51 protein-coding genes (2 of these 51 cut by a window edge) are annotated in these 57,671 nt (G+C 34.2%); 27 read left to right on the top strand and 24 right to left on the bottom strand.

What is annotated here, in order from left to right:
* Positions 1–550, bottom strand: partial view of a class 1 fructose-bisphosphatase gene (gene fbp, locus ABEB31_RS07995; RefSeq protein ID WP_347050842.1) — the 5' portion only. 455 nt of this gene lie to the left of the window's left edge; the window shows 550 of its 1,005 coding nt (coding positions 1–550); it begins with the start codon at positions 548–550; its stop codon lies off the left edge, out of view.
* 262 nt (positions 551–812) lie between these two features.
* On the opposite strand from fbp, the gene ABEB31_RS08000 reads away from it, so the two are divergent.
* The 5 genes from ABEB31_RS08000 to ABEB31_RS08020 all read left to right on the top strand — a co-directional run bounded on the left by ABEB31_RS08000 (position 813) and on the right by ABEB31_RS08020 (position 8,293).
* Positions 813–1,301: a GNAT family N-acetyltransferase gene (locus tag ABEB31_RS08000; RefSeq protein ID WP_347050843.1), complete on the top strand. Its 489-nt coding sequence runs from the start codon at positions 813–815 to the stop codon at positions 1,299–1,301.
* A gap of 81 nt (positions 1,302–1,382) precedes the next feature.
* The gene (locus ABEB31_RS08005) at positions 1,383–2,642 is read left to right on the top strand and encodes an aspartate kinase (protein WP_347050844.1); all 1,260 of its coding nucleotides are present in this window, start codon (positions 1,383–1,385) and stop codon (positions 2,640–2,642) included.
* Between the two features lie 222 nt (positions 2,643–2,864).
* On the top strand, positions 2,865–6,296 hold the full coding sequence (locus ABEB31_RS08010) for a hypothetical protein (protein WP_347051664.1): 3,432 nt from the start codon (positions 2,865–2,867) through the stop codon (positions 6,294–6,296).
* Positions 6,297–6,359: 63 nt separating this feature from the next.
* Positions 6,360–6,914: a hypothetical protein gene (locus ABEB31_RS08015; protein WP_347050845.1), complete on the top strand. Its 555-nt coding sequence runs from the start codon at positions 6,360–6,362 to the stop codon at positions 6,912–6,914.
* Between the two features lie 296 nt (positions 6,915–7,210).
* Positions 7,211–8,293 carry a glycosyltransferase gene (locus tag ABEB31_RS08020; protein WP_347050846.1) on the top strand — a complete coding sequence of 361 codons (1,083 nt, stop codon included), beginning with the start codon at positions 7,211–7,213 and terminating at the stop codon, positions 8,291–8,293.
* Positions 8,294–8,460: 167 nt separating this feature from the next.
* On the opposite strand, the gene ABEB31_RS08025 is transcribed toward ABEB31_RS08020, so the two are convergent.
* The 3 genes from ABEB31_RS08025 to ABEB31_RS08035 all read right to left on the bottom strand — a co-directional run bounded on the left by ABEB31_RS08025 (position 8,461) and on the right by ABEB31_RS08035 (position 11,927).
* Positions 8,461–9,756 carry a porin gene (locus tag ABEB31_RS08025; protein WP_347050848.1) on the bottom strand — a complete coding sequence of 432 codons (1,296 nt, stop codon included), beginning with the start codon at positions 9,754–9,756 and terminating at the stop codon, positions 8,461–8,463.
* A 163-nt stretch (positions 9,757–9,919) separates the two neighbouring features.
* Complete coding sequence (locus ABEB31_RS08030; protein WP_347050850.1) at positions 9,920–11,008, bottom strand: sensor histidine kinase; 1,089 nt, start codon at positions 11,006–11,008, stop codon at positions 9,920–9,922.
* A 235-nt stretch (positions 11,009–11,243) separates the two neighbouring features.
* Complete coding sequence (locus ABEB31_RS08035) at positions 11,244–11,927, bottom strand: response regulator transcription factor (protein ID WP_008465097.1); 684 nt, start codon at positions 11,925–11,927, stop codon at positions 11,244–11,246.
* 233 nt (positions 11,928–12,160) lie between these two features.
* Here ABEB31_RS08035 and ABEB31_RS08040 point away from each other — a divergent pair, with 233 nt between their 5' ends.
* From ABEB31_RS08040 to ABEB31_RS08055, 4 genes are all read left to right on the top strand, one after another.
* Entirely contained in the window at positions 12,161–14,935 is a 2,775-nt protein-coding gene (locus tag ABEB31_RS08040; protein WP_347050853.1) for a TonB-dependent receptor, read from the top strand.
* A 200-nt stretch (positions 14,936–15,135) separates the two neighbouring features.
* Positions 15,136–16,266 carry a hypothetical protein gene (locus ABEB31_RS08045; protein ID WP_347050854.1) on the top strand — a complete coding sequence of 377 codons (1,131 nt, stop codon included), beginning with the start codon at positions 15,136–15,138 and terminating at the stop codon, positions 16,264–16,266.
* A 204-nt stretch (positions 16,267–16,470) separates the two neighbouring features.
* Positions 16,471–16,809, top strand: coding sequence for a T9SS type A sorting domain-containing protein (locus ABEB31_RS08050; RefSeq protein WP_347050855.1), 339 nt, complete (start codon positions 16,471–16,473; stop codon positions 16,807–16,809).
* Positions 16,810–16,959: 150 nt separating this feature from the next.
* Entirely contained in the window at positions 16,960–17,940 is a 981-nt protein-coding gene (locus ABEB31_RS08055; RefSeq protein ID WP_347050856.1) for a LuxE/PaaK family acyltransferase, read from the top strand.
* Positions 17,941–17,993: 53 nt separating this feature from the next.
* Here ABEB31_RS08055 and ABEB31_RS08060 read toward each other — a convergent pair whose 3' ends face one another.
* Positions 17,994–18,335 carry a hypothetical protein gene (locus ABEB31_RS08060; RefSeq protein ID WP_347050858.1) on the bottom strand — a complete coding sequence of 114 codons (342 nt, stop codon included), beginning with the start codon at positions 18,333–18,335 and terminating at the stop codon, positions 17,994–17,996.
* A gap of 141 nt (positions 18,336–18,476) precedes the next feature.
* Complete coding sequence (gene tyrS, locus ABEB31_RS08065) at positions 18,477–19,775, bottom strand: tyrosine--tRNA ligase (RefSeq protein ID WP_347050860.1); 1,299 nt, start codon at positions 19,773–19,775, stop codon at positions 18,477–18,479.
* 299 nt (positions 19,776–20,074) lie between these two features.
* Between tyrS and ABEB31_RS08070 the strand changes: the two genes are divergently transcribed.
* Positions 20,075–21,067, top strand: coding sequence for an NAD-dependent epimerase/dehydratase family protein (locus ABEB31_RS08070; protein ID WP_347050861.1), 993 nt, complete (start codon positions 20,075–20,077; stop codon positions 21,065–21,067).
* Here ABEB31_RS08070 and ABEB31_RS08075 read toward each other — a convergent pair.
* Genes ABEB31_RS08075 through ABEB31_RS08085 form a run of 3 tightly spaced genes read right to left on the bottom strand, consistent with a single transcriptional unit; the run spans position 21,062 to position 23,633 of the window.
* Entirely contained in the window at positions 21,062–21,547 is a 486-nt protein-coding gene (locus ABEB31_RS08075) for a DUF4296 domain-containing protein (protein ID WP_347050863.1), read from the bottom strand. The two genes, ABEB31_RS08070 and ABEB31_RS08075, sit on opposite strands and share 6 nt — an antisense overlap.
* A gap of 9 nt (positions 21,548–21,556) precedes the next feature.
* Positions 21,557–22,897 carry a dihydroorotase gene (locus ABEB31_RS08080; RefSeq protein WP_347050865.1) on the bottom strand — a complete coding sequence of 447 codons (1,341 nt, stop codon included), beginning with the start codon at positions 22,895–22,897 and terminating at the stop codon, positions 21,557–21,559.
* A gap of 10 nt (positions 22,898–22,907) precedes the next feature.
* Positions 22,908–23,633, bottom strand: a complete 726-nt coding sequence (locus ABEB31_RS08085) for a polyprenol monophosphomannose synthase (protein WP_347050866.1) — start codon at positions 23,631–23,633, stop codon at positions 22,908–22,910.
* Between the two features lie 106 nt (positions 23,634–23,739).
* Between ABEB31_RS08085 and ABEB31_RS08090 the strand changes: the two genes are divergently transcribed.
* From ABEB31_RS08090 to ABEB31_RS08100, 3 genes are all read left to right on the top strand, one after another.
* Positions 23,740–24,411 carry a DUF4271 domain-containing protein gene (locus ABEB31_RS08090; protein WP_347050868.1) on the top strand — a complete coding sequence of 224 codons (672 nt, stop codon included), beginning with the start codon at positions 23,740–23,742 and terminating at the stop codon, positions 24,409–24,411.
* A gap of 14 nt (positions 24,412–24,425) precedes the next feature.
* Entirely contained in the window at positions 24,426–25,175 is a 750-nt protein-coding gene (locus tag ABEB31_RS08095) for a uroporphyrinogen-III synthase (protein ID WP_347050869.1), read from the top strand.
* A 341-nt stretch (positions 25,176–25,516) separates the two neighbouring features.
* Entirely contained in the window at positions 25,517–25,987 is a 471-nt protein-coding gene (locus tag ABEB31_RS08100) for an Lrp/AsnC family transcriptional regulator (protein ID WP_095954949.1), read from the top strand.
* A 215-nt stretch (positions 25,988–26,202) separates the two neighbouring features.
* Here the strand turns inward: ABEB31_RS08100 and ABEB31_RS08105 are convergent, their stop codons facing one another.
* The 3 genes from ABEB31_RS08105 to ABEB31_RS08115 all read right to left on the bottom strand — a co-directional run bounded on the left by ABEB31_RS08105 (position 26,203) and on the right by ABEB31_RS08115 (position 29,626).
* Positions 26,203–26,889: a zinc metallopeptidase gene (locus ABEB31_RS08105; RefSeq protein WP_347050871.1), complete on the bottom strand. Its 687-nt coding sequence runs from the start codon at positions 26,887–26,889 to the stop codon at positions 26,203–26,205.
* Positions 26,890–26,994: 105 nt separating this feature from the next.
* Entirely contained in the window at positions 26,995–27,630 is a 636-nt protein-coding gene (locus tag ABEB31_RS08110; protein WP_347050873.1) for a response regulator, read from the bottom strand.
* Positions 27,614–29,626: an ATP-binding protein gene (locus tag ABEB31_RS08115; protein ID WP_347050874.1), complete on the bottom strand. Its 2,013-nt coding sequence runs from the start codon at positions 29,624–29,626 to the stop codon at positions 27,614–27,616. Before ABEB31_RS08115 ends, ABEB31_RS08110 begins: the two co-directional genes overlap by 17 nt.
* A 168-nt stretch (positions 29,627–29,794) precedes the next feature.
* Here ABEB31_RS08115 and ABEB31_RS08120 point away from each other — a divergent pair, with 168 nt between their 5' ends.
* Complete coding sequence (locus ABEB31_RS08120; protein WP_347050876.1) at positions 29,795–30,196, top strand: hypothetical protein; 402 nt, start codon at positions 29,795–29,797, stop codon at positions 30,194–30,196.
* A 69-nt stretch (positions 30,197–30,265) separates the two neighbouring features.
* Here the strand turns inward: ABEB31_RS08120 and ABEB31_RS08125 are convergent, their stop codons facing one another.
* The 4 genes from ABEB31_RS08125 to ABEB31_RS08140 all read right to left on the bottom strand — a co-directional run bounded on the left by ABEB31_RS08125 (position 30,266) and on the right by ABEB31_RS08140 (position 35,568).
* A complete protein-coding gene (locus ABEB31_RS08125) occupies positions 30,266–30,853 on the bottom strand; it encodes a hypothetical protein (protein WP_347050878.1) in 588 nt (195 codons plus the stop codon).
* Positions 30,846–31,313, bottom strand: coding sequence for an RNA polymerase sigma factor (locus tag ABEB31_RS08130; RefSeq protein WP_347050880.1), 468 nt, complete (start codon positions 31,311–31,313; stop codon positions 30,846–30,848). The genes ABEB31_RS08125 and ABEB31_RS08130 overlap by 8 nt, the downstream gene beginning before the upstream one ends.
* 1 nt (position 31,314) lies before the next feature.
* Positions 31,315–32,163 carry an alpha/beta hydrolase gene (locus ABEB31_RS08135; protein WP_347050881.1) on the bottom strand — a complete coding sequence of 283 codons (849 nt, stop codon included), beginning with the start codon at positions 32,161–32,163 and terminating at the stop codon, positions 31,315–31,317.
* 267 nt (positions 32,164–32,430) lie between these two features.
* The gene (locus ABEB31_RS08140; protein ID WP_347050883.1) at positions 32,431–35,568 is read right to left on the bottom strand and encodes a leucine--tRNA ligase; all 3,138 of its coding nucleotides are present in this window, start codon (positions 35,566–35,568) and stop codon (positions 32,431–32,433) included.
* A 184-nt stretch (positions 35,569–35,752) separates the two neighbouring features.
* On the opposite strand from ABEB31_RS08140, the gene ABEB31_RS08145 reads away from it, so the two are divergent.
* The 5 genes from ABEB31_RS08145 (at position 35,753) to truB (ending at position 39,148) form a co-directional block, all read left to right on the top strand.
* Positions 35,753–36,100 carry a winged helix-turn-helix domain-containing protein gene (locus ABEB31_RS08145; protein ID WP_347050885.1) on the top strand — a complete coding sequence of 116 codons (348 nt, stop codon included), beginning with the start codon at positions 35,753–35,755 and terminating at the stop codon, positions 36,098–36,100.
* A 278-nt stretch (positions 36,101–36,378) separates the two neighbouring features.
* Positions 36,379–37,254, top strand: a complete 876-nt coding sequence (locus ABEB31_RS08150) for a cell division protein FtsX (RefSeq protein WP_347050886.1) — start codon at positions 36,379–36,381, stop codon at positions 37,252–37,254.
* Positions 37,255–37,308: 54 nt separating this feature from the next.
* Entirely contained in the window at positions 37,309–37,563 is a 255-nt protein-coding gene (locus ABEB31_RS08155) for a DUF3098 domain-containing protein (RefSeq protein ID WP_347050888.1), read from the top strand.
* A 98-nt stretch (positions 37,564–37,661) separates the two neighbouring features.
* A complete protein-coding gene (locus tag ABEB31_RS08160; RefSeq protein ID WP_347050890.1) occupies positions 37,662–38,459 on the top strand; it encodes an undecaprenyl-diphosphate phosphatase in 798 nt (265 codons plus the stop codon).
* Positions 38,459–39,148: a tRNA pseudouridine(55) synthase TruB gene (gene truB / locus ABEB31_RS08165; RefSeq protein ID WP_347050891.1), complete on the top strand. Its 690-nt coding sequence runs from the start codon at positions 38,459–38,461 to the stop codon at positions 39,146–39,148. The genes ABEB31_RS08160 and truB overlap by 1 nt, the downstream gene beginning before the upstream one ends.
* Before the next feature lie 349 nt (positions 39,149–39,497).
* Here the strand turns inward: truB and ABEB31_RS08170 are convergent, their stop codons facing one another.
* Positions 39,498–40,115, bottom strand: a complete 618-nt coding sequence (locus tag ABEB31_RS08170; protein WP_347050893.1) for a thioredoxin family protein — start codon at positions 40,113–40,115, stop codon at positions 39,498–39,500.
* Positions 40,116–40,305: 190 nt separating this feature from the next.
* Between ABEB31_RS08170 and pyrH the strand changes: the two genes are divergently transcribed.
* The 3 genes from pyrH to ABEB31_RS08185 all read left to right on the top strand — a co-directional run bounded on the left by pyrH (position 40,306) and on the right by ABEB31_RS08185 (position 44,351).
* The gene (gene pyrH, locus ABEB31_RS08175; protein WP_347050894.1) at positions 40,306–41,016 is read left to right on the top strand and encodes a UMP kinase; all 711 of its coding nucleotides are present in this window, start codon (positions 40,306–40,308) and stop codon (positions 41,014–41,016) included.
* 156 nt (positions 41,017–41,172) lie between these two features.
* Positions 41,173–41,736, top strand: coding sequence for a ribosome recycling factor (frr, locus tag ABEB31_RS08180; protein ID WP_347050895.1), 564 nt, complete (start codon positions 41,173–41,175; stop codon positions 41,734–41,736).
* A 119-nt stretch (positions 41,737–41,855) separates the two neighbouring features.
* Entirely contained in the window at positions 41,856–44,351 is a 2,496-nt protein-coding gene (locus ABEB31_RS08185) for a DUF5686 family protein (RefSeq protein ID WP_347050896.1), read from the top strand.
* 145 nt (positions 44,352–44,496) lie between these two features.
* Here the strand turns inward: ABEB31_RS08185 and ABEB31_RS08190 are convergent, their stop codons facing one another.
* The 3 genes from ABEB31_RS08190 to ABEB31_RS08200 all read right to left on the bottom strand — a co-directional run bounded on the left by ABEB31_RS08190 (position 44,497) and on the right by ABEB31_RS08200 (position 48,326).
* Positions 44,497–46,770 carry a cation:proton antiporter gene (locus ABEB31_RS08190; RefSeq protein ID WP_347050897.1) on the bottom strand — a complete coding sequence of 758 codons (2,274 nt, stop codon included), beginning with the start codon at positions 46,768–46,770 and terminating at the stop codon, positions 44,497–44,499.
* Positions 46,771–46,882: 112 nt separating this feature from the next.
* Entirely contained in the window at positions 46,883–47,602 is a 720-nt protein-coding gene (locus ABEB31_RS08195) for a LytR/AlgR family response regulator transcription factor (protein WP_347050899.1), read from the bottom strand.
* Positions 47,568–48,326: a sensor histidine kinase gene (locus ABEB31_RS08200; protein ID WP_347050901.1), complete on the bottom strand. Its 759-nt coding sequence runs from the start codon at positions 48,324–48,326 to the stop codon at positions 47,568–47,570. The genes ABEB31_RS08195 and ABEB31_RS08200 overlap by 35 nt, the downstream gene beginning before the upstream one ends.
* A gap of 206 nt (positions 48,327–48,532) precedes the next feature.
* Between ABEB31_RS08200 and ABEB31_RS08205 the strand changes: the two genes are divergently transcribed.
* The 4 genes from ABEB31_RS08205 to rpoN all read left to right on the top strand — a co-directional run bounded on the left by ABEB31_RS08205 (position 48,533) and on the right by rpoN (position 55,139).
* Positions 48,533–50,899 (top strand): efflux RND transporter permease subunit, encoded by a 2,367-nt coding sequence (locus ABEB31_RS08205; protein WP_347050903.1) that lies wholly within the window; start codon positions 48,533–48,535, stop codon positions 50,897–50,899.
* 98 nt (positions 50,900–50,997) lie between these two features.
* Positions 50,998–51,807 (top strand): hypothetical protein, encoded by an 810-nt coding sequence (locus ABEB31_RS08210; RefSeq protein WP_347050904.1) that lies wholly within the window; start codon positions 50,998–51,000, stop codon positions 51,805–51,807.
* 263 nt (positions 51,808–52,070) lie between these two features.
* Positions 52,071–53,519, top strand: a complete 1,449-nt coding sequence (gene asnS / locus ABEB31_RS08215) for an asparagine--tRNA ligase (protein ID WP_347050905.1) — start codon at positions 52,071–52,073, stop codon at positions 53,517–53,519.
* A gap of 159 nt (positions 53,520–53,678) precedes the next feature.
* On the top strand, positions 53,679–55,139 hold the full coding sequence (gene rpoN / locus ABEB31_RS08220; RefSeq protein ID WP_347050907.1) for an RNA polymerase factor sigma-54: 1,461 nt from the start codon (positions 53,679–53,681) through the stop codon (positions 55,137–55,139).
* 40 nt (positions 55,140–55,179) lie between these two features.
* On the opposite strand, the gene ABEB31_RS08225 is transcribed toward rpoN, so the two are convergent.
* The 4 genes from ABEB31_RS08225 to ABEB31_RS08240 form a co-directional block, all read right to left on the bottom strand.
* On the bottom strand, positions 55,180–55,446 hold the full coding sequence (locus ABEB31_RS08225) for a PIN domain-containing protein (protein ID WP_347050909.1): 267 nt from the start codon (positions 55,444–55,446) through the stop codon (positions 55,180–55,182).
* A gap of 148 nt (positions 55,447–55,594) precedes the next feature.
* Complete coding sequence (locus tag ABEB31_RS08230) at positions 55,595–55,849, bottom strand: DUF6364 family protein (RefSeq protein ID WP_347050911.1); 255 nt, start codon at positions 55,847–55,849, stop codon at positions 55,595–55,597.
* A 99-nt stretch (positions 55,850–55,948) separates the two neighbouring features.
* Positions 55,949–56,368, bottom strand: a complete 420-nt coding sequence (locus tag ABEB31_RS08235) for a hypothetical protein (protein ID WP_347050913.1) — start codon at positions 56,366–56,368, stop codon at positions 55,949–55,951.
* A 47-nt stretch (positions 56,369–56,415) separates the two neighbouring features.
* Positions 56,416–57,006 (bottom strand): thymidine kinase, encoded by a 591-nt coding sequence (locus ABEB31_RS08240; protein WP_347050914.1) that lies wholly within the window; start codon positions 57,004–57,006, stop codon positions 56,416–56,418.
* A gap of 235 nt (positions 57,007–57,241) precedes the next feature.
* On the opposite strand from ABEB31_RS08240, the gene ABEB31_RS08245 reads away from it, so the two are divergent.
* Positions 57,242–57,671, top strand: the 5' end (the start) of a protein-coding gene (locus ABEB31_RS08245) for a hypothetical protein (protein WP_347050916.1). 626 nt of this gene lie beyond the right edge of the window; only the first 430 of its 1,056 coding nucleotides appear in the window; its start codon is at positions 57,242–57,244; its stop codon lies beyond the right edge, outside the window.

Below are 57,671 nucleotides of genomic sequence, written 5' to 3' on the forward strand. Positions count from 1 at the left end.
CATTTACACCATATCCTGTTGTATAAACCAACATAGTCGAAGTTCCGTAAATTACATAGCCCGCTGCCACCTGATTGATTCCCGGCTGTAAAAAATCCTCGCTTGTTACCGGGGTTCCCATTGGCGTAATTCTTCTGAAAACAGAAAAAATAGTTCCAACAGAAACATTCACATCAATGTTTGAAGATCCGTCAAGCGGATCTATTAAGATCACGTACTTATTATTATGACAGTTGTCGCTCCCCTGAACTGTGATAAAATCGTCGTTTTCTTCTGAAGCAATACCACAGACAATCTCACGGTTTATTAACGTCTGGATAAATACTTCGTTGGCATAAACATCTAACTTTTGCTGGTCTTCTCCCTGAATATTTTGTTCGCCTGCGGCTCCAATAATATCCACCAGACCTGCCTGGTTTACTTTATGATTGACAACCTTGGCTGCCAACCGGATAGAGTTGATAATCCGGGAAAGTTCTCCCGAAGAATACTGAAATGCTTTTTGGTTCTCAATAATAAACTCTCCCAGTGTTTTATTGCGTTCTTCCATTTCTAAATCGTTATAGTTTTAAATTTAAGTCACAAATATCGTTTTTTTTGTGAGAATGATTTAAAAATTATTTCGTTAGTTTGCTCTTATTGTATATTTGCTAATATTCGGCAGCAAGCAACAATTAAAACGGTGTTTTATTAGATAATAAATACTTAAAAATACGAATACCTGAAATTGCTCCTTTTATACCTTTGTCAATACAAATCTTATACAGGAAAAAGCGGTACAGAACAGGACAAAAAAAGAGAATTGATTAATTATGAATATTAGAAAAGGGAATCCTGAAGACATGAAATCGGTGTTGGAGCTTATTCAGGAGCTGGCAATATTCGAAAAAGAACCCGAAGCGGTTGTCATTACAGAAGAAGATTTAATACGTGACGGTTTTGGTGACAAACCATTATTTCATGTATTTGTTGCAGAGGTTGAAAATGACGAAAAACAAAAAGAAATTGTTGGAATTGCGCTGTACTACTATCGTTATTCTACCTGGAAAGGAAAAACAATTCACCTGGAAGACTTAATTGTAAAAGAAAAAATGCGTGGTACCGGTTTGGGATCTGCCCTTTATTCTGAAATTATGAAACAGGGAAAAAGAGACAATGTCAGAAGAATAGAATGGAATGTTCTGGAATGGAATACTCCGGCGGTAAATTTCTACAAAAATTCCGGCGCCAAAATTCTGGAAGACTGGCAGGTCGTGCAAATGGATGAAGCCGGCGTTAATGCGTTCTTAGAAAAATTATAATAATAAAATTAAGATTCGCCCAAATCTGAAATCTATCCCGTCCCGAAGTTTCGGGATCGGACTAAAATCTATAAATTAATAATGAGAGTATTTAAATTTGGAGGAGCATCGGTAAAAGATGCAGATGGAATTAAAAATGTTTACGACGTTTTACAAAAAGTAGGTTACGAAGATGTAATTCTTGTAGTTTCGGCTATGGGAAAAACAACCAATGCTCTTGAGGTTGTTATTAAAAATTATTTTGAAAAATCGACAGAATTGAATTCTTCTGTTCAGGAAATAAAAAAATACCACAATCAAATATTGCTGGATTTATTTGAAGATGAAAACAATGCCGTTTTTGCAGCTGTGAATGCACAGTTTGCCGAACTGGAATATTTTTTAGCACATAATAAATCGCCAAATTACAATTTCGTTTACGATCAGGTGGTTAGTTTTGGAGAATTGATTTCTACTAATATTTTAAGTCATTTTATGAATTTCATGGGCATTCAGACGCAATGGTTGGATGTTCGTAATTTCATTAAAACCAATGCCAATTACAGAGATGCAGAAGTAGACTGGGAAACGACACAACAAAATATCAGCAAAAATGTCCCGAGAAAACAGCTCAATATCACACAGGGATTTTTAGGCGCTGACGAAAATAACTTTACTACAACTTTAGGACGTGAAGGTTCAGATTATACTGCAGGTATATTTGCGTATTGCTTAAATGCTGAAAGTGTAACAATCTGGAAAGATGTTCCGGGAGTTATGAATGCCGATCCGCGTTATTTTGAAAATGCAAGTTTATTAAACCAGATTTCGTATCGTGAAGCTATCGAATTGGCGTTTTACGGAGCAACGGTAATTCACCCGAAAACATTACAGCCATTACAGAAAAAAGAAATTCCATTATATGTAAAGTCTTTTATCAATCCTTTATTAAAAGGAACCTGCGTTTCTAAAGGTGTTGATTTAGAACCGCAATATCCATGTTTTATTGTAAAGAGAGAACAATTATTAATTTCGCTTTCTTCAATTGATTTTTCTTTTATTATGGAAGAAAACATTAGTGAGATTTTCGGATTATTCCATGAATTCAAAATCAAAGTAAACCTGATTCAGAATTCGGCAATTAGTTTTTCTGTTTGTGTGGAAGATAAATTTGGAAATTTCGGCGAATTGAATTCTATTCTTTCGAAAAAATTCAAAGTTGATTTTACCGACAACGTAACATTATATACTATTCGTCACTTTACAGAAGAAGCATCGCACACTGTTGAGTCAAACAAAGAAGTTTTACTAAAACAGGTAAGTCGCGAAACGATGCAAATTGTGACAAAAGAACTCAATTAATTTCTTAGTGTTAATTATTCAATTCATTATAAAAGGTTTCATCTTAACGGATGGAACCTTTTTTTTGAACATCGGGATATCCGGCCGATTCGCTTTCGCGAAGGCGGAATCTAAAAAAATTCTCTATTGAAAAACAAAAAATGTCATTTGGCAATCAATTGGCAGGGACAATATTTTACCAATTATAAATACTACTTTTGGCTTTTGAGAGTTAAAGTATTTATGTTGAAAAAATTACTGTTTTTTACGGTGTTTCTTTTCTGTTCTGCGCTTCAGGCACAGGAAACAGAATCGTTGTATAAAACCAAAAAAGTAATGGCTTCAAAAGACACTATCCGTCTGGAAAAAGCAAGTATTAATTCCGGCTTTTTTGAAATTTTAAATACCAAAAACGAACGAATTGATTCAACTTTTTATAAGGTTGATTTTCAAAAAGGCTTTTTTCTTTTAAATGAAAATTCCCAATTCTCTTCAGACACCTTAATTGTAAATTACCTTCAGTATCCGGATTATCTGACCAAAGAATATAGCCTTTACAAATCAGATCAGATCGTGAGCGGCGATGTCGGAACAGCAAAATTATACCGCATTGACAATCCAAATTCGAAAAAAGTCACCCCTTTTGACGGCTTAAATACTTCCGGAAGCATAACGCGCGGTGTAACGATTGGGAACAATCAAAGCACGGTTTTAAATTCTAACCTGGATCTGCAGATTACCGGAAAAATTTCAGACAAGGTGAGTTTACGGGCTTCCCTGCAGGACAGTAATATTCCGTTGCAGGATGGAGGTTATTCACAAAAACTGGATCAGTTTGATAATATTTTTATGGAGCTTTTTAGTGACAACTGGAACATTCGCGCAGGAGATGTTTTTCTCGAAAACAGGAAAACACAGTTCTTAAGTTTCAATAAAAAGGTACAGGGAATTTCAGCAAGTTTTGATTTTGATAACGGAAAGGCGAAAACAAATGTTTTTGCTTCGGTTGCTTTTGTAAAAGGTCAATATGCCAGAAGCACTTTTACAGGTCAGGAAGGAAATCAGGGTCCGTATAAATTAAAAGGACAGAGCGGCGAATTGTATGTTCTTGTTATTTCTGGTTCAGAACGTGTTTATGTAAATGGCGTTTTACTAAAACGCGGCGAAAACAATGATTATGTTATTGATTATAATGCCGGAGAAATTGTGTTTACTTCACTTTTTCCTATTACTTCAGAAATGCGTATTAATGTTGAATACCAATATTCTGAACGAAACTATAATCGACTGGTCACGTATGCCGGAGTAACGCATGAAAATAAAAAATGGAGTTTTGGCGGTTATTTATATGCTGAAAACGATTTAAAAAACCAGCCTTTACAGCAAAATCTTTCTCCTGAGCAAGTTCAGATTCTGAGTCAGGCGGGAGACGATGTCAACTTAATGAAAGCACCTTCTGCTTACGAGGACGCTTATGCGGACAATAAAATTTTGTACAAAAAATTGAGTATCAATTCGGTTGAAGTTTATGAATATTCTAATAATCCCGCTGATGTTTTGTACAATGTAAGGTTCAGTCAGGTGGGTTCTAACGGAGGAAATTATATTGTTCAAAATAATAATTCTGTGGAAAGAATTTATCAGTATGTTGAACCTGTAAACGGAATTCTACAAGGAAATTACGAACCCATTATACAACTTGTTCCTCCAATTAAACTTCAGGTTGCAACATTTCTTGGAAAGTATAATCCGAATGAAAAAACTTTGGTTGACGTTGAACTGGCTGTCAGCAATAATGATCAAAACTTATTTTCGGGAATTGATGATGCTAATAATAAAGGAATTGCTTTTAAAACCAATCTTAAAAAACGTCTTTTTTCCAGAAGCTGGAATTTAGATGCTTTTGCTAATTATCAATTTGTCGAGCAGAATTTTAAATCGGTCGAACGTTTGTATAATATCGAATTTAACCGCGACTGGAATTTAAACGGAGCACTTTTTGGCAATCAGAGTTTATTGGTAACAGGTTTGAATTTTGATTTGTTTTCGAAAAAGAAAACTTCCAATATCGGTTTATTGACGTATCAGTTTGAAAAACTAGATTTCAGTGAAAGTTATTCAGGTACCAGACATACAACAAATGCTTTATTTAAATTGAAAAAATGGACCATTGAAAATAACGGAAGTTTCCTAAATTCTGATGCGACGGCTTCGACTTCAAAATTTATTCGAAATCAAACCAGAACCAAATATCATTTTGGAAAAAACTGGATCGGCGGAAGTTTTCAACTCGAAGACAATCAGGAAAAAGATAAAGTGACCAATCAGTTTTCGGCTTTAAGCCAAAGATTTTCTGAATATGGTTTCTTTACCGGCCGTGGCGACAGTACAAAAGTCTTTGTTGAAATCGGATTTTTGCAGAGAAAAAACGACAGTTTGCAAAACGGACTATTACAACATGTCAACAATTCGCAAACTTATTATTTTAAGTCAAAATTAATTCAAAATAAAAAAACAGATTTAGCGGTTTACGCAAGTTATCGAAATCTCGATTTTACGGATGATAACAGAGAAAATGAACCTTCATTAAATTCAAGGGTTTTATATAATGACCGTTTTTTTAATCAGTTCATGCAAATTGGAACTGCTTACGAAACCAGTTCTGGAACCATCGCACAACAGGAATTTACCTATGTAGAAGTTCCTACAGGACAAGGCGTTTACACCTGGAACGATTATAACGGAAACGGTATTCAGGAATTAGAAGAATTTGAAATTGCGGTTTTTCAGGATCAGGCCAAATATGTGCGAATCTTTTTGCCCAATCAGGTTTATATTAAAACCAATCAGAATAAGTTTTCGCAATCTTTAACTTTAAATCCGCTGCAATGGCAAAATGGAAAAGGTTTCAAAAAACTGCTGTCTCATTTTTACAATCAGACATCTTTTATTCTGGACAGAAAAGTGAAAAGTGAAGGTGAAAAATTAGAGCTTAATCCATTTGATTCATCAGAGGAAAATATTTTAGGTCTGAATTCGAGTTTTAGAAATAGTTTATTTTACAATCGCGGCAGACAAAACCATTCTGTAACGTATTCTTATTTGGTAAACAAAGGAAAAAATCTGCTTTCTATTGGTTCGCAACAGGTTCAGAATTATTCCCATCAGCTTCAATACACACATTTGTATCAAAAAAGCTGGCTGTTTAATTTCTTCACTAAAACGATTAAAACCGATTTAGTTTCAGAAGATTTTGTCGAGAAGAATTATGATATTAAAGGATGGCAAATTGCTCCGAAGGTCAGTTATTTATTTTCGAAAAATACCAAACTGGATTTCTTTTATGAACTTCAAAACAAGAAAAATCAAATTGGAAATTTCGAAACTTTAGAACAAAACAGAATCGGAACCTCATTCTCTTATGCCGGCGAGAAGAAAATAACCGTGAATGGTGAATTTTCTTTTTATGAAAATAAATTTATTGGAAACGAATTTTCATCAGTAGGTTTTCAGATGTTAGAAGGGCTTCAGGCTGGTTCCAATCTGGTTTGGAAGTTACTCCTGCAGAAGAACATAACTTCTTTTCTGGATGTAAATTTAAATTATCTCGGACGTAAAAGCGAAACAGGTTCAACCATCCATACAGGAAATGTTCAGCTGCGTGCATTTTTTTAATCACGCACGAAAAAGATTACAGAAAATTGTTTAATTTTATTTCAAATTTAAACATATAACCTTATGAAAAAATTAGTATTAATCTGTTTATTAGGAGTTTTCTCTTCTAATTTCTACGCACAGGAAACGACTTCAAAAACAGCGAAAAGCAAAACAGAAAGTTCAGCAAAAAAAGCAAAATCGACAGCAGACAAAGCTTCTGCAGATGCGAAAAAAGAGGCAACAAAAGCCAAAAAAGCAGCAGATGAAGCAAAAGATGCATCGGCTAAAGCTAAAAAAGAATCTGCCGACAAGGCTAAAACCGCTGCCGATAAAGAAGCAGCGAAAGCTAAAAGCGATGCTAAAAAAGCAACAGCGGAATCTGAAAAAGCAAAAAAAACTGCCGACAAAGCAAAAGCAGATGCTAAAAAAACAACTGTAAAAGCAGATGCAGCAACAAAAGATGCAGCAAAAGCAAAAAAATCGGCAACCAAAACTTTAAAAGAGACCAACGAAAAAGCGCCGTCTGTTCCAGATAAAATTACCGGCGAATACAATGGTAAAAAAGTGTATACGGGTCCAAGGGGCGGTAAATATTACATTAATAAAAATGGCAATAAAACGTATATTCAGGATTAAGCTTCTGAGCTTCTGAGCTTCTGAGCTTCTCTGTACAATAAAACCGAACTTATGTTCGGTTTTTTTGTTATAAGCAGATCGGCACTTTTATTAACTCAGAAAATAAGCAGTTAAAAGAAACTTAGAATCTTAGTAACTCAGAAACTTAGTAGCTGGGAGCTTAAAAAAAACTTAGAATCTTAGTAACTCAGAAACTTAGTAACTTAGCACCTATAAAGAAGTTAATAATTTAGTAATATGTCCGAAATATCATAAAAAGTATATTTCTCTATCTTCGTTTTTAAAACGTGTTAAAAATGAGCATTGATTATTCTGCGAATAAAACTATTTTAGTAGCTCCATTAAATTGGGGACTTGGCCATGCTACCAGATGTATTCCGATTATTAAAGCGCTTCAGGAGAATAATTATATTCCGATTATTGCGTCTGACGGTGTTGCACTGGCTTTGTTGCGAAAAGAGTTTCCTTATATACAAACTTTAGAATTGCCTTCTTATCAAATTGAATATGCAAAGAATGGTAAAAACTTTAAATGGAAACTCATCAAAAATCTCCCAAAAATGATTACCGCTATTTTGGACGAGAAAAAAATGATTAATCGCTGGATTAAAAAACACGGCATTGATGGTATAATTTCTGATAACCGACTGGGCGTTTTCAGCAAAAAAATACCTTCTGTTTTTATGACACATCAATTGAATGTGATGACAGGAAATACTACCTGGTTTACGAGTAAATGTCATCAATATTTTATTAAAAAATATACAGAATGCTGGGTTCCCGATACAAATGACGAAGTTAATCTTACCGGAGATTTAGGTCATCTTAAAAACAGCCAACTCAATTTAAAATACATTGGCCCGTTAAGCCGAATGAAGAAAAAAGAAACTCCAAAGGTTTACGATCTGATGATTATATTGTCGGGACCTGAACCTCAGCGTACTTTTTTAGATGAAAAATTGCAAAAAGAAACCGCAAATTATCCCGGAAAAGTAGTATTTGTACAGGGAGTTGTAGAAAAAACACAGACCAAACGGGAGAATGGAAATGTAACGTATTATAACTTTATGAATTCGAAACAGCTTGAACAAACTTTTAACGAAAGTGAATTTGTTCTTTGCCGTTCGGGCTACACTACCGTAATGGATTTGGCAAAACTGGGAAAAAAAGCTTTTTTTATTCCCACACCAGGCCAATATGAACAGGAATATTTAGCAATAAAACTTCAGGAAGAAAATCTGGTTCCGTATGCTTTGCAGGATGATTTTACCATTAATAACTTAGATAAAGTAAAATCTTTTAAAGGTTTATCCCAATTTAAAAATGAGATTAACTGGGATTCTCTTTTTACTGTTTTTGAAGATTCTGCTACGCAATAAAAAATTGGAACACGGATTAAAAATGATTTTTTGATTATTAGCAAGCAATTCCTAAATAAAAAAACCTCCAGCTAAGCCAGAGGTAGTTCCTGTTTTTTTGATGTATTCAAAATTAGCGATATCAACGTTTTGGCGACAGTAATCGATTTTATCTGCGTAACATTGTACTAGAAATTAAACTGGGCTTGCAATCTTAGTAAGTTTCCCTGTTGTCTGTTTATTGGCAGGGCACTGTCTTCAAACCTTCTGTCGGCAATTACATATTCTGCAGTAAGCTCAAATGCTTTAAAAGGCTGCCATTCTATACCTAATTCGTAATCACGAACAACATAACTTCTGGCGTCTTTTTCGTATTTTTTACCTCCGTCGTAATATTGAAATTTAGCAAAAGGATAAATGTGCTGCTTTTTAATATCCAGTTTATAGTTTAATAAAACATATCCGCCATTTAAATCTGTTTCGTCTACCGTATTGGTAAGAGTATTATATCGGGGCCCGGTTCCGATGTTGTATTCTGTCTGGATTCCGAATGGTTTTGGATATAAAACGAAAGTCGCTCCAACACGTTGATCTTTTACATACTGCGGATCATTTACTGTAACTCCAGGTGAAATTTCTCCTGTAAAAGCCCACTTTCCTGTATAAGCCTGAATTCCCGGTTCTATAATCTGATTTCCAATTACAAAAGGATATGTTACTCTTGCCACGACATTAAGATCTCTGTTTCCGTCTAACTTATTAGCAATCTGTCCGTTGTAAACTCCAAAGGCAAAAACTCCAAAATCTCCTGAACCTTTGAAACCGTCTTTTACCAACATTGCGAAACGCTCTCTAATCTCTGCCGGAGCCCAATAGAAGAAAAGTCCCAAGTCACGTTCGTTTAATATTGCACTGTTCATTGCATCGTTACGATCTAAAGCCAAACGCTGAGAACTGGACTGCATATTTTCAAAACCATACGGTATTTTACTTTGTCCGACACGAAGGCGATATTCTCTTTTCTTGTCGAAAGAAAGATCAAAATAAAGGTCGCGAATCTGCACAAAGTTCTGAATTCCTGTACTTGGCGAACTGGCAAAATCGGGTTGAAAATAAAAGAAAACATTGGGATGGACCTGTCCGGAAAATACTAAACGGGCACGGCGAATAAAAAGTCCGTTATTTGCTTTTGCATCAGGAGCTGTAGAAGTTGTTCCCCAGGATTTATCACATTGATCGCAGGAAACTTTGTCATTGGTAGAAAACAAACCATTGTATCGAATTTGCGCATAACCTCTCAATGAGATTCTGTCGTACCAGTGTTCCTCTCCACTCACACCAGATTTTGTATCCGGAAGTTTTGACTTATTAATGGAATCTAAAAGACGCATTACTTCGTTTTTTACATCCTGTTTATTTAATTCCTGGGCTTTTGCACCGCAAGTGATCACTAATAAAACTGCAACAATTATTTTTTTTATCATCTCTTTTGTAATTCCCTTAATTTCAGGATGCAAAGATGACTCACCTATGTTAAGAAATCATTAACCAGATGTTACTATAATAAAAATTTAATGTTACGGACTAAATCCGTGTGTTTCTTTATTGTTAAAACCCTTTGTTTTAGGGCTTCCAGCGTAAGTCAGCTTACATTTTCTTAATATCAGCTTTTGAGTATTTGTTGGCTTTTTCAAGCGTAAAAGAGAACTCCGAACCAATTCCGAACTCACTTTCAACATATACTTTCTCTTTATGCGCTTCTATAATATGCTTTACGATCGCCAATCCTAATCCCGAACCACCTTCAGATCTTGTTCCGCTTTTGTCAACTCTGTAAAAACGTTCAAAAAGTCTTGGAATGTTTTGTTTTTCAACTCCTTCTCCATTATCACTAATTCTGATTAAGACTTTTTTCTTCGTAAGGTTTACCACGCCAACTTCTGTCAAACCACCTTCTTTTCCATATTTTATAGAATTGACAATCAGGTTTTCCAAAACCTGCTGAATTCTGTCTTTATCTCCACGGATAATTACAGACTGAATGTTTTTACTCTCAAAAGCCAATTTGATTTTCTTTTTGTCGGCTTTCATTTCCAACAATTCAAAAACATTCTGAATGAGTTCGACAATATCAAAATCAGTCATATTTAGATCTAAATCACCCGATTCTAATTTGGTAATCATATCGAGATCTTCGACGATATAAATAAGACGCTCTACTCCTTTTTCGGCACGTTTTAAATATTTTTTTCTGATATTTTTATCGTCCATTGCACCATCAAGCAAAGTTGAAACATATCCCTGAACGGTAAATAAAGGCGTTTTTAATTCGTGCGAAACGTTTCCTAAAAATTCTCTGCGATACTGCTCACGTATTTCCAGCATTTCGATTTCCAGCTTTTTATCTGTGGCAAACTTTTTCACTTCACGCGAAAGCGTTTCCATATCTGTATTTATCGGCTGATTGATAAGTGTTGTCGATTCTAATAACGAAACCTCATCATAGATTTTTTTAACACGTCTGTAAATAAAACGCTCTACACGATATTGCAGTACGAGGAAAGAAAATATATAAATGCTGATAATGAAAATTATTCCAAATGCTATTTGGTGTTTCAGCTGCTGTTCTTTGTAGAATAAAGACATCAGCATAAGCACAAATCCTGTCGAAAACAGACTTATATATAATGCCGATTTAATAGCAAATTTGTATGTTTTTTTAAAATTAATCTTCATTGAAAAATGGAACTATTAAGATATTAAGAAAATTAAGTTTTGTAATGAATACTCGAATAACTCAAAAACCATATAAGAAAATGAAGATTTATGGTCTTCAGTTTCTTATATGGTTTAAATGTATTGAATATTATAAAATTATTTGAATGTATTTTAAACTTTTCTAAATTGAGGTTATTAACCTTAGCTGCTTAGTAAATCAGTTCCCAAGGTTTCGGGATCAGCAACTTAAAGACTAAACTTCAAATTTATAGCCTACACCTTTAATAGTTTTAAAAAGGTCCTCACCGATTTTCTCGCGCAGTTTTCTAATGTGCACATCTATTGTTCGTCCTCCAACTACCACTTCATTTCCCCAAACTTTATCCAGGATTTCGTCTCTTTTAAAAACTTTTCCTGGTTTAGAAGCCAGTAAATAAAATAATTCAAATTCTTTTCTTGGTAAAGCAATTTCTACATTGCCTTTTATGATTTTGTATTCCTCACGGTTAATCTCGATTCCGCCAACATTTAAAGTATCTGTAACAACTTCTTGTTCTTTTAATCTTCTTAACAGCGCCTTTACTTTAGATACCAATAATTTTGGTTTGATGGGTTTTGTAATATAGTCATCAGCACCTGCATCAAAACCAGCTACTTGCGAGTAATCTTCGCTTCTTGCTGTAAGGAATGTTATGATAACATTATTTAATTCCGGAATTTTTCTAATATGCTCGCAAGCCTCCATTCCGTCCATTTCTGCCATCATCACGTCCATGATAATTAATTCTGGAAGCTCTTTTTGTGCTTTTGCTATAGCATCTTTTCCATTAGAAGCTGTAACAATCTGATAGCCTTCCTGAGCAAGGTTATAGCCAACGATTTCTAAGATATCTGGTTCGTCGTCAACTAATAAAATCTTAGTTTGTGTTTTTTTCATAAATAGCAAAAATTGAGATTTTTATACCGAAACTTTTTCATTAAACATTCGGTATTTCTTATTTCACAGGGTAAATATACTAACAAAAGAACCTTTAAAAAATGGTGTTAACCGTAATTTAATCTCGTAACAATTTGATAATCTTAACAACACAAAAACATAACAAGTACGTAACATCGACTTTACAGCGCGGTTCTTTCTTTGCACCAAAATAAATTAAACACAACACTGAAATGAAATTCAATTTAAAATTTCTATTAATTGCATTATTTATCTGTACGGTTTCGATCGCGCAAAACAAAGGTACGATTTCTGGAGTTCTAACCGACAAGGAAATGAACAATGAAGTTTTACCGTTTGCTAATGTTTTAATTAAAGGTACAAATATTAGCGTAAATACAGACGTAGACGGAAAATATTCGTTGAGCGTAAATCCTGGAAATTACACTTTAATTTTTAGTTTTTTAGGATATGAATCGATTGAAACTCCAGTCGCTGTAAAGGCAGCCGAAACTGTGGTGATCAATCAGGCACTTTCTTCGGGAAGTTATACTCTTAAAGATGTAGTGGTTCAGGCATCAACAGGAAGCAAACAAAAGGAATCTGCTTTGCTTTTGGAACAGAAAAATGCTGTGTCTTTTAAAGCTGCAATTGGTGCAGAAGAAATAGCAAGAAAAGGAGTTAACGACGTAGCTAACGCAGTTGCTAAGGTTAGTGGAGTTTCTAAACAGGATGATTCTGGAAATGTATTTGTAAGAGGTCTTGGTGACAGATACAACGTAACTACATTAAACGGCCTTCCTTTACCTTCTAATAACCCGGCCAATAAAAATATCTTATTAGAGATCTTCACAACAAATATTGTGGATAACATTGGAGTAAGTAAAACTTTTGAATCTCAAAACTATGCCGATTTTGGAGGTGCAAACATTGATATCAGTTCAAAAAAATTTACTGGAAAACCTTTTGTTAGTTTTTCTATCGGAACAGGTGCTAATACAAACGTATTAGGACAAGATCACTTTTACCTGCAAGACGGACCAACATATACTGGTTTTAAAAAAGTAGGTGTTCCTAACGCGCCTTTACTGCCTTATAGTTATGCAACAAGTTGGGACAGACAGGATAATAAAAATGTGTTAAATGCATTCTACACATTATCTGCAGGAAAGAAATTTAACTTAAATGACGAAAGTTCTATTGCGACTTTTATTACTGGATCATTTAGTGCAAAAAATAAATTTACAGAAGGATACAGCAGAGGAGGAATTACTTCTGACGGAGACATATTTTCTGATTTTTACAGAACAGCTTACAAACACAGCACTACAACAACAGTTATGGGTACGGCTGATTACAAAATCAATAATAAAAACTCGATATTTTTCACTTCTTTATTCTTAAATTCAAGTGATCAGGATTATAGCGAATATGAAGGAACAAACCAGAATTTTGATGGTGGTGGAGATGCACTTCAACAAATTACAGGTTTCATCAAACGTGGTACTTTCGAAAGAACTCAATTAATTGTAAATCAATTAACGGGTAAAAATAAATTTAATGACCAGTGGAATTTAAACTGGGGAGTTGGATATAGCCTGTCTAACAGTGCAATTCCGGATCGTATGCAAAACTCTTTTGTTCATGCTCCAAACGGAATTGATTACACGTTTTTTACAAACTCAAACATCAACAATCACCGATTTTTTCAGGACTTAAAGGAAAATGAAATCGCTGCTAATATTGCATTATCATATAACTTCAGCAAAAAAAGCGATGACACTTACAAAGGAAAAGTAACTGTGGGGTATTCGGGAAAATTCAAGGACGTAGATTATAATATGGAACAATATTCATTCTTCCCTAACAGAACTACGATTTCTTTTCCTAAAGAAGAAATTCACAATGTAGACAACTACTTAGATCCTGCACATTGGGGTTCATCATACTCAAACAGAATCAATCAGATTTATAATGGAAATTTAGATATTAATGCTGCATTCTTAAATGTGCAATATTCTTTAACTGAAAGATTAAGTGTAATATTAGGGGCAAGATTAGAACAATTGAATCAAAATGTGTTTTATATCACAACTACAGTTCCACAAGGTGGTAATTCTGACGATTCAAAGTTTAACATTCTACCTAGTTTAATATCGAAATATACATTAACAGAGAAGCAAAATTTAAAATTCTCTGCCAGTAAGACGTATACACTTCCACAGTTTAAAGAAAAAGTGCCAATTATTTACGAAGATGTTGCACAAGCATATGAAGGAAATCCAAATTTATACGCTTCGACAAATTACAACTTCGATTTAGGATGGGAATATTTCCCTAAAGGCGGAGAGCTAATCTCTGTAACTGCTTTCGGAAAAATTATCCAAAATCCAATTAACGAAATGTTCCTGAATTCTTCTTCAAATGATATTTCTTATGCAAATACTGGTGATAAAGCAACAGTTGCAGGAGTTGAACTAGAATATAGAAAAGACATTTTTGAAATTGAAAAAAATGATAATTTAAAAACAAAACTATCTTTTGATGCTAACGGATCTTACTTGTATACAAATCAGGATTTGAGTAATGAAAAAGTAAATAATGAAAATGATTTTGGAGCTAACTTTACTTTTACAGATAGTAAATTAAGTGGCGCTTCGAATTTCTTAGCTAATGCAAATCTTTCATTTATGAATGAATTTACAGAAACTAAAGATATAACAGCAACATTATCTTACTCGTATTTTTCAGATAAATTAGCAGTAATTGGAACTTCCAGAGTTGGTAATATGGTTGACAAAGCTGTAAATAAATTAGACTTTATTTTAAACACAAGTTTGACTAAAAGTCTAAAGTTAGGTCTTATTTACAACAACATTTTAAACCCAACTTTTGAACGTGTACAAGAACAAGGAAAAGTGCCAGGAAAAGAATCTGTTGGTGACATAACAGTTACTTCTTATAAAGCAGGGTCTGATTTAAGACTTACTTTAAACTACACTTTTTAAATATAACCTAAATACAGAAATAAAGGTGATTAGCTTATACTAATCACCTTTTTTTTATTCTCCGCAATGTAAATTTTATATTAAGCAAAAACTAATTTAGCATATTATACTTAATATATTGTTAATGCCGTCTTAACTCAGCAAAAACATACATTCATTTACTTTGCCTTGAATAAATAAAACAATAAAACACAACAAAAATGAAAAAAAGTTTATTTGCAATGGCTGCAATATTAGGACTTGCTTTAACAAGCTGTAGTTCTGATGACAACAACAAAAACACTAACAATAGTTCTTTTGTTTTAAAAGTTGACGACTTGAAAGGAGAAATCCAAGATGGAACAGTAACTTTAGATCCTACACAAACTTATACTTTAACAGGAGGTTTAATAGTTAAAGGTGGAGCAACTTTAGTTATTCCTGCTGGAACAGTAATCAAAAGTTCTGCTACTGCTGCTGCAACATCTTTATATATCGCTGTAGAAAGAAATGCTAAAATCAACATTAATGGTACTGCTGCTAAACCAGTAATCATGACATCTGGAAAAGCAACTCCGGCTCAAAGTGACTGGGGTGGATTAATCATCGCTGGTAATGCAAAAGTAAACACTGGAGATAATGGTACATCTGAAGTAGGTAGTTTAAGCTACGGAGGTAATGATAATGCAGATTCTTCTGGAAATATTAACTTCTTGAAAATTTCTTACACAGGTTCTAAATATACAGCTGAAAAAGAATACAATGGAGTTTCTTTCTTCGGAGTAGGTTCTGGAACTGTAGTTTCTGATATCTACACTTACGAAAGTGGTGATGACGGTATCGAATTCTTCGGAGGAGCGGTAAACGCTACTAACTTAGTAATCGTAAACTCTTACGATGATTCATTAGATTTCGCTGACGGATGGCAAGGTACTGCTACAAATGTTTACATTAAAGGTGTTACTAAAGCTGGTGTTGAAGGATCTACTAATGCAAAAGATCCAAGTACAGCTGTTCCGATGACTAATGCTAAAATTACAAACATCTCTATTATTAAAGGTGATGCTCCTTTCTTAGCTGACGAAAAAGCAATCAATTACAAAGAAGGTGGTGGAAAACAAGCTTACACAAACTTATTTGTTGCTGACGGTATGCCAACAGATTTAGCTAAATTATCTGCTGATGCTGGTGCAACTGCAAACATTGCTGCTGGTAACTTTACTATCACAAACTATACTTTTGGAGCTTCTGTAACTAATTTAGCTGGTCCTAAATTATCAGGAACTATTACAGGTGCAATTGGTGCTGGTGCTGGTGTGGACTTACCAACATGGGCCAACTGGACTAAATAATTCAAACTTTTATAAAATAGAAAAAGCTGTCTGAAATACTTCGGACAGCTTTTTCATTTTAATATAGTTACTGATTTAAAATATATTTCTGATATAACAAGTTCCAACACACACTGTTAAAAACATCCTAAATATGCAAGATGTTTTTTTTTGGCTTCATTTTTGTAATTTTTTTTGTATATTTACAATAATCAAATACATGCGATGGCAAAAAACTACTTTTATATTACATTCTTATTGGCATTTTTCTTTACTGTAAGCGTCTCTGCGCAGGACAGCAAGCAACTACCAAGAACTCAGGAATCTACTTCTATTGAGGGGCTTAGTTTGTACCCTAATCCGGTTACTAATGGAAAAGTATACATCTCTTCTAAAAACGATTTAGAAAAAGACGTGATTGTTTTTGATATCTTAGGAAAAAAGGTACTTCAGGCCCATTTAACATCAAAAGAACTGAACGTTTCAGATTTACCTCCTGGTGTTTATATTATCAAAATAAGCGAACAAAACGCATCGGCAACCCGCAAACTCATTATTCGGTAAAACATAGAGAAAGCTCCTTTTATAAGGAGTTTTTTTAGTATTAAATTTTCAGCCTTTTAGTTTACAGTTTACCTAATTGAAAAATAGTCTCTGAATACTAAAAAACTCAGCACTAAACATTAAAAGTAATATCTTTGCAAAAAAAAAGTTTTGATCACAGCGCAGGATATATTTACCATTTCGAGTCAGAAACAATTTGAAAAAATAGCACTAAAAGTGTTCCGTTTTCAACACGAAAACAATAAGGTTTATCGCGATTTCTGTGATTTTCTAAACGTTAATCCACAACAGGTAAAATCGTTGAAGCAAATTCCTTTTTTGCCCATTCAGTTTTTCAAAAGTCACGATGTAGTGTCCAATTCAGATCCTGCAGAAGTAACTTTTACCAGCAGTGGTACCACCGGAATGATTACCAGTAGACATTTGGTCACAGATGTTACGCTTTATGAAGAAAGTTACCGCAAAGGATTTTCGCAATTTTACGGTAACATAGAAGATTACGTTGTTTTAGCCCTTTTGCCGTCTTATTTGGAGCGTGACGGTTCGTCATTAATTTATATGGTTGAAGATTTAATACAACTTTCTAATCAGCCTGAAAGTGGGTTTTATTTACACAATCATGGAGAACTTACCCAGAAGCTTTTAGAATTAGAAGAAAGAGGGCAAAATGTTATCTTGATTGGAGTTACTTACGCTTTATTAGATTTAATCGAAAAACATCAATTCAATCTCCAAAACACCATTATTATGGAAACTGGAGGAATGAAAGGAAAACGCAAAGAAATGATTCGTGAAGAATTGCACGAAATTTTATGCAAAGGTTTTGGCGTTTCTGCCATTCATTCCGAATATGGAATGACCGAACTTTTAGCGCAGGCTTATTCTTTAGGCGAAGGCGTTTTTGAATGTCCGTCGTGGATGAACATTTTAATTCGCGATCCCGAAGATGCTCTCACTTACGTGAATGACGGAAAAACAGGCGGAATCAACGTGATCGATTTAGCCAACATTAACTCATGCTCCTTTATTGCCACACAGGATCTAGGCAAAAAAAATCCCAACAACTCTTTTGAAGTATTGGGACGTTTTGATAATTCTGATATTCGTGGTTGTAATTTGATGGTGCTTTAAATTAGTTTAATCGTTTAACCGTAAAAAGCAATTAACGGATCAAACAATAAAAACTAAACTTCCTCTGTTAAACCGATATTTTCTATACTATCTTTTTCAGTACGTGCTTTTTCTTTTTCTCCTCGATATTCGAGTAGTTTATACATTCCATAACAGCCTAAACCTCCACAAAGAACAAATAAAATGTTCCATCCCGGGTTGATAAAATCTTCCTCAGTTGTGTCAATTCCATTAATAAAAACAGACACAAGACCCGTAATAAATCCCGCAATGATAGTACTTCCGTAGTAACCCACAATTCCGATGAAAAAATAAGTCCATTTGTTCTTATCGTATTCAATAGCCAAATTGGTAAACGATTTCCAAATCCAATAAATAAATAAAATTCCCAGCATAGTTGTTTAGTTAGTTTGAAGGAATAAACTTAGTAAAAAAACTTTTACATTTTTATTACTAAAATGATAAAAATAAAAAGTCCCAATAAACATTAGCTATTGGGACTTTCATTTATTCAAATTGATAAATTCGATTAACCGTTAAACAGCACGAATCACAAAATAATTCTTCTTACCGCTTTGTAATAATACAAACTGATTATTAATCAAATCATTCGCAGTTAAAACAAAATCTTCTTTGATTTTTTCTCTGTTTACAGAAATAGAATTTGCTGTTAAAGCTCTTCTCGCCTCTCCGTTAGATTTAAAAAAACCTGTTTTTTCGTTTAAAACAGCAATGATATCCAATCCGTTTTCTAAATCTGCTTTTGCGATTTCAGCTTGTGGAACTCCGTCAAAAACTTCTAAGAAAGTAGCTTCATCCAATTTTTTCAAATCTTCCGCAGTCGAATTTCCAAACAAAATATTCGAAGCCTGAATTGCTTTTTCTAATTCTTCTCTATTGTGAACAAAAACAGTAATTTCTTCCGCTAATTTCTTTTGTAGAATTCTTAAATGCGGCGCTGCTTTGTGCTCTTCAATCAGGGTTTCAATAGTTTCTTTATCTAAGAAAGTAAAGATTTTAATATATTTTTCAGCATCTGCATCGGTTGCGTTTACCCAAAATTGGTAGAATTTGTAAACAGAAGTTTTATCAGCATCTAACCAAACATTCCCACCTTCCGATTTTCCAAATTTAGATCCGTCTGCTTTAGTGATCAAAGGTGTTGTTAATGCATACGCTTTCGCATTTTCACCACCCATTCTGCGTACTAATTCTGTTCCGGTAGTAATATTTCCCCACTGGTCAGAACCGCCCATTTGTAAGATACAGTTGTTGTTTTTATATAAGTGATAAAAATCGTAACCCTGAATTAATTGGTATGTAAACTCTGTAAAAGACATTCCCTCGCCAATTTCTCCGTTTAATCTCTTTTTTACAGAGTCTTTGGCCATCATATAATTTACCGTGATTCGTTTTCCAACTTCACGTGCAAAATCAATAAAAGAGAATTCTTTCATCCAATCGTAGTTATTCACCATAACCGGTGCATTTTGATCAGTTGAATTAAAATCTAAGAAACGGGACAAAACACTTTTAATTCCGGCAACGTTTTTTGCCAAAGTCTCTTCATTCAATAGATTTCTTTCATCCGATTTTCCGGAAGGATCTCCAATCATTCCTGTTGCCCCACCAACCAAAGCAACTGGTCTGTGTCCGAAATTTTTCAGATGAACCAGCAAAATAATCTGAACCATACTTCCGATATGCAATGAATCTGCCGTTGGATCAAAACCAATATAAGCCGTTGTTACTTCTTTTAGTAATTGCTCTTCCGTTCCAGGCATACTATCATGATATAACCCGCGCCATTTTAATTCTTCAACTAGATTCTTCATTTTTTTAAAATATTTTGCGCAAATATAAGGATTGTGAATTGCAATCTCAAAAATGTTCCGCCACAAAGACATTAAGACACAAATATTCGCCACGAATTATACAAATTTCTCGAATTGTAATTTCATTTTATTAAAAGGAAAATTGGAGCAATTTGTGTAATTAGTGGCAAAAACAAAACCTTGCAGCTTGCAAGTTCAAAAACTTCGCGTCTTTGTGTCTTCGTGGCAAAAACAAAAACCTATGCAACTTTGTCCCTCTGCATCTTTGCACCTTCCGCACAAAAACTTATCTTTACAGCATGATATTAGTTACTGGAGGAACTGGTTTAGTGGGCGCACATTTATTACTTCATTTAATTGAAAATGGAGAAAATGTACGGGCTCTTTACAGAAATCAAAAAAGGATCGAAAAAACAAAATCGGTTTTTGATTTTTATAAAAAAACAGATTTGTTTGAGAAAATCGATTGGCTGGAAGCCGATATTCTGGACGTTCCTTCTCTTGAAAATGCTTTTATAGGCATTACACAGGTTTATCATTCTGCTGCTTTAATTTCTTTTGATCCAAAAGACGAGGAAAAACTTAGAAAAACCAATATCGAAGGAACAGCAAATATGGTTAATTTTTCGATTGCCAAAGGAATTGAAAAATTTTGTTTTGTAAGTTCCATTGCAGCTTTAGGCGATATTGCCCCACACGAAACTTATATTACAGAAGAAACTGACTGGAATCCCGAAAAACCGCACAGTGATTACGCCATTTCTAAATACGGAGCAGAAATGGAAGTCTGGCGCGGACTTCAGGAAGGTTTAGATGTGATTATTGTAAATCCCGGAGTAATTTTAGGACCGCCGCAAATGATGACCATTTTTGATGAAGGAAGCAGCGAAATCTATAGAAAAGTCTCTAACGGACTTTCATTTTACACACTTGGAAGCACCGGATTTGTCTCTATTGACGACGTTGTAAAAATAACTTCTGAATTAATGAAGAGTGACATTAAAAACGAACGCTTCACGATTATAGCAGACAATATAGTTTTCAGGGATCTTTTAAATACTGTCGCAGACATTTTAAAAGTAAAAAGACCACATATTCATGCCAAACCTTTGTTTATGAATTTATTGTGGATTGCCGATTTCCTGCTGTTTTTCAAAAAAAGAAGCATTACAAAAGCAACTGCAAAAGCGTCCTACTCCAACAATCTGTATAGTAATGAAAAAATAAAAACCGCTCTGGGAACGGTTTTTACTGATATTCATGATTACATTAAAGACAGCTCTTTACTATAAATCTTTTCTGTGTTTTCTCTGGGCCATTCTAATAGAATCAATATTAATTTTCGGAATAGTCCTTCTTACCGAATCACGTGATTCTGCTTTTACCTGAGGTTTATTTTTATTGGCTTTAGCCGCCTTCTTCTCGTCTATTTTAGCCAGAGAATCTGCAGCTCTTTCGTTTACAGCGATTTTTTTACTCACTTCATCAAACATTTCCTTATAGCTTTCATAATCGGAAGCATAATACATATTGTTTTGAGCAAACTGAAGGCTGTCAACATTGTACTTTTTCAAAATAAATTTGGTTGGATCAGTCTCTACAGAATCCAACGACAATGGTTTTTGATATTTCATTGCCTCCAAAAGGGACAAATCATACATAATATCAATCATTTTTTCTCTCGTAATAAGTTTTTTAGGCTCTTTTACCAGCTCTTTTTTACAACTTACAGAGAGAAACAAAACCACTATTATTACTATAAAATTTTTCATAGCCGTTTTTTATCTGTCAAACAATAATCGTTTTCCTGCTTTTAAATCTTTTACTTTGAAGTTTTGATATAACAATTCGCCGTTTACAAAAGTATGGGTAATTCTGGACCTGAATGTATAGCCTTCAAACGGAGACCAGCCACATTTTGCTAAAATATTATCCTGATTTACACTCCAGGGTTTACTTGCATTTACAATAACTAAATCGGCGTAATAGCCTTCTTTGATAAATCCTCGTTTTTCGATTTTAAAAATCTTAGCCGGATTATGGCACATTTTCTCTACAATTTTCTCCACACTAATTTTACCCTGATGATACGCCTCAAACATTGCCACAACAGCGTGCTGCACAAGCGGACCTCCGGAAGGAGCGTTTAAATAGGATTGCTGTTTTTCTTCCTTTGTATGAGGAGCGTGATCGGTTGCAATTACATCGATTCGACCATCATTTAAAGCTTTCCAAAGTTCTGCACGGTCTTCGGCAGTTTTAACGGCAGGATTCCATTTTATGAAATTTCCTTTTGTTTTATAATCTTCATCGGTAAACCAAAGATGATGCACACAAACCTCAGCTGTAATCTTTTTATCTTCTAACGGAATTTTGTTGGTCAACAATTCCATTTCTTTTGCCGTCGAAAGATGAAAAATATGCAGTCTTGCCCCTGTTCTTTTTGCCAAAGCAACTGCTTTAGAAGAAGAAATATAACAAGCCTCTGCACTTCGTATTAAATTATGAGCCGTTACCGGAACATCTTCACCGTATTGCTCTTTAAAGGCAGCAAGATTATTTTTTATCGTTTCTTCATCTTCGCAATGAACAGCAATTAACATGGGCGTACTTGAAAAAATCCTTTCTAAAACCGCTTCATTATCTACCAGCATATTTCCGGTAGAAGAGCCTAAGAAAATTTTAATTCCGGCCACATTTTTCGGATTAGTTTTTAAAACTTCGTCCAGGTTATCGTTGGTTGCTCCCATCATAAAAGAATAATTCGCATACGATTTCTGAGAGGCAATCTGGTATTTATCTTCTAATATTTCCTGCGTAACCGCATTTGGCACTGTATTAGGCTGTTCTATAAAAGAAGTAATTCCGCCTGCTACAGCTGCACGGGATTCCGATTCGATATCTCCTTTGTGTGTTAATCCAGGTTCTCTAAAATGCACCTGATCGTCAATCGCGCCAGGCATTAGGTAGTTTCCTTCGGCATCGATCACAATACAATCTGATGATTTTAATGAAATACTGTCTGCAATTTCAACAATCAGATCATTTTCGATTAAAACATCACCTTCAAAAATTGTCCCTTCGTTTACAATTTTGGCATTTTTTATTAAAATCCTTTTCATCGTGGTTGATTTATAATGAATTGACTAATTTTCTTAATCGTAATGAAATTACTCCCAGTATAGCTTCTTTTATAATCGCATTGCTCATTTTAGAAACTCCCTTTGTTCTGTCTGTAAAAATAATTGGCACTTCGGTAATTTGAAATTTGGCACAATAAGTTCTGTACTTCATCTCGATTTGAAACGCGTAGCCAACAAATTTTATTTTATTTAAATTGATTTTTTCTAAAACTTCTCTTTTGTAACATACAAAACCGGCTGTTGCATCATGAATTTTCATTCCGGTAATAAATTTCACATATACTGATGCGAAGTACGACATTAAAACTCTGCTTAAAGGCCAGTTTACAACATTTACGCCGGTTACATAACGGGAACCAATGGCAAGATCTGCGCCACCGAAATGACAGGCGTCGTACAATTTTTCTAAATCATTTGGGTTATGGGAAAAATCAGCATCCATTTCAAAAATGAAATCATAATTACGTGCCAGTGCCCATTTAAAACCGTGAACATAAGCCGTTCCCAAACCGGATTTTTTAGCTCTTTGTTCTATAAAAAGTCTTCCGGCAAATTCTTCCTGCAGCGCTATTACTTTTGCAGCGGTATGATCCGGAGAATTATCATCAATAATTAAAAGGTGAAAAGATTTGTGTTGTGAAAGAACAGCTCTTACTATACTTTCTATGTTCTCAATTTCGTTATAAGTGGGAATTATGACAATACTATCATTCATTTTTTCTCGGTAATTTCACCGCAAAAGTAAACTTTTTATGGCATTTGAATCATAATAAATATATAATAAAAGTATTGCGCCAAAAAATTACTAATTTTGTATCGCTATGATTGAACAACTTCACCCTCGAATTATTGAAAACAAAGACTGGGCGACACTCTTATTTGTGTTGACTTTTGCCGTTGTTGCCATGACAAAATCTGCTTATGAAAATAGATTCAGCGAATTTAGCAGACTTATTTTTTCTGACAAATATGCTAAGATTTACCGGGACAACAATCACATGAAAAGCAGCTTTACGGTAGGGTTGTTTTTTGTACAAGTTGTATCGTTTGCTTTCTTCATTCTTTTGTCGATGAATATCTTTGATGATACGGTTAAAAAAACCGACTGGGTATTGTTTATTCAGATCGCAACTTTCCTTCTTTATTTCATTTTAGGTAAATATTTAATAGAGAAAATTGTGGCTGCTTCATTCAATATTGATGAGTTTGTAGAGCTTTTTAACTCACAAAAAGTAACTTATCGAACTTATATTGGCGTTTTAATCCTTCCAATCAACGCTATATTGTTCTATTACAGCAATATTCCGAAAATTATACCGCTCGTAATCTTAGGTATTGCGCTGTGTATTAGCGTATACTCTTACTTTATTTCAATTAAAACATATCAAAACGTAATAATCAGCAAGTTATTTTATTTTATTTTATATCTTTGCGCTCTTGAAATAGCGCCTTATTATTTTCTCTATTACTGGATGACAAAAGGGAGTGCTTAGAAAATGTTTATAATATGAAAGTGAAAACAATTTTGGTGTCACAGCCTGAACCTAAAGTGGAGAATTCTCCTTACTTTGAGCTCCAACAAAAACACAAAATAAAAATTGATTTCAGACCATTTATTCATGTGGAAGGGGTTAGCGCAAAAGAGATTAGATTACAAAAAATCGATCTTAATCATTACACTGCGATCATTTTAACAAGTAGAAATGCTGTAGATCATTTTTTTAGAGTTGCTGATGAAATGCGTTACAAAGTTCCAGAAGGATTGAAATATTTTTGTCAATCTGAAGCTGTTGCATTTTACCTGCAGAAGTATGTTGTGTACAGAAAACGTAAAATTTACGTTGGTGCAAAAGATTTTGCAGATTTATCTCCGTTAATTAAGAAGTACAAAGACGAGAAATTTTTACTTCCTGCATCTGATCAGTTAAACGCAGATGCTCCTGTAACTTTAAACGGTTTAAAAGTAGATTGGGCACAAGCTATTTTTTACAAAACTGTAATGAGCGACTTATCCGATTTGGCAGATGTTTATTATGATGTCTTAGCTTTCTTTAGCCCAACTGGAATTAAGTCATTGTTTAAAAACTTTCCTGATTTTAAACAAAATGATACGAGAATTGCCGTATTCGGAAGCACTACTCAAAAAGAAGCTCTGGACCATGGTTTAAGAATTGATATTCTTGCTCCGACTCCTGAAACTCCTTCAATGACAATGGCGCTTGAAAAATATGTTGCCGAAGCAAACAAAGGAAAATAAACCTAAGAAATTACAATATTTAAATCCCAAGTTTCAGTTTAATCAACTGGAATTTGGGATTTTCTTTTTTATTTTAATAGCAAATTCGTCAGAGCTTTTCTGAAATTTTGCACAAATAAAATGTTCTCAAAGCTTTATCAGTACAAGGCTTTGCGCACTTATTATGCACAATAAAATAATTGATATCTAAAGAACCTGCATTACTTGCGGTTAAATTTATACAATTTAAAAAAATTGGAATTTGAAATTTTTCCTATTGAAATTTTATTTCCATTGCCTTTTAACTACATTTGATTTCTATTCTGAACCCAAATCACAAAAATAGTTTCAAATTATAAGTTATGAAAATAAACTCCCTCTTAATAGAAATTGACGGAATCGACAAAGAAATTCTGCGTTACTTAATGGAAGATGCCAGAAAACCAATTCTGCAAATCGCCAATAAAATCGGAATTTCAGGCGCCGCAATTCACCAGAGATTAAAAAAACTGGAACAATCTGGTGTGATTTCCGGATCTAAATTTACCGTAAATCCAAAGGTTTTAGGATACAACACTATGGCTTTTGTTGGAGTTTATTTAGACAAAGCTTCCCGAAATTCTGAAGCCGTAAAAGATTTAAAAAAAATTCCGGAAGTTCTGGAATGTCATTATACAACAGGAAACTGGTCTGTTCTAATCAAAATCATTTGCCGCGATAACGAACATTTAATGCAGCTGTTAAATACAAAAATACAGGCTATTGAAGGAGTTTCAAGAACAGAGACCTTTATTTCTCTGGATCAGCAGATAGACAGGCAGATTCAGCTTTAGTAATTAGATAATGTGTCAATTTGATAATTTAAATAATTAAAAATCTACTCTAACCACTGTCAGGCTGAGCGAGGTCTAAACCCTCGTTTCTAAAATAAAGACTTCGACTTCGCTCAGTCTGAAATAAAAAACAAAACCCGACAAGTTTAAAAAAAACTGTCGGGTTTGCTGTAAATTATTTAATTACTAATTGACCAATTATCTCAATTAACTAATTAATTTCTCCTACTTCCCGAATAAATCGAAATATAGTACAACAACGTTGCTATTGAACCAATTGCAGCTACTACATATGTTCTGGCTGCCCATTTTAACGCATCTTTTGCTCCGGCTTGTTCTTCTGGCGTTAGCATGTGTTTATTTTCTAACCACGCCAAAGCACGGTTACTTGCATCATATTCTACCGGAAGTGTAATAATAGAAAACAAAGTGGTCGCTGCAAAAATGACAATTCCGACCAATAATAACTGTGGAAAAACTTTAATCATCAGAATTCCGGCAATTAAAATCCATTGTACATAATTGGAAGCCACACTGACGATCGGAACCAGTTTAGAGCGCATCGTAAGCCATTCGTATCCAATTGCATGCTGCACAGCGTGCCCGCATTCGTGCGCTGCAACTGCGGCAGCGGCTGCATTTCTGTGATTATAAACTGCTTCACTTAAATTTACTGTTTTGTCTGAAGGATTATAATGATCTGTTAACTGACCCGGAGTCGAGATTACGCGAACATCTGTAATTCCGTTATCGGAAAGCATTTTTTCTGCAATTTCGCGTCCGCTCATTCCGTTTCTTAATTGTAATTTCGAGTATAACTCAAATTTACTCTTCAGCTGAGAACTTACCAGCCAGCTGAACAACATTATAGCCCCAGCAATTATTAGATATCCAGATCCCATATTTTCTCGTGTTTTTTAGATTGATTTTTAAATTTACAAAACAAACTGCAAATTATGAACCATTTTAACAAAATGACAACTTGACATTTTTTTTCCTGTTTTGACTTAATTCAGCATATTGTTCTTCAATAAAAAAGCAATCAGTTCTGCTACATTTTTCATTTTATATTTTTGAAGAATGTTGCGCCTGTGGGTTTGAACCGTCAGAAAGCTCAGAAATAAATCATCGGCTATTTCCTGAGTGGATTTTCCCTGAGAAAGCAAAAGAGCAATATCGCGTTCTCTTCGGCTTAAACCCGGAATTCGCTCTAAATCTTCAGACAAGGGCTGACTGATAATGGTTTTTACTTCTTCACTAAAAACAATTTCACCATCAATAGCTTTATAAATACAGTTTTTGAATTCATCAAAAGAAGCATTTTTTAAAATATAGCCATTTCCTCCATTCTGGATAAACTGCATAACCAGACTTCTTTCAGACTGACTGCTCATCCCGATAATTACCGTTTTCGGATGCTTTTGTTTGATCATTTTACACAAATCAACTCCATTTATAACCGGAAGAAAAATATCCATTAAAATCAAATCGGCTTTATGGTCTTCAATATATTCTAAAAGTGCTATTCCAGAGGGAAATTTTTCTACAATTTCGATGTTTTTTAAATCTGCAAGTAAACCTGCAATTCCTGAAATCACAATCGGATGATCGTCTACTATTACTGTTTTATATTTTATGATCATGATTGGTGTTGTATTTTAATTCAATATAAGTTGAGGTTCCTTTCTCCGGAACAGAATCGATTTCTAATTTTCCATTTAAAAATGCCACTCTGTTTTTAATATTCCGAAGCCCCATTCCGCCTCTCTTTTCTGCTTCTTCAACATTAAATCCTATTCCGTTATCTTCAACAGTGATAAAAAATACATCTTTATTTTGTGAACAGGAAACCAGGATTTGTGTTGCTTTTGCGTATTTTAAGGCATTGTTTAAAAGTTCCTGAATGATTCTGAAAACCATGGTTTTAAAATGCTGCGGCAAGGTTGATTTTTTATTCAGATATTGAAATTCAATCGCCGTTTCTGCAGTAGAATGAGCATCGCACAAATCTCTTAGTGCATGTTCCAGACCCAGTTTCATTAAACTCTCGGGCATTAAATTCTGAGAAATATTCCGAAGTTCTTTGATAGAATCATTCAGCATTCCGTTGATATTTGGAGTAATTTCTTTGTTTTCGCGGTCAGCAAGATTCAAATGCATTTTCAAACCCGAAAGCATACTGCCTAGTCCGTCGTGCAATTCCCTTGCGATTCTTTTTCGCTCGATTTCTTCGCCTTCAATCAAAGCATTTGAAATCGATAATTTCTGCTGATTTTCCAGCGCCTCGAGTTCCTGTTGGTAATTTACTTCTTTCTGAAAACTGATTTTTTTCTGATAATTATTCCAGCTCCACAAAAACAAAACTGTCAAAAACAGAACAAAAGAAAGTACCGCAAAAAGCATCATATTCAATCGGTTATTATTAACCTGTAAAACGGCTTTTTCATTTTCTGACTGTAACAGACCAATTTTTTTCTCGCTTTCTGCTTTTTTATATTTTGCTTCAAGTTCTACAATTTCATTTTTTAAATTGGCATTGTTCAGGCTGTCATTTATAATATTGTATTTGTTCGAATAATAATAGGCCTTCGAAAACTCTTTTTTTGCATTATATATCTTTGACAACTCCTTGTAATAGTTTTTCTTATCAACAATAAAAGGGGTGTTTTTTACCAGATACTCCATATTTGTTTTGGCTTTATCATAATTTTTCAATTTGAAAAGCACTTCATATTCGGCAAATTTAAGACGGTTTAACGCTATTGCATTATTGTGTTTTTGCGCCGATTGGATCCCTTTTTCAAAACTTATCAGCGCTTCATTATGTTTATTTTGCTTAGAATAATAAATACCTTCAGAATAATAATAAGAATCGTTCAGGTTCGAATCGGGATATTTTCCTAAAATGGAAAACGCCTTATCCAAAATCTGTTTTGCATCATAAAAATGTTTGAGTTCTATCAGATTCTCTGCATTGATAATATAGGTTTCCATTTTGGATTCGGCCAGAGTTGCAGATTTTTTAGTTGCATTTTCAATATATCGCTGTGCCTGATTTAAGTATTCTGACGCTTTTTCCCTTTCGTCATTATTCATAAAAATAATAGCAACGGCTTTACTCAGACCACTAATGAGTTCAAAATCGCCGCTTTTTTTAGCAATGGGAATTGCTTCATTCACCAGCAGTTTCATATAGGCCTTTTCGTTATTTTTATGCTGCTGTACAATACCATAATTCTGAAGCACAACCGCACGAAGTTTATACGCTTCCTTGTTTCGGTATTTTTTTAGTTTTTCATTGGCTTCAAACAGCGCTTTTTCATAACCATCCAAATCTCCTTTTTCTAAAAAACGGTACGCATTGTAATAAAGAGAAGCATCCTTTAAAAACGGATATTTTATTTTTAACTGATTGGCCTGTTTTAGATATTCTTTAGATTTTTCAGGATTCTGCACCATTAAAAAAAGTTTGGACAACCTGAAACTGTTCAGACTTTTAATACTGTCTGATTTTAGATTTTTGGTAACCTTAACAATACTGTCAATATAAACTGTATCATCGTCTAAGGACAAAATTACCTGTGAATTTGAAATTGAAGTAAAAAGTAAATAAAATAAGACGGCGTAGATTTTCTTCATAAATGTGGCATTTACTCAAAGTTATTAAAGCTTAATGACTTTATAAAAGAAATCGTCAACTTTTACCTGATATCAGGTAATACAAAATACATTTTATCAGGTATTGTACCCTCTGTTTTAAGGGTCTAATTTTGTTATATATCCAAATATTAATTAAAGAATTTTATTATGAAATCAGTATTTAAAACTTTAGCGATTGTATTGACACTTGCTTTTACAGCAGTTTCCTGCAGCAGCGATAACGACGATAACAACTCAGGTTCAGGTTCAAGAGATGTGAAATATGAAATCACAGGAAACTACACAGGAAAGCTTTCTACAACTTACCTGGAAAAAGGCGGAAATGCTTTAAATGAAGATATTACAAAACTTCCATGGACAAAGGAATTTACTGCCGATGCCAAATCACCGGGAGCAACAATAAGTGCTAGTGGATTTGGTGGTTCTCCGGGACAAACTTTAACAGGAAAAATGTACATTGGAGGAAAATTGGAAAACGAATTAACTGCAACAGCAAATAGCGATGGAATAATTGTTCTGTCTCTTACAGCGCACGTTTTCCCTATGTAATTTAGGATCAGGATTTAATTTTGCTTTTGGTAAAGAAAAAGCTTCGTGTAATTACGAAGCTTTTCTTTTTTATATTTCGAGTTGACGGTCAACTTCTTCAAACTTTTCAATTAGACTGTTTATTTTCTGCTGTTGTTTTTTAATTTGTTTCGGACGTAGATAAAACCAGTTAAAGCCAATCCATAATAGTGTGATGGCATAAGTCAAAATTGCGAATTCAATATTCATTCTCGACGCATATTCATACATATACAAACAGATTCCTGCAATTAACAGCAAAAAATACCAGGTAATTCCTTTAGTCTGCATAAATTGCTGTTTCCTTTTAATTAAAATCAATTTTTGAAGATATTCCTGATTGCTTTGATCTGTGTCTATATTTCTGTAATGTTCTGATAATCTATTGTACAAAATCACATACATGACCATTGCCAGTATCGTTAAAACAATTCCGATTTTTGTCGAAATAAATTGCGGCTGAAAATAAATCCAGATAAAAACAATAAAAACAGATGTTAGTGAAAGCAGGATATTCACTTTCCACATGGTTTTTAAAGCCGCTTTTTTAAACTCCTTCAATCTATTTTTCAAATCTTCTATATTGGGTTGACTTACGGTTTGTTTTTTCCATAAATCGTTGAAATTTATATTATCCATTTTGTTTAAATTTTTGAGTCAGTTTTTCTTTGATTCGGTGAATTTTCACTCTCACATTGGCTTCAGAAAGCCCGACTATTTTAGCTATTTCTGCTTGTTTGACATCTTCTAATTCTAATGAAATAATAATACGGTCCGTTTCCGGAAGTTCTGCGATACATTTATACAAAAACTGAATCTGAGGTTCTGTTGAATTTTGTTTTTCTTCTGAAAGATGAACTGGCAATTCTGATTTTGGGAAACGTTTTTGTTTTTCAATCTGCCGTAAACAATTATTGGAAGCAATTCTGAAAATCCAGGTTCCAATAGCCGATTCATTTCTAAAGGTCTCCAACTTCTGCCAGACGATAATAAACGTTTCCTGAGCCAAATCCTGTGCGGCGTCATAATCGTTTACAAAACCCATACAAAGCCTGAAAATCCTGTCCCAGTAAATTCTGTAAATTTCTTCGAATTCCATTTTAAGATTTTATAAAATTATGTAACTGCTCCACATACCAAGCTGTATCATCATACATTATAAAATGCAGGCCTTTAGACGCATATTTAAAATTACCCGTTTTCAGGTTTTGATATTGTCCGTCGATTGCCGGCTTTAAATTTATAAAATAGGCTTCTAATAAAATTAACGACGGACATTTTATTTTAGAAATCCTTTCTCTTAAATCGACATTAAAAAAGTCACAATACATTTGCCCAAATGTAGTCCTGTCCGATTTTACGCTCCAGTCAACAACCATTTCCAATTTAGACCGATCTGCCAAAAGTCTCGGCATCGTTTGTTTTTGCATATCATAAAACTGACTTTCCGTAAGTTCTGTCATTTGCTTTACAGTTGCAGAACAATCTATATTTTCTTTCGATTTAAAAGAAGGATCACTCAAAGCCGCAAGACATGGAAGCGCATCAACAACCACAATTTTCCCTATTAGTTCCGGATAATCTGCAGCCAGGGCAAGAGCCAATCCGCCGCCCATACTGTGTCCAATTAGAATGGGCTTTTCAATTTTATTTTCTTTGATATAAGCAGCAATTTCATTTTTCCAGTTTTCAAATGAAGGATCTGATTGTGCTTTTAATCCGGCGAATCCCGCCATTGTCAAGGTATAACAGGTAAATTCTTTTTCAAAATTAGCTTTGGTCTCATTCCACACTGCTCCGGAAGAAGCAAACCCCGGAATAAAAAGGATTGATTGTTTTCCTTTTCCCGTCTTTACCACTTCAAACGGATATGATTTTGTCTGTCCAAAGACATTTAAGCACAATGCGGAAAATAAGAATGCGATAATTAATACAATATATTTTTTCATTTTAATAGTTTTTAAGTTTATAAATAATCGGATCCATGCTTTTGATACGACAACTATTAAAATGTTACAAAGTTTTTTTAAATTTCAATAAAACCCGGAAGCTTCGGCACCAAATTCCAATTGTTTCGGGTAATTTTCCGCCACGAATTCACGAATTAATTGAAAAAAAATTCGTGAATTCGTGGCAAAAAACAAAAAAAAAAATCCCAAACCCAATCCCGAAGCTTCGGGAGGATTTAGGATTTTAAATATTTAGAATGTATTCGGTTAACCCACCAAGTTGATGATTTTCCCAGGAACAATAATCACTTTATTTGGAGTTCTTCCGTCCAGTTGTTTTTGGGTTCTTTCGTCTTTCATAACGATTTCTTCGATTTGTTCTTTGGTTAAATCCAGAGGCAATTCGATAGTGAAACGCATTTTTCCGTTAAAAGAAACCGGATATTCCTTATTGGTTTCGATCAAATGTTTTTCGTCGAAAATTGGAAACGGAACTTCAGAGATAGAAGTTGTATTTCCTAATTGTGCCCATAATTCCTCTGCGATATGCGGTGCATAAGGCGAAACCAAAATGGCTAATGGTTCTAAAATCGCTCTTGAATGACAGTTTTGAGAAGACAGTTCATTTACACAAATCATAAATTGAGAAACCGATGTATTGAAAGAGAAATTCTCAATATCATCTTGTACTTTTTTAATCGTTTTATGCAATGATTTTAAATTGTCTTTTGTTGGTTCGTCGTTGTTTACGATTAAACCATTATCATCAAAATACAATCTCCATAATTTTTTAAGGAAACCAAAAACTCCGGAAATTCCAGCTGTATTCCAAGGTTTTGCCTGCTCCAACGGACCAAGGAACATTTCGTACAAACGTAATGTATCTGCTCCGTATTCTGCACAAATATCATCCGGAGTTATTACATTATAATACGATTTCGACATTTTTTCGACTTCACGTCCAACAATATATTTTCCGTTTTCATCTAAAAGAAACTCAGCACTATTAAAATCTTCTCTCCAAGCTTTAAATTTTTCTGTATTTAATTCATCCGAAGAATTGACAAAATTTACATCAGTACGAATTGGATTAATAGTTGAATACCCTATTCCATCTATTATTTTTTCTAAAAATGGAAATTTATTAATTAGAGCCTGCTTCAAAAGAGGAAAATTTGCAGAGACATAACCAGATTTTGCAAAATCTATATTTGGATACAATTGATTTTTCAACAATGATTTGGAAACAAAAACTGTATTATTATATTTATTAACAAACTCCCTAATAGAATATTTCTCTTCATCATTAAATTCAATTGAAGATATTAGATTTTCTAAACCTTCAACTCTATCAGTTAATAGTAATCTATAAACAAAAGCACTAGTTCCTAAAATCATTCCCTGATTAATCAGTTTTTTGAATGGTTCTTCGGTCGGAGCAAAACCTCTGTCTTTTAAGAATTTGTTCCAGAAACGAGAATACAATAAGTGTCCGGTAGCGTGTTCGCTTCCGCCGATATATAAATCTACACTTTCCCAATATTTTAACGCTTCCGCGGAAGCCATTTCATTTTCATTACGCGCATCCATATAACGCATCCAATACCAGGAACTTCCTGCCCAGCCTGGCATTGTGTTTAATTCTAAAGGAAAAATCGAAACATTGTCAACCAAATCCGTATTAACAACTTTATTTCGGTTGGTATCCCAAGCCCAAACTGCGGCGTTTCCTAATGGCGGCAATCCGTCTTCGGTTGGTAAATATTTCTCTACTTCAGGCAAAATAATCGGCAAATGCTGTGCATCGATCATTTTTGGCAATCCGTTTACATAATAAACCGGGAAAGGTTCGCCCCAATAACGCTGACGCGAAAATACCGCATCACGCAAACGGTAATTGGTTTTTCCTGCCCCCTGTCCTATTTTTTCTAAGGCTGTAATAACAGCCTGAGCTGCTTCTTTGTAATTTAATCCGTTTAAGAAATCAGAATTTGCAATTTCTACATTGTCTTTAGATCCGTATGACGCTTCAGAAATATCAACATTAGCGAAGATATTTTTGATTTCCGGCATTCCCGCCGAACCTTTAAAGAAATTTGCAAAAGCATAATCTCTTTCATCTCCGCAAGGAACCGCCATAACCGCTCCGGTTCCGTAACCTGCTAAAACATAATCCCCAATCCAAACCGGAATAGGCTCTTTTGTAAACGGATGCTCGGCATAAGCTCCTGTAAATACACCTGAAATGGTTTTTACATCGGCCATACGTTCACGCTCCGAACGCTTTGATGTTTTTTCGATATATACTTCAACTGCTTCTTTCTGTTCCGAAGTTGTAATTTTAGCTACCAAATCATGTTCTGGTGCCAATGTCATAAAGGTTACTCCGAAAATAGTGTCAGGACGAGTTGTAAATACATCTATGAATAAGTCCTTAGTCCCTAGTTCTGAGTCTGAAAGTCCAGTTTCACTGTGGACTTTGGACTTTGGACTTTGGACTTTAAAAGTAACCATCGCACCAACCGATTTTCCAATCCAGTTTCTTTGTGACTCTTTGATAGATTCACTCCAGTCAATATCATTAAGACCCTGAAGCAGGCGTTCGGCATAAGCAGAAATTCGCATACTCCACTGTGTCATTTTTTTTCTTATAACAGGGAAGCCTCCACGCTCCGAAACCCCGTTGACGATTTCATCATTTGCCAAAACCGTTCCTAAGCCCGGACACCAGTTTACTTCTGTTTCTGCCAAATAAGTTAATCTGTATTGCAACAGGATTTTTTCTTTTTGATCATCGGAATAGGAATTCCATTCGTCGGCTGTAAAAATTTTAACGTTGTCATCGCAAACTGCTTCTACAAGAGCATTTCCGGATTCTTCAAAAACAACTACCAGATCTTTTATATCAAAAGCCTGTCCCTGTTTTCTGCAATACCATGAATTGAATAGCTGGATAAAAATCCATTGTGTATGTTTATAATAATCCGGATTTGACGTACGCACTTCACGAGCCCAGTCAAAAGAAAATCCGATTTTATCCAGCTGTTTTCGGTATCCGGCAATTTGTTTTCCTTCTTTGTCAACTCCGCCATCAATATTTACGCGTGTTGTATCTTCTGGACGCTGTCCTGTCTGAATCGCATATTGTTCTGCCGGCAATCCGAAACTGTCGTAACCCATTGGATGCAAAACATTAAAACCCTGATGTCTTTTGAAACGGGAATATACATCTGAAGCAATATAACCCAGCGGATGCCCAACATGTAATCCTGCTCCAGACGGATAAGGAAACATGTCTAAAACATAATGTTTTGGTTTTTCAGAATTATTTTTTGCTGCAAAAGTTTGATTCTCTGCCCAATATTTTTGCCATTTGGCTTCAATTTCGTTTGGATTGTATTTCATTTCGTTTGAGTTGCTAAGCTACTGAGTAACTAAGTTTCTAAGTTTAAGTCCACAAATTTACATTTATTGTTGTTTGTTGCAAAGCTATTTCATTGACAAACAAATAAAATAACAAATCACGTATTCAAATTTAAGTAATTATACGTATTATTGTAATTAAAAATACTTATTTATACTGAAAATAATGACAGGAAATAAGAACTATAAAATTGAAGTTCGTGTTTGGATTGAAGAAACCGAAGGCGCTTTTCTTGGTATTGGGAAAATTTGGCTTTTAGAAAATATCCGTAAAACCGGATCGATAACCCATGCTGCAAAAGAAATGAAAATGGCGTACCGCCAAGCCTGGCAACTGGTTGAAGAAATGAACCAGCGCGCTGAGAAACCGCTTGTTGAAAAACTCTTAGGCGGGAAAGGCGGCGGCGGCGCAAAAATTACTGAAGCCGGAGAAAATGCAATTGCTCTTTTTTATGAAATTGAAAGCCGGATCAAGGACTTCGCTCAAAAAGAAACTCAAAAACTTAAATTTTAAAATTAACTTCAATTACAATTAATGCTATTGATTTTATAACATCCTGAATTAATTCCTTCCTTCCAAAACTAAATTACATGTCATTAAAATGGAAATTGTTTAAAAGCTAAGGTCCTTCGCAAATTAAAATTCTTATCTCTTTGTGGTTTAAAAAAACTTTCAGACAAAAAAACTCAATTCGTTATTGTACATTTATGCTAATAAAGTCAAAACTTTGAACGTTATTAACCTAAATAAAAAAATTGTTTACTATTTTTACGACATAATTTAAGCAAACTATGAGTTCTAACTTTGATAAATTTCAAAAACGCAGGTTAATTTCCTCTTACTTTTCGGTAGTTTTAAGTGTATTTCTGGTACTATTCCTTTTAGGAGTCCTGGGATTATTTATTATTAATTCTAAAAAACTGGCAGACGATTTTAAAGAAAAAATCGCAATGACTGTGTTCTTTAAAAATGAAGCTACAGACAGCACTATTACTGCATTTAACAAAGAATTGAAACGAGCACCTTTTGCAAGGTCTTTTGTTTACGTAACCAAAGAAAAAGCAGCTAAAGAACATACTGATATTATCGGTGAAGATTTTTTAACCTTTTTAGGAGAAAATCCTTTATTGAACTCGTACGACATTCACCTGAAAGCAGATTATGTAGAAAGAGACAGTATTGCTAAAATTGAAAGCCGTTTGAGACAAAATACCATGATTTCTGATATTGTATACGACAAACAATTGGTAAATCTGGTAAACGACAATATTAGAAAAGTAAGTATGTGGATTTTAATCATCAGTGGTTTTCTTACCGTAATTGCTGTTTTATTAATCAACAGTTCACTGCGTTTATCCATACATTCTAATAGATTTATCATTAAAACTATGCAAATGGTAGGCGCCACAAAAGCTTTTATTCGCAAACCATTTGTAATGCGAAGTGTAAAATTAGGAATGCTGGGCGCCGGTTTGGCTATTGTCGCTTTAATTGCACTTCTAATTTATGTAGAAAACAATTTCCCGGGATTAGGAATTTTAGAAGACAAAGCCCTTATCGCTATGGTTTTGGCAGCGGTTTTCGGTTTAGGAATTTTGATCACCTGGGTAAGCACGCACTTTGCTACACAGCGCTTCTTAAATTTAAGAACAGACGATCTTTATTAATTTAAGATTCTATAAAAAACTTTTGACTTCTTTTAGGGTAACAAAAAAATAAAAATGAAAAACAACAATACAGAAATACAAGAGCAACAAAAACAGGAATTTCTTTTTGACGGTATCAATTATAAAATTCTTTTAATCGGAATTGCTGTAATAGCATTAGGTTTTATTCTAATGTCCGGCGGAGGAAGTACGGATCCAAATGTTTTTAATGAAGATATTTTTAATTTTAGAAGAATCCGTTTAGCACCTACAACGGTCTTAATCGGTTTCGGAATCACGATTTATTCTATTTTTAAAAAATCAAAATAGACATTTTTAGAATTTTAGACATCTTAGATCTTTAGATTATTTTATTAATCTAAACATCTAAGAAGTCTAATCAATCTAACTATCTAAAAATCTAATTAATGAATACTTTACAAGCTATTGTTCTTGCCATTATCGAAGGAATTACAGAATTTTTACCTGTTTCTTCTACAGGACATATGATTATTGCGTCTTCTTTCTTCGGAATTGCACATGATGATTTTACTAAACTTTTTACCATTGTAATTCAGCTTGGTGCCATACTTTCGGTTGTAATTTTATATTTCAAACGTTTCTTTCAGACTTTCGACTTTTATTTTAAGCTTTTGGTTGCTTTTATTCCTGCAGTTGTTTTAGGTTTATTATTAAGTGAGTTTATTGATGGTTTATTAGAAAATCCGGTTACAGTGGCGATTTCACTTTTAATTGGAGGAATTATTTTACTGAAAGTGGACGAATGGTTTAACAAACCGAACGATCCGGAAGTTTCAACAGAAATAACCTATGCCAAAGCATTTAAAATTGGCTTGTTTCAATGTCTTGCCATGATTCCGGGAGTTTCACGAAGCGGAGCAAGTATTGTCGGCGGAATGTCGCAAAAACTAACAAGAACTTCTGCTGCAGAATTTTCATTTTTCCTGGCCGTTCCAACCATGTTGGGTGCGACAGCAAAAAAATGCTATGATTATTATAAAGCCGGATTTGAATTGTCTCACGACCAAATTAATATGCTGGTTATTGGAAACATTGTTGCATTTATAGTGGCACTTTTGGCCATCAAAACTTTTATTGGTTTCTTAACCAAAAACGGTTTTAAAGTTTTTGGTTACTACAGAATTATTGCCGGAATCATTTTATTACTGATTCACTTTTTCATTCATCCGCTTACAATTATATAATGACACCTGAAGAATATTTAGACGGGCAAGTTTTATTGATTGACAAACCATTAAAATGGAGTTCGTTTCAAGCTGTCAATAAATTAAAATACCTTTTAATCAATAAAGTTGGGCTTCCAAAAAAGTTTAAAATTGGTCACGCCGGAACTTTAGATCCTTTGGCAACCGGACTTTTATTAATCTGCACGGGCAAATTCACCAAAAGGATATCTGAACTTCAGGGTCAGGCAAAAGAATATACGGGCACTTTTTACATTGGAGCCACTACTCCGTCTTATGATTTAGAAACAGAGATCGACCAGACTTTTCCAACAGATCATATCGATGAGGTTTTAATTCAGGAAACAGTTAAACAATTTTTAGGCGAAATTGATCAAAAACCACCTATTTTTTCTGCTATTAAAAAAGATGGTGTTCGCTTATACGAGCACGCGCGTGCAGGAGAAAGTATTGAAATTGAAAGTAGAAAAACAACTATTCATGAATTTGAAATCACAAGAATAGCATTGCCGGAAATAGATTTCAGAGTCGTTTGCTCTAAGGGAACCTATATTCGATCACTTGCTTATGATTTTGGAAAAGCAATGAATTCGGGTTCGCATTTAACCGTGTTACGCCGCACAAAAATTGGTGATTATGATGTAAAAAATGCGATAGACATTACACTGTTCGAAGAAAGCATTAAATAAAAAAGCACATTACTTTTTTACGTCAGTAATGTGCCTGTTCTCCAAACAAGTAATATTATTTCATACTTATTTTCAGTTAATAATGAGGCACACTTTTCCCTCCGAATAAATACATAGAAAAGAAATCATAAAATTTTTCGAATAACTTTTTCATAATAGTGCAGTTTAATTGTTAGACAATAAATAAAGACACCAATAAAAGGAGTAAATCAAAAACTATAATAGATTTGGGTTTCTATTTACTAAGTTACAAAATTTGAATCAGTAAAAAAATACTTTAAGATAATTTTATCAATCAAATTGTTTGTTTTCAATAACTTAACTTAAATATCCACCTCTGCCAAGTCATCTATAATCGGTTGTATTTTATATTTTCCATAATGTCCAGCAATTCTTCCTGAACAGAAATGCCTTTATCTGCCAAATACCATAACTGAAGATCTGTTTTTATTTTTTCATCAATAACACCAAATTCCCTTTTATAATTTGCCATTAGTTCTGTTGCGCCTTTTGGTCTCGGACCCCAGTCTGCTCTTACAATTCCGGCTTCTTTGCAGATTACAATTAATTTCGGAATCGCTTTTCCGTTATTGGTTAAGTACTGACTCATCAAATCATCATTTTGATCACGAAGCGCAATTCTTAAATCTATTTTTTTATTAGAAACCAAAGCCATTTTATTTAATATGGGCAGAATCTGTGCTGCATCTCCGCACCAGCCTTCCGAAAGTACAAGCCAGATATAATGATTATCGAGATTTTGAAGTTTTTCAGCAACAGTATCAGAAACGATGATGGTTTTTTCGAGTCTGTTCATCCTTGCTTCATTCAGTTTGGAGTAATTGGTGAGGCTTTCAGACTGCTCATTCCCTGTCGATTTTCCTTCCGATAATAAATCGGTTACTAATTTTCTATATTCAATATAGGAGTAACTATTGAATAACGCTTTGGCTACGATGCTTTTCATATTTTGTTGTTTATTTTGGAATTATAAAAATACAAAATTTGAAAAGACGCTGAGAATGATATTTGTCACATTATGACAAAAATCAATCGGAGTAATAAACTCTATAAGCAACGTACTAATAATTTTTTGCAAACACTATTTCTAAAAATCAGAATATGTCTATATTTGCACAAATTAACGCAACACACTTATGAAATATAAAAGAATTCTTCTAAAACTTAGCGGCGAAGCGCTAATGGGTGATTTACAATATGGTATTGACCCGAAAAGATTAGCCGAATATGCTGATGAGATCAAGCAGATTCACGACAAAGGAGTAGAAATTGCCATTGTTATTGGAGGAGGAAATATATTTAGAGGCGTTGCAGGTGCAAGTGCCGGAATGGACAGAGTGCAGGGCGATTATATGGGAATGCTGGCAACGGTTATTAACGGAATGGCTTTACAAGGCGCCCTTGAAGATAAAGGAATGAAAACGCGTTTGCAAACTGCTTTAAAAATGGAGTCTATTGCAGAACCGTACATTAAAAGAAGAGCAGACCGCCATCTTGAAAAAGGAAGAATTGTAATTTTTGGAGCAGGTACAGGAAATCCTTATTTTACAACAGATACAGCTGCGGTTTTAAGAGGAATTGAAATTAATGCAGATGTTATTTTAAAAGGAACACGTGTTGACGGAGTTTATGATTCTGATCCGGAAAAAAATGCTGCTGCTATTAAATTTGATTTTATTTCTTTTGATGATGTGATCAAAAAGGGATTAAATGTAATGGATACCACAGCATTTACTTTAAGCCAGGAAAACAGATTGCCAATAGTAGTTTTTGATATGAATACAATAGGTAATCTATTGAAAATTTGTGCAGGCGATAATATAGGAACGCTGGTAAATGTAGATTAATTAGACTTCGTAGAAAGTCAGACTTCGTGGATTCTTTTTTCAGATTCTCAGAAGTTCATTTAAAATAAAAAATAAATTATATTAGATAGTAAATTAGATTATTGATTTTTAAAGTCTGAAAATCTAATTGTCTAAAAATCTAAAAATCGAAATAAAATGACTGAAGAAATAGACTTTATTTTAGAAAGTACTGAGGAATCGATGAATGGTACTATTGCACACTTAGAGAAAGAATTCTTAAACATTCGCGCAGGAAAAGCTTCTCCGGCAATGCTTGGAGGTGTTTTTGTAGATTATTACGGATCTGCAACTCCGCTTTCTCAGGTATCTAAAATTAGTGTTCCTGATGCAAGAACAATTACCTTACAGCCGTTTGAAAGAAACATGCTGCAGGCAATTGAAAAAGCTATTTTGATCGCTAATATCGGGTTTAATCCGATGAACAATGGCGATATGATCATCATCAGCGTTCCGCCTTTAACAGAAGAGCGACGTCGTGATTTGGCAAAACAGGCAAAATCTGAAGCTGAAGATGCTAAAATTGGTATTCGTAATTCCCGTAAAGATGCTAATACCGACATCAAAAAACTTGAAAAAGAAGGTACATCTGAGGATATCTGCAAATCGGCAGAAGAAGAAGTTCAGAACTTAACAAACGCTTACATTAAAAAAATCGATGAATTATTGGTCGCTAAGGAGGCTGAAATCATGAAAGTATAAGTAAGATTTGAGATAAAAATAGAAATCCGTCTGGTTAATTGCATCAGACGGATTTTTTTATTCTTATTTTTGCATACGAAAATTAAAATCCTTTCGTTTTTGAAACTATATCATTCTGTATGAAGCTATTTTGTTTTTTGACTTTGTTTTTCACGCTTACTCTTCAGGCGCAATTTCAAATAAACGGTATCGTAACCGATTCAAACAACAAACCTCTTCCGTTTGCCACCATTACGACCTCCGAAAACAACAATACCATTACAGATGTTGATGGCAAATTTATTTTCAAAATTAGTTCTTCTGCTACATCGCTTAAGGTTTCCTATATTGGTTTTCAAACCAAAACTATTGCGTTAATCACTACTAAAAAATTTTACGCGATTTCGCTTTCACAGCAAACAGACGATTTAAAAGAAGTAGTTGTCAATAATGAAAACCCGGCTTTAACCTTAATCAGAAAAGTAATTGCCAGTAAATCGGCAAACGATCCGCAGAAAAAGCTCAATAATTTTGAGTACAAAACCTATAATAAACTTATCGTAACCGCCAATCCTGACTCCATTGACGGCAGAATCGACTCTTCGGCGACCTATAAAGATTTAAACAAAAAGAGCATCAACATTGATTCTTCTGATTATAAATTCAAGGAAATTGTAAGCAAACAGCATTTGTTTCAAACAGAAAAAGTTTCGCAATATCAATTTGGGAACAACAAATTAAAAGAAACGGTTCTGGGAACCAAAATGGCGGGTTTCAAACAACCTATTTATGAAGTACTGGCTTTCAGTCTTCAGTCAATTTCTATTTATGATAATAAATACGAATTGTTTGAAACCAAATATGAAAACCCAATCGCAAATGGTGCGCCTTCAACTTACAATTATAAATTGCTGGATACTGTAAGCATCAGAGGCAGGGACACATATATGATTTATTTTAAAAACAAGCACAAACGCAGAACATCGGGTCTGGAAGGTGTTTTGTATATTGATAAAGAAAATTTCGCTGTTGCTAAAGCCGTAATGCGTATTAAAGGTGTTCTGGACATTAGCGGTATTCATGAATTTGAATATATTCCGAAAGAAAAAATCTGGTTTCAGAGCAACACGACGTTTAAAATCGTGAAAGGCAAAAATGACGATGACATTAAAATTCTCGGAGGAACTATTCAGTTCGACGGCGATGTAGAGGAGAATTTTGAACCCCGAAAAAAAGGCGGTTCAGATTTCACTTATCTGCTTTCGGAAAGTAATAGTTTTGACATTCTTGTAAACACAGCAACACCCATTAAAAATCCTTCGCTTTACATGGAAGTTAATGACGACGCTGCTAAAAAGCCCGAAAATTTCTGGGAAGCTTACCGAAAAGAAAATCTGGATTTAAAAAGCCAGAAAACGTATTTATTACTCGACAGCCTTTCTGTAAGTAATCGTGTGGAAAAACGCTTGGGAATTGGCCGTAAAATTATCAACGGATTTTATCCGATTGGACCTGTAGATTTAGATTTGAAAAAAATCATAAGTTTCAATAATTATGAAGGTTTTCGAATTGGTCTGGGCGGAATTACAAATGATCGTTTTTCTAAAAATTTTCGTCTGGAAAGCTATACGGCATACGGAACAAAAGATGGTGTCTTTAAATATAGTGCCGGTGGCGGAGTTTTACTGGACAAACACACCAATACATGGCTTAACGCGTATTATGCAGATGATGTACGGGAAATAGCCAGCACAGTTTTTGCCGTAGACAAACGTGTCTTTAAAATTTATGACCCGCGGCCAATTAATATTAGTACTTTTTACGAATATACAGGCTGGAGGGCAAACATTCAGACTAAATTTATTCCGAAAACGGAAGCGGTGCTGGAAATTTCAAGAAATTATATTGAACCAAAATTTGATTATCTCTTTAATTTTGATGGTAAACTGTATTCAAGTTATACCATGACGACTGTTATGGCTTCTCTGGTTTGGGCGCCTTTTAGCAATTTCATGCAGACTCCGACGGGAATAAATGAAGCCGAAAAACGATTTCCAAGATTTACTTTTCAATACACACAATCGTTGCCTAATGTATTAGGTAATGATTTCACTTTTAGTAAAATCGACTTTAAAGCAGAGTACGAAAAGCAATATCTAAACCGTCAGAAAACGAGTTTGCTTTTACAGGGAGGATTTGCAATGGGCGATGTACCCATTACACATTTGTACAATACAGCACCAAACAATCTGACCAAAGAAACGGTTTTTCAGCGTATTACTTTTTCTGGAAGAAATGCTTTTGAAACGATGTTTTTTAATGAATTCTTCTCGAGTCAGTATCTAATGTTTCAAATTAAGCATGGCTTTGACCGAATTCGAATCCTGAAGAAAGTGCGTCCATCTTTGGTTTTGGTGACCCGAATGGCGTGGGGAAATATGGAAAATCCGGAACAGCATGTGGGGCCAGCTTATAAAACACTGGATAAAGGTTATTTTGAATCGGGTGTCGAATTAAACAAAATTTTTAAAGGTTTTGGAATTGGCGGATTCTATCGTTATGGACCAAATCAGTTATTGAAATTTGAAGATAATATTGCGGTTAAGATTTCTTATGTTTTGGATCTGGGATTGTAAAATTAAATTTCCAAATTAAAATTCCAGCTTAAAATCTTTGCAAATCTAAGGTACAACTTGATTCTTAGTTCCTTTTAGATAACAAAAAAATCCAAATTCCGTAAGGTTGGAATTTGGATTTTTAGCATTGATTTCTTTTAAAATTTTATGGTTTCAAAATCAGAACTGATGGCGTATTATTCAGCCAGATGCTTTGAGACTCGATTAGTTTTTTCCAGCTTTCTAAGCTAATGATCATCAAATTTTGTGATTCTAAAAACTCCTTTTTAATCGTTCTGTCATTCATAATCATGATATGATTCGGAGCTATTTGCTCGATCGAACGAATACTTTCCTGAATCTCACGTGTATTCTTTGCTTCTGCTCCCGCATTCAGAACTGTAATCTGAGAACCGTTATTGTTGATTAACTTTTTAGCGTAATCAATTAAGAAAGCATCATCCGGGTCAAAAATCGGCATAAAAACCTGATTGATTTCCTCAAATTCTTTATCAATAAAAATCCCGACCGGCATTTTACTTTTTGCAATAATATGACGCGTTCTCTCGTCGAAAGGAGAATTCTCAAACAATCCTTCTTTTCCGGTAAATTTATCAATCAAACGATCCGGGTTTACGATTCTGGTTGTGAATCCTAAAATTTTTCCAAGAAGCGTTCCGTCAAAAATAGATTGTCCCAAACCAATTAACAGTAAATCGTATTCGCCATGATTTGCCGTATCTACAATATCGGTATCAATATCATTAGTTACTTTAAAGAGGCTCACCATGTTTTGATTCAGTTTTTCAGATTCTTCTATAACCGGCAACAGCATTTTTCTTTCGTGGTCTTTTACATCAAAAGAATGAATTTCTGTACTTAATGATAAATGCATCGCGGTCACAATCGAATTATCAGACTGCTTTTTAACTAAACTATTGGCTATTTTCAACAATTTTTTACCTCTTTCCGGCGTCGCAAAAGACAGCAAAATTTTGAATTTACTTTTATTTCCGATTTCCTGAGGTACAACGCTTGCAATTTTATCTTTAAAAATAAATCCGATAAAGTCTAAAGCCGGCCCCGTCATAAAAGTCGTAATTAACGCCATAATTACCATCATGGTAAAAATTTCTGTGGACAACACGCCCAAATCGTAACCGATATTCAGTACCACCAATTCCATTAAACCGCGTGTATTCATTAAGGCACCAATTGCCAGACTGTCTTTCCAATTCTGACCCACAAATTTGGCGGCCAAAGCACTTCCGAAGAATTTACCAACTACGGCAACCAGGATAATCAAACCGGTAACTTTCCATAATTCAGGATCATTTAATAAGCCTATTTGTGTACGCAAACCTGTAAACACGAAGAACAGTGGTAATAAAACGATGATAGAAACATCTTCTACTTTTTCGATAAAAATATTTCTGAACTTATTATTCTCCGGCATAATAGCTCCGGCAAGGAAAGCACCAAATAATGCATGAATTCCAATTAATTCTGAAGCATAAGAAGAAATTAAAAGTGTAATAAAGAAAATGGCAACAACGGGTTTGTTCAAACTTTCGCGGGTGGCATTTAAATCGCCGACACGTTTCAAAAACGGACGAACAATTTTTAACATAATAATTACATACAAAATCGCAAGGCCAATTACATAAAGTGAGCTGGTAAGAGAACCTGCTTTTACAATTGCAATTACAACTGCCAGAATACACCATGCCGTAATATCATCTGCTGCGGCGCAGGTAATGGCAATAGTTCCCAATTTTGTTTTTTGAAGACCTCGCTCCTGCACGATTCTGGCCAAAACCGGAAAAGCGGTAATACTCATTGCGATTCCCATAAACAATCCGAAAGAAGAAAAAGCAACTCCGTCGGGAGCAAAAGTTCCGTAAATAAAATAGGCCAGAACCAATCCTAAAGCAAACGGAATTACAATACTTGCGTGACTAATTACGACGGCATCGTGCGCTTTATTTTTCAATACTTTCAAATCTAATTCCATTCCGATTACGAACATGAAAAGAATTAAACCTATCTGACTTAAAAACTGAAGATTTCCTAATGACTCTTTTGGAAATAAAGCTGCTGAAAATTCCGGAAAATACATGCCGACTAAAGAAGGTCCGAGCACAATTCCGGCGATCATTTCTCCAATTACAGACGGCTGTCCTATTTTTCTAAAAAACCATCCAAATAATCGGGCAACTAAAATAATGGTGACAATCTGAGCCAGCAAAATCGCCAGCGGATGCTGTAAATTGTCGATCATGGAATGAAGAAAATCATTCCAGTGGTTACTTTCTGTTTGTTTAACAGCAACATTTCGTCCCACTTCCAGCGACGCACCCTGAGAGATTATCCAATATATTAAAGCGGTAAATCCACCGATTACCGTGATGTAGAATATGGAGTTTTTAAAGTTATTCATAACCCATTTTTTAAAATTATTGGGCAAATATCAGAAGTCGGTTTTACGTGAAAAAGCAATTTTAAAGCTAATTTTCAAAGTATGTAATAAGATGGAAAAACTTTGTAATAACTTATAATTTCACCTTTTTCAAAAAATCAGCACGATAGGTTTCGGTTAGTAAAAGCGTGGTGTTTTTATCGTTTTTCTCTAAATGGTGCAATACAATTTCATTGTGATTGAAAAATTTAATGGCTCTGACAGCCACAATTTCTTTTTTATTGATACGACAAAAATCGGCATCCGGCAATTCCTGTAAAAGGGTATCAAATTTAATGTTTTTTAAATTCAAAAAACTGCCGTCCTGCAGTAAGACTGTTTTGTCACGACTATCGCTAATTGCGGTTTTTATGTAAAGAATCTGACCGAAATACAATAATGTTTTTCCTTTATCTGTATTTAGCTGCATAAATTTTTTGGCAGTTTCCGGTTTATTAAAACGCTCAAATGCTTTGGAAAACGCTTTTTGAAGCCGATCCAGTTTTACCGGTTTTGTAATATAATCGACCGCATCAATGTTAAATGCTTCGGCTGCATACTCTTTGTAAGCCGTACAGAATATGACTAATTTATTTTCCAGCATTGAGGCAAGATGAAGCCCGTCGATTCCTGGCATTTCGATATCTGAAATGAGCAAATCAAATTCAAGTTCCGGAATTTCAGCCAAAAGCTTTTCGGGATTGTTAAACGTCTTCACAATTTCTACTTCATGAATTTGTTCGCAAAGCATTTTAAGATAAGTCAAACCCGGAAGTTCATCATCCAGCAGTAAGCATTTCAGTTTTGTATTCAAGTAAATCAATTTTTAAGTGAGCAATGTAAACGTCGTTTTCTACAAAACGTTCCAGTTTAAAATTATTTTTGTAAATAATTCTAAGTCGATGTTCGAGTGTTGCATGTCCAAAACCGCCCCGTTCTTTTTTAAGTACTTTTTTATCTGATATTTTATTAGAAACCGTCATAAAAAAAGCATTGTCTTTAAATTCAAAAACAACCGAAATAAAAGCATCTGCACTTTGAAGATCCGCATGTTTAAAAGCATTTTCGATTAAATCAATAGAAATCAGAGGAGCTAAAAGAGGCTGCTCGTATAATTTATCTTCTTCGTTAATGTTCTTTTTCACTTTCAACTCAAAAAGCGGACTCACTTTAATTTTATTGATTTCGATTAGATTCAAGGCAAAATCAATTTCTTCTTTGGCGGTAACAAACTTTTTTTTGCTTTCATATAAAATATAATCCAGGACATTCGCGAGTTTATCCAAAGCAAAGTAAGTCTGATAGGCATGAGACTGAATTGAATTTAGAATATTCTTAAACAAATGCGGATTTAATTTAGACTCTAAAGTTTCCAATTGCAGATCGTTAACTTTCAGTTCGAGTGCGTAAAAACTTTGCTCCACATCCTCTTTTGCTTTTTTGGCTTTCATTAACTGAAAAAACATCAGACCAATAAGCACAATCAGCAACAGAATTATGGCTAAGAAAATAAATGTTATAGAATTGCTTTCCTTCATGATTTCTATTTAGTTATATGTGCATTTGTCTCATTGCGGCAAATCAGGTACAAATATGAGAAAAGCTATTGATTAATCTGTAAAAACACGAAAATTATCGAAAAGAATCAGGTTTCACATTTGTGTTAACATTAAGTAAAATACAAACCTTTGTATAAGATTTCGAGCGCTTTTCACTACATTTGCAACCATTTTTTAAAGATTTTATGAAAAACGCAATTCAAGTTGGATTCTGGGAAAAACTGGCCCGAATCATACTGAAAAACAGAATAATAATTCTGGTTATACTTTCTGCTTTGACCATTTTCCTTGGTTATCAGTGGAAAAACCTTTCAATGACGTATACCGAAGCAAACCTGCTTCCAAAAGATCATGCTGCAAACAAAGATTATCAGAAATTCTTAGATAAGTTTGGCGAAGAAGGAAACCTTGTGGTTATTGGTTTTAAAGATCCAAAATTCTTTACTCCAAAAAATTATGCCGCATGGAACGAGTTGATGACAGGTTTAAAAAAATCAAAGGAAGTTGATCTGGTTGTTTCTTTAAATGATTTAAAAAAACTGGAAAAAGATACAGTTAACGAAAAATTTGTTCTTTCACCCTTTATCGATCAAAAGAAAACACTTGATCCGGCTTACTTAAAAAAGGTGCAATTCGATTTATTCCACAATCTTCCTTTTTACGAAGGATTATTATTCAATAAGGAAAGCGGGAGCGTGCGTTCTGCGATTTACATGAACAAGGCTTTAGTAAATACGGCACAGAGAAAGACTTTTATACTGGAGAATTTAGTTCCGAAAATTGATAAGTTTGAAAAAACTACTGGTATTGACCTAAAAGTTTCCGGAATGCCTTACATCAGAACGATTAATGCAAACGACATGAAAGGCGAAATCGGTCTTTTTATCGGCGCGGCTTTGTTTACTGTTTCCTTAATTTTCTTTTTCTTTTTCCGTTCGTTCAGAGCCACTTTTATTTCGATTTGTATTTTAATTGTCGGCGTAATCTGGTCATTTGGAACGCTTGGATTATTTGGTTATAAAATCACGATTTTGACGGCTATTATTCCGCCGCTGATTATCGTAATCGGAATTACAAACTGTATTTTTCTGATTAATAAATACCAGCAGGAAATCAAATTGCATAACAATCAGGCAAAAGCTTTGCAACGTATTATTTCAAAAATTGGGGTTTCAACCTTAATGACCAATCTGACAACAGCAATTGGTTTTGCAACGTTTATGATAACCGGAAATGATTTGCTTTTTGAGTTCGGTCTGGTAACTTCCATCAACGTGATTTCTGTTTACTTACTGACACTTTTTATTGTGCCGATTATTTACAGTTTTCTGCCTTTGCCGAAAGAAAAACATCTGTATCACCTCACCAAAACCTATATTTCAACTTTACTGAATGTGGTTGAAAATTTGGTTAAAACGAAAAGAAAATACGTTTACATTATTTACGGATTGCTTTTGGTCTTTAGTATAATTGGAGTTTCTCAAATGAAAGTTTCGGGAAGTCTCATTGGAGAAATGCCAAAAAGTGCTTCTTTCTTTAAAGATATTTTATTTTACGAAAAGGAGTTTAACGGAGTTATGCCGTTGGAAATCATGATTAACACCAAAAAGAAAAAAGGTGTTATGAAAGCTTCTACCATTCGTAAAATGGACGAACTGCAAAATACAATTTCTGAAATTCCGGAACTGGCAAAACCAGTTTCTATCGTCAATCTGGTTAAATATTCTAAACAGGCTTTCTACAACGGAAATCCGGAATACTACCAATTACCGACTTCGCAGGAGCAGACTTTTATTTTAAGTTACGCGAAAAATGCGACTAAAAACAGCAAGGAAAATTTAATGAAAGCGTATGTAGATTCGACTGGACAATATGCCAGAATTACCACTTTCATGAAAGATATCGGAACAGATGAAATGGCGAAAGTCGAGAAAAAACTGCACAATAAAATTGATGAAATTTTCCCAAAAGACCGTTTTGAAGTTACCGTTACCGGAAAAGCACTGGTGTTCCAGAAAGGAACATCTTATTTGGTCGATAACCTAATCGAATCGCTGATTTTTGCAATCTTAACCATTGCAGTTCTAATGCTGTATTTATTCCGTTCTTTTAAAATGGTTTTGGCCTCGGTAATTACAAATATTTTACCACTTTGTATTACGTCAGGATTGATGGGCTACTTCGGGATTCCGTTAAAACCATCAACGATATTGGTATTTAGTATTGCGTTCGGAATTTCTGTGGATAATGCAATTCAGTTTATGGCAAAATACCGTCATGACTTTATTCAGAGCGGCGGAAAAGTTAAAAAATCTGTTTTTAGTGCTTTAAGAGAAACAGGAATCAGTACTTTTTACACTTCGGTGGTTTTGATTTTAGGGTTTGCGACATTTACATTGTCAAGCTTTAGCGGAACAATTGCACTAGGCGGATTAATTTCCTGTACTTTGGCGTTTGCAATGTTTGCGAACCTGGTTGTTCTGCCTTCTTTGGTTTTGACTTTTGAAAAGAAGAAAACTAAAAAAGAGGAATTGGAGAATTTGGAGAAGTAATTTTATCTGTAAAGATATTCGCCACGAATTCACGAATTATTGTTTTTATTCGTTAATTCGTGGCTTATTAATTAACACGAATAAAAAGTCAACTAAGTATGAAAAGGATAATCTTGGCAATTCTTATATTGAGTATCAATTTCACATTTTCTCAAAATTATTTTGAGGGCAAAAATTTATACTGCAAATCTCAAAATCCTGAGGCAATGAAAATTTTTAAGGATGGGATTGAAATTCTTTATCTAAATAAATCTTTAAATAAAAAATACCTTAAGATTACGTCAAATATTTTTTTTGATGCATATAAAAAAGATACAACATTTTGTGATGCTTTATTTTTTGCAGGATATACCTTAAGATTATTAGGCGACAAAAATGCACTTGTTTTATATATGGCAGCAGATAGTTCTTATAACAAATCTCTTGAATTTAAAACCAATTTAGCTGCAGAGTGTCTAAAATATGGTAATGAAAAAACGGTGAGAATTGCCAGAAAAAAATATACTGAAATAATTAAATTATTTCCTGAAAATGCTGAAGGATATTACGGATTCGCACTTACATCGCCAATCATTGGCGATTATGAAAAAGGACTGGAAAACATTAATATTGCTATAGAAAAATACAAAGACATAAATCCAAAAGTAAAAGATGATGTATTTTATCTAAAAGGGATTTTACTTTCACTGAATAGTAAACACAATGAAGCATTAGAAAATTTAGAAAAAGTTTATGCGTCTTATAAAAAAGATTTGAATTTTAAGATTTATTACTCTCTTTCACTTTTAAAAGTTTCTGAAGAAAAGAAAGACGAAAAGATGAAAAAAAAAGCATTTAATATTTACCAAAAAATAGAAGAAAAAGATCAAATTCCCAAGGAAATTAAAGATCAATTAATTTTTTCTTGATTGCGGAATCCCGAGTGTGATTTCTCCTTCGTCGAAATGACAAAAAAATAAAAATTACTTCTTTTTAAAACGAGTGCCCTAGCCCCGATCGTCCCGAAGTTTCGGGAGACATCCTTTCTATTTTTTCTTTAAAAATAGAAAGATACAGCGAAGAGCAGGAAACAGCTTCAAAAATTAATTATTATCGTTTATATTTGCAATTCGATATAAAAAATACTGATTCTATTTAATCTAAAATCAGCAATCTAAAATCTAAAATTAAAATGAAACACACAAAGGTTAAAGACTTATTAAACAGTACGACGACGCTACAGGAAGTGAATGCAAAAGGATGGGTGAGAACTTTTAGAAATAATCAGTTCATCGCGCTTAATGACGGTTCTACCATTAATAATATACAATGTGTTGTTGATTTTGAAAATACACCGGAAGAAATTTTAAAAAGAATCACGACTAGTGCTTCAATTTCAGTTATTGGAACTTTGGTAGAAAGTAAAGGTGCGGGACAGAAATATGAAATTCAGGTTTCTAAAATTGAAATTTTAGGAGATTCTGATGCAGAAGCTTATCCAATTCAATTAAGAAACAGACCAAGTTTAGAGTTTTTAAGAGAGAAAGCACATTTACGTGTTCGTACAAACGCTTTTGGTGCGATTATGCGTGTGCGTTCGGTATTGTCATTTGCAGTTCACAAATATTTTCAGGAAAAAGGTTTTGTCTATGTAAACACACCAATTATTACTGGTGCTGATGCTGAAGGTGCTGGAGAAATGTTTCAGGTAACCTCTCTGCCTTTGGATAACTTGCCAAAAAATGAAGAAGGAAACATTGATTTCAAACAAGATTTCTTCGGAAAACATACTAACTTAACGGTTTCGGGACAATTAGAAGGAGAAACTTTTGCAATGGCTTTGGGTCAGATTTATACTTTTGGACCAACGTTTAGAGCAGAAAATTCAAACACTTCTCGTCACCTGGCAGAATTCTGGATGATCGAGCCAGAAGTTGCTTTCAACGATCTTGACGACAACATGGATTTGGCTGAAGATTTTATTCAGTACGTAATTAAATATGCTTTAGACAACTGTAAGGATGACTTGAAATTTTTAGAAGGAAGACTTTTAGAAGAAGAAAAATCTAAACCACAGGCCGAAAGAAGCGAAATGAGTTTGCTGGAAAAATTAAACTTTGTTTTAGAGAACAACTTCAAACGTGTCTCTTATACAGAAGCTATTGATATTTTAAGAGATTCAACTCCAAATAAAAAGAAAAAATTCAGTTACCTAATCAACGAATGGGGAGCAGATTTACAATCTGAACACGAACGTTATTTAGTGGAAAAACACTTTAAATGCCCAGTAATTTTATACGATTACCCAGCAAACATTAAAGCTTTTTACATGCGTTTGAACGACAACACAGAACCTGGAAGAGAAACCGTTCGTGCCATGGATATCCTTTTCCCAGGAATTGGAGAAATTGTTGGTGGTTCTGAGAGAGAAGAACGTTATGATGTTTTGGTTCAGAAAATGGAAGCACTTGGAATTGATAAAGAAGAATTATACTGGTATTTAGACACCAGAAGATTTGGTTCTGCAACACACGCAGGTTTCGGTTTAGGTTTCGAGCGTCTGGTATTGTTTGTTACAGGAATGACAAATATTAGAGACGTAATTCCTTTCCCGAGAACTCCGGGTAGCGCAGAGTTCTAAGAAGTTAGAAAGTTTCAGGTTTCAAGTTTCAGGTTTCAAGTTTCAGGTTATTGGGACTTGAACTAAAAATTATAAAATTTGTTTCAAGTTTCAGTTTTCAGTTTTGCCGTTCAGTTGAGCAACTTGAAACCTGAAACTTGAAACTTTTAACAAAAACAAATGCTCAAGCAATTTTTAAATTTAAAATTATCCCAAAAATTATCTCCACAGCAAATCCAGCTGATGAAGTTAATTCAATTGCCTACGCAAGCTTTTGAACAACGTTTATTAGAAGAAATGAACGAAAATCCGGCGCTTGAAGCCGGAAAAGAAGAAGAATACGAAGCTGATGAATTTGCTAATGAAGACTACGATGATTATGATGATGCAGAATCGGACAGAATCGAAGCAGACGACATTAACATTGACGAATATCTAAGCGACGATGATACTCCGGATTATAAAACTCAGGTTAATAATTATGGAGACGAAGAAGAACGCGAGACACCTTTTGCTGCGCCGATAAGCTTTCATCAGGATTTAATCAATCAGCTGAATACTTTTATACTGAATGATGAAGAGCGAGAAATCGCTGAATTCCTTGTTGGAAGTATTGATGACATGGGTTATATTCGAAGAAGCATTCCGGATATTGTAGACGACATGGCTTTTACTCAGGGAATTTACACTGATGAAGCAATGGTAGAAAAGATGATGACCGTGATCCACGAACTGGAACCTTCGGGAGTTGGTGCGCGCGATTTACAGGAATGCCTACTGCTTCAGTTAAAACATAAAACACCAACAGAATATGTTGATTTAGCAATTGATATTATTGAAAACCAGTTTGATGCTTTTACTAAGAAACATTACGATAAACTGCTTCAAAAATACAGCGTTTCAAACGAACAGCTTAAAAAAGCAATTCACGAAATTGAAAGACTAAATCCAAAACCCGGAGGATCTTTTACAGGAAATAATAAAGTTACAGAAAATGTAGTTCCCGATTTTGCCATCAGGATTGTGGACGGAGAATTAGAACTGACCTTAAACGGAAGAAATGCACCTTCCCTGCACGTTTCTAAAGATTATCAGGAAATGATGCAGACTTATAAGGAATCCCGCGATAAATCGACTGCACAGAAAGATGCAGTGCAGTTTATCAAACAAAAACTGGATTCGGCAAAATGGTTTATCGATGCAATCAGACAACGTCAGGAGACTTTATTTGTAACGATGAATGCGATTATGCACTATCAGGAAGAATATTTCTTAGACGGTGACGAAACCAAACTAAAACCTATGATCTTAAAAGATATTGCGGATATGGTTGGTTTGGACATTTCGACTATTTCACGTGTTGCCAACAGTAAGTATGTTGAAACGCCATACGGAACAAAGCTGATTAAAGAATTCTTCTCTGAAGCGATGAAAAATGATCAGGGAGAAGATGTTTCGACATTAGAAATCAAAAAGATTCTTAAAAATACTATTGAGGAAGAAGATAAAAAGAAACCTTTGCCAGACGATCAATTAGCAGAAATCTTAAAAGAAAAAGGATATCCTATTGCGAGAAGAACTATTGCAAAATACCGCGAGCAATTGGATATTCCGGTTGCAAGAATGAGAAAGAAAATTTAGATTTTTATAAAAACCCGACAAATTTTAGATCTGTCGGGTTTTATTCTTTTATGGTGGCTAAAAATTCTGTAGGGGTTAAAACTGAAATTTCAGAGTTTTTAAAATCTTTTTTATTACGTGTTATAATTACGTCACTCTTATGATGCAAGGCACTAAAATATTCAACAGCATTTTCAAAATCATTAAAATTTGAGATAAGACTTTTATCAATAACAATTTCATCAATATCAGAAACCTCACAAATAAAACGAAATTTCTGAAGCGTTTCTAAAACAATCTTTCTTTTCAACTTCTTTTGAAATAACATACACAGTGTTTACAAAAGACAATGATGACGAAACTAATCTGATTTTTTTATTTTCTGCAAATGAAGCAATAATAGCTATTTCTTTGAAAAAAGGTTCACGCTTACCTATCAAATCAATAAGAACATTTGTACCTAAAAACAATTTCATCTATTTATATTTTTCAGATAAATAATCAAGCCTGTCTTTTTTATAATCAAAATCATTTGCAATTTTTCCTTTCCCTATCGCGAGGCTTTTTACAAAAGAGCTTATTTCTAATTCATTTTTCTGATTAGCTTTTTCTATAATAGTTTTTAGATAATTTTCAATCAAAAGTGATAAACTATGATGATGTTCCGCAGCATAAATCTTCGCTTTTTCAATCACATTTTTATTTAGCTTCAATGTCAATTTTGCATCCATAACTTTTATTTTATACGTGCAAATTTAAAAATTTATCCGTACAAAAAAATAACCCGACAGACTTGAAATCTGTCGGGTTGTTTTTTACAATATTTAAATCTACTTATACTGATCAGGTAATATCTTCACATCAAACAAAAACACTTTTTTCTTATCGCTGTAATGATAAATCAAAGTATAATCATTATCTCTAAAAACCTGAAGTCCAGGGTTTGCTTTAGCCGTACTTAATAGGCTTTTTTTGATTTCCTCCTGAATTACATTGATCTCAGCAGTTTCTTTTATTACATTTAATAATGTCAGATTGTATTGAACCGCTCTTTCTTCCGGCAGATTTACACTATCTAAGCGAATGCCTTCCTGAATATTCAGCGGACAGCTTTTATTGTACTTTTCAACTAATTCGCTCACCTCTGTCTTTACTTCAGTGGCATTTTTAGAAAGGTAAAACTGAAAATAAACAGCCACAGCGACTGCGATTGCAACTATAACCAGTAATAAAATATTCTGTTTTCTCATTTTGTTTTCGATTTCAGTTAATGCTAAAAACTCTCTTTTAAGTTCCGCTACTTTTCCTGATTTTTTTTCATTGCATTAAAATACGCTGCACGGCTAAGCGGCTCATATTCTTCGGTTTCTCCGAGCATCACTAATTTATCACTGGCTGTTTTTCTAAAACTGTAATTGGCCAGATTTCCCGTTCTGGTACAAACGGCGTGAACTTTTGTTACATATTCTGCTGTCGCCATAAGTCCCGGCATTGGCCCAAACGGATTTCCTTTAAAATCCATATCCAGACCAGCCACGATTACACGAATTCCCTGATTGGCCAAATCATTACACACAGTAATAATTTCGTCATCAAAAAATTGTGCTTCGTCAATACCTATCACATCGCAGCCTTGCGCCAGAATCAGAATATTGGCAGCTGCAGGAACCGGTGTTGAGCGAATTTCGTTTGCATCGTGAGACACAACCATTTCATCATGATATCGGGTATCAATAGCAGGTTTAAAAATTTCAACTCGCTGTTTGGCAAACTGGGCGCGTTTAAGTCTGCGGATTAATTCCTCGGTCTTACCCGAAAACATTGATCCACAAATAACTTCAATCCACCCAAATTGTTCTTTGTGATTTACTGTATTTTCGAGAAACATTTTGTATTTTTCTGCCTTTAAAAATGAATAGTTTTTATTACTTTGTACTGGTAATAAACAGATGTAAAAATGTGCTGTTTTACATTTTTTCAAAAGTAGAAAATTTTTATCAAATCGTAGATTTACTACAGCTTATTAACAGAAATAAAAAATTATTCTTTGAATTCCCTTTAGAATAGAGACATTCAGACATTAAATACACTAAAATACCTTATTCACTATAATTTCAACAGTTATGAAAAAAAAATTGGAAGCCGATTTAATCAGCATTGCACATCGAATTTTAAAACTTAAAAATAAATCCGATATCAATCAATTGTACCTTGAAACTCAGAAATTATATGAGAAATTAGCGGTATTGAAATTTGTCGATGAAAATTTCGAGGGTTTAAAACCAACAATCGGGCAAACCGAAATTCATACCGAACTCGAAACTATCTTTGAAAGAGAAGAAGATAAAATTCCGGCATTAATCGAAATCGAAACACCGGCAGCAGAACAAGTAATTGCACTTGAAGAATCTTATGAAACTGAAAGGTCAGAAGAAGAGCTAGCGGAAGTTGTGGAGGCCGCTGAACCAATTTCTGAAATTACGGAGCCGTTTACGGCAGAAATAGAAAATCAGCCTGAAGAAAAAACTGAACCGATCTTAGCCGAAATTATTG

It is taken from the genome of Flavobacterium olei (assembly GCF_039749035.1).
Taxonomy (GTDB): domain Bacteria; phylum Bacteroidota; class Bacteroidia; order Flavobacteriales; family Flavobacteriaceae; genus Flavobacterium; species Flavobacterium olei.

Excerpts from the sequence above, each read along its gene's own strand:
- ABEB31_RS08000 (WP_347050843.1), top strand. The coding sequence starts at position 813 with ATGAATATTAGAAAAGGGAATCCTGAAGACATGAAATCGGTGTTGGAG.
- ABEB31_RS08005 (WP_347050844.1), top strand. The coding sequence starts at position 1,383 with ATGAGAGTATTTAAATTTGGAGGAGCATCGGTAAAAGATGCAGATGGA.
- ABEB31_RS08010 (WP_347051664.1), top strand. The coding sequence starts at position 2,865 with ATGTTGAAAAAATTACTGTTTTTTACGGTGTTTCTTTTCTGTTCTGCG.
- ABEB31_RS08015 (WP_347050845.1), top strand. The coding sequence starts at position 6,360 with ATGAAAAAATTAGTATTAATCTGTTTATTAGGAGTTTTCTCTTCTAAT.
- ABEB31_RS08020 (WP_347050846.1), top strand. The coding sequence starts at position 7,211 with ATGAGCATTGATTATTCTGCGAATAAAACTATTTTAGTAGCTCCATTA.
- ABEB31_RS08025 (WP_347050848.1), bottom strand. The coding sequence starts at position 9,756 with ATGATAAAAAAAATAATTGTTGCAGTTTTATTAGTGATCACTTGCGGT.
- ABEB31_RS08030 (WP_347050850.1), bottom strand. The coding sequence starts at position 11,008 with ATGAAGATTAATTTTAAAAAAACATACAAATTTGCTATTAAATCGGCA.
- ABEB31_RS08035 (WP_008465097.1), bottom strand. The coding sequence starts at position 11,927 with ATGAAAAAAACACAAACTAAGATTTTATTAGTTGACGACGAACCAGAT.
- ABEB31_RS08040 (WP_347050853.1), top strand. The coding sequence starts at position 12,161 with ATGAAATTCAATTTAAAATTTCTATTAATTGCATTATTTATCTGTACG.
- ABEB31_RS08045 (WP_347050854.1), top strand. The coding sequence starts at position 15,136 with ATGAAAAAAAGTTTATTTGCAATGGCTGCAATATTAGGACTTGCTTTA.
- ABEB31_RS08050 (WP_347050855.1), top strand. The coding sequence starts at position 16,471 with ATGGCAAAAAACTACTTTTATATTACATTCTTATTGGCATTTTTCTTT.
- ABEB31_RS08060 (WP_347050858.1), bottom strand. The coding sequence starts at position 18,335 with ATGCTGGGAATTTTATTTATTTATTGGATTTGGAAATCGTTTACCAAT.
- tyrS (WP_347050860.1), bottom strand. The coding sequence starts at position 19,775 with ATGAAGAATCTAGTTGAAGAATTAAAATGGCGCGGGTTATATCATGAT.
- ABEB31_RS08070 (WP_347050861.1), top strand. The coding sequence starts at position 20,075 with ATGATATTAGTTACTGGAGGAACTGGTTTAGTGGGCGCACATTTATTA.
- ABEB31_RS08075 (WP_347050863.1), bottom strand. The coding sequence starts at position 21,547 with ATGAAAAATTTTATAGTAATAATAGTGGTTTTGTTTCTCTCTGTAAGT.
- ABEB31_RS08080 (WP_347050865.1), bottom strand. The coding sequence starts at position 22,897 with ATGAAAAGGATTTTAATAAAAAATGCCAAAATTGTAAACGAAGGGACA.
- ABEB31_RS08085 (WP_347050866.1), bottom strand. The coding sequence starts at position 23,633 with ATGAATGATAGTATTGTCATAATTCCCACTTATAACGAAATTGAGAAC.
- ABEB31_RS08090 (WP_347050868.1), top strand. The coding sequence starts at position 23,740 with ATGATTGAACAACTTCACCCTCGAATTATTGAAAACAAAGACTGGGCG.
- ABEB31_RS08095 (WP_347050869.1), top strand. The coding sequence starts at position 24,426 with ATGAAAGTGAAAACAATTTTGGTGTCACAGCCTGAACCTAAAGTGGAG.
- ABEB31_RS08100 (WP_095954949.1), top strand. The coding sequence starts at position 25,517 with ATGAAAATAAACTCCCTCTTAATAGAAATTGACGGAATCGACAAAGAA.
- ABEB31_RS08105 (WP_347050871.1), bottom strand. The coding sequence starts at position 26,889 with ATGGGATCTGGATATCTAATAATTGCTGGGGCTATAATGTTGTTCAGC.
- ABEB31_RS08110 (WP_347050873.1), bottom strand. The coding sequence starts at position 27,630 with ATGATCATAAAATATAAAACAGTAATAGTAGACGATCATCCGATTGTG.
- ABEB31_RS08115 (WP_347050874.1), bottom strand. The coding sequence starts at position 29,626 with ATGAAGAAAATCTACGCCGTCTTATTTTATTTACTTTTTACTTCAATT.
- ABEB31_RS08120 (WP_347050876.1), top strand. The coding sequence starts at position 29,795 with ATGAAATCAGTATTTAAAACTTTAGCGATTGTATTGACACTTGCTTTT.
- ABEB31_RS08125 (WP_347050878.1), bottom strand. The coding sequence starts at position 30,853 with ATGGATAATATAAATTTCAACGATTTATGGAAAAAACAAACCGTAAGT.
- ABEB31_RS08130 (WP_347050880.1), bottom strand. The coding sequence starts at position 31,313 with ATGGAATTCGAAGAAATTTACAGAATTTACTGGGACAGGATTTTCAGG.
- ABEB31_RS08135 (WP_347050881.1), bottom strand. The coding sequence starts at position 32,163 with ATGAAAAAATATATTGTATTAATTATCGCATTCTTATTTTCCGCATTG.
- ABEB31_RS08140 (WP_347050883.1), bottom strand. The coding sequence starts at position 35,568 with ATGAAATACAATCCAAACGAAATTGAAGCCAAATGGCAAAAATATTGG.
- ABEB31_RS08145 (WP_347050885.1), top strand. The coding sequence starts at position 35,753 with ATGACAGGAAATAAGAACTATAAAATTGAAGTTCGTGTTTGGATTGAA.
- ABEB31_RS08150 (WP_347050886.1), top strand. The coding sequence starts at position 36,379 with ATGAGTTCTAACTTTGATAAATTTCAAAAACGCAGGTTAATTTCCTCT.
- ABEB31_RS08155 (WP_347050888.1), top strand. The coding sequence starts at position 37,309 with ATGAAAAACAACAATACAGAAATACAAGAGCAACAAAAACAGGAATTT.
- ABEB31_RS08160 (WP_347050890.1), top strand. The coding sequence starts at position 37,662 with ATGAATACTTTACAAGCTATTGTTCTTGCCATTATCGAAGGAATTACA.
- truB (WP_347050891.1), top strand. The coding sequence starts at position 38,459 with ATGACACCTGAAGAATATTTAGACGGGCAAGTTTTATTGATTGACAAA.
- ABEB31_RS08170 (WP_347050893.1), bottom strand. The coding sequence starts at position 40,115 with ATGAAAAGCATCGTAGCCAAAGCGTTATTCAATAGTTACTCCTATATT.
- pyrH (WP_347050894.1), top strand. The coding sequence starts at position 40,306 with ATGAAATATAAAAGAATTCTTCTAAAACTTAGCGGCGAAGCGCTAATG.
- frr (WP_347050895.1), top strand. The coding sequence starts at position 41,173 with ATGACTGAAGAAATAGACTTTATTTTAGAAAGTACTGAGGAATCGATG.
- ABEB31_RS08185 (WP_347050896.1), top strand. The coding sequence starts at position 41,856 with ATGAAGCTATTTTGTTTTTTGACTTTGTTTTTCACGCTTACTCTTCAG.
- ABEB31_RS08190 (WP_347050897.1), bottom strand. The coding sequence starts at position 46,770 with ATGAATAACTTTAAAAACTCCATATTCTACATCACGGTAATCGGTGGA.
- ABEB31_RS08200 (WP_347050901.1), bottom strand. The coding sequence starts at position 48,326 with ATGAAGGAAAGCAATTCTATAACATTTATTTTCTTAGCCATAATTCTG.
- ABEB31_RS08205 (WP_347050903.1), top strand. The coding sequence starts at position 48,533 with ATGAAAAACGCAATTCAAGTTGGATTCTGGGAAAAACTGGCCCGAATC.
- ABEB31_RS08210 (WP_347050904.1), top strand. The coding sequence starts at position 50,998 with ATGAAAAGGATAATCTTGGCAATTCTTATATTGAGTATCAATTTCACA.
- asnS (WP_347050905.1), top strand. The coding sequence starts at position 52,071 with ATGAAACACACAAAGGTTAAAGACTTATTAAACAGTACGACGACGCTA.
- rpoN (WP_347050907.1), top strand. The coding sequence starts at position 53,679 with ATGCTCAAGCAATTTTTAAATTTAAAATTATCCCAAAAATTATCTCCA.
- ABEB31_RS08225 (WP_347050909.1), bottom strand. The coding sequence starts at position 55,446 with ATGTTATTTCAAAAGAAGTTGAAAAGAAAGATTGTTTTAGAAACGCTT.
- ABEB31_RS08230 (WP_347050911.1), bottom strand. The coding sequence starts at position 55,849 with ATGGATGCAAAATTGACATTGAAGCTAAATAAAAATGTGATTGAAAAA.
- ABEB31_RS08235 (WP_347050913.1), bottom strand. The coding sequence starts at position 56,368 with ATGAGAAAACAGAATATTTTATTACTGGTTATAGTTGCAATCGCAGTC.
- ABEB31_RS08240 (WP_347050914.1), bottom strand. The coding sequence starts at position 57,006 with ATGTTTCTCGAAAATACAGTAAATCACAAAGAACAATTTGGGTGGATT.